50 protein-coding genes and 2 riboswitches (2 of these 52 cut by a window edge) are annotated in these 55904 nt (G+C 69.1%); of the genes, 17 read left to right on the top strand and 33 right to left on the bottom strand.

Annotation, left to right across the window (positions count from 1 at the left end; genetic code table 11):
* Positions 1-482: the final stretch of a flagellar biosynthesis protein FlhA gene (locus tag QWJ38_RS14905; protein WP_290359902.1), read on the top strand. 1609 nt of this gene lie to the left of the window's left edge; 482 of the gene's 2091 nt are visible here — the last part of the coding sequence; the start codon falls outside the window, past its left edge; it ends in the stop codon at positions 480-482.
* 28 nt (positions 483-510) lie between these two features.
* Here the strand turns inward: QWJ38_RS14905 and QWJ38_RS14910 are convergent, their stop codons facing one another.
* Positions 511-1560 (bottom strand): hypothetical protein, encoded by a 1050-nt coding sequence (locus QWJ38_RS14910; RefSeq protein ID WP_290359903.1) that lies wholly within the window; start codon positions 1558-1560, stop codon positions 511-513.
* Between the two features lie 219 nt (positions 1561-1779).
* Here QWJ38_RS14910 and QWJ38_RS14915 point away from each other — a divergent pair, with 219 nt between their 5' ends.
* Positions 1780-3003, top strand: a complete 1224-nt coding sequence (locus QWJ38_RS14915) for a glycosyltransferase family 2 protein (protein WP_290359904.1) — start codon at positions 1780-1782, stop codon at positions 3001-3003.
* Positions 3000-4166, top strand: a complete 1167-nt coding sequence (locus QWJ38_RS14920) for a class I SAM-dependent methyltransferase (RefSeq protein ID WP_290359905.1) — start codon at positions 3000-3002, stop codon at positions 4164-4166. The genes QWJ38_RS14915 and QWJ38_RS14920 overlap by 4 nt, the downstream gene beginning before the upstream one ends.
* A gap of 18 nt (positions 4167-4184) precedes the next feature.
* On the opposite strand, the gene QWJ38_RS14925 is transcribed toward QWJ38_RS14920, so the two are convergent.
* The 12 genes from QWJ38_RS14925 to QWJ38_RS14980 all read right to left on the bottom strand — a co-directional run bounded on the left by QWJ38_RS14925 (position 4185) and on the right by QWJ38_RS14980 (position 17091).
* On the bottom strand, positions 4185-4823 hold the full coding sequence (locus QWJ38_RS14925; RefSeq protein WP_290359906.1) for an LbetaH domain-containing protein: 639 nt from the start codon (positions 4821-4823) through the stop codon (positions 4185-4187).
* Positions 4820-5683, bottom strand: a complete 864-nt coding sequence (locus tag QWJ38_RS14930) for an NAD-dependent epimerase/dehydratase family protein (protein ID WP_290359907.1) — start codon at positions 5681-5683, stop codon at positions 4820-4822. The genes QWJ38_RS14925 and QWJ38_RS14930 overlap by 4 nt, the downstream gene beginning before the upstream one ends.
* 1 nt (position 5684) lies before the next feature.
* Positions 5685-6911, bottom strand: a complete 1227-nt coding sequence (locus QWJ38_RS14935) for a class I SAM-dependent methyltransferase (RefSeq protein ID WP_290359908.1) — start codon at positions 6909-6911, stop codon at positions 5685-5687.
* Entirely contained in the window at positions 6908-7459 is a 552-nt protein-coding gene (locus QWJ38_RS14940) for a dTDP-4-dehydrorhamnose 3,5-epimerase family protein (protein WP_290359909.1), read from the bottom strand. Before QWJ38_RS14940 ends, QWJ38_RS14935 begins: the two co-directional genes overlap by 4 nt.
* A gap of 7 nt (positions 7460-7466) precedes the next feature.
* Positions 7467-8618 carry a CDP-glucose 4,6-dehydratase gene (gene rfbG, locus QWJ38_RS14945; RefSeq protein ID WP_290359910.1) on the bottom strand — a complete coding sequence of 384 codons (1152 nt, stop codon included), beginning with the start codon at positions 8616-8618 and terminating at the stop codon, positions 7467-7469.
* Positions 8579-9352 (bottom strand): glucose-1-phosphate cytidylyltransferase, encoded by a 774-nt coding sequence (gene rfbF, locus QWJ38_RS14950; RefSeq protein ID WP_290359911.1) that lies wholly within the window; start codon positions 9350-9352, stop codon positions 8579-8581. The genes rfbG and rfbF overlap by 40 nt, the downstream gene beginning before the upstream one ends.
* Positions 9349-11283: an O-linked N-acetylglucosamine transferase, SPINDLY family protein gene (locus tag QWJ38_RS14955; protein WP_290359912.1), complete on the bottom strand. Its 1935-nt coding sequence runs from the start codon at positions 11281-11283 to the stop codon at positions 9349-9351. Before QWJ38_RS14955 ends, rfbF begins: the two co-directional genes overlap by 4 nt.
* 185 nt (positions 11284-11468) lie before the next feature.
* Positions 11469-12374 (bottom strand): flagellin N-terminal helical domain-containing protein, encoded by a 906-nt coding sequence (locus QWJ38_RS14960; RefSeq protein WP_290359913.1) that lies wholly within the window; start codon positions 12372-12374, stop codon positions 11469-11471.
* A 170-nt stretch (positions 12375-12544) separates the two neighbouring features.
* Positions 12545-14062, bottom strand: a complete 1518-nt coding sequence (locus QWJ38_RS14965; protein WP_290359914.1) for a DegQ family serine endoprotease — start codon at positions 14060-14062, stop codon at positions 12545-12547.
* A gap of 94 nt (positions 14063-14156) precedes the next feature.
* Entirely contained in the window at positions 14157-15461 is a 1305-nt protein-coding gene (locus QWJ38_RS14970; protein ID WP_290359915.1) for an ATP-binding protein, read from the bottom strand.
* Complete coding sequence (locus QWJ38_RS14975; RefSeq protein ID WP_290359916.1) at positions 15458-16117, bottom strand: response regulator; 660 nt, start codon at positions 16115-16117, stop codon at positions 15458-15460. Before QWJ38_RS14975 ends, QWJ38_RS14970 begins: the two co-directional genes overlap by 4 nt.
* A 56-nt stretch (positions 16118-16173) precedes the next feature.
* Entirely contained in the window at positions 16174-17091 is a 918-nt protein-coding gene (locus QWJ38_RS14980) for a LysR family transcriptional regulator (RefSeq protein WP_290359917.1), read from the bottom strand.
* Between the two features lie 119 nt (positions 17092-17210).
* On the opposite strand from QWJ38_RS14980, the gene QWJ38_RS14985 reads away from it, so the two are divergent.
* The 6 genes from QWJ38_RS14985 to QWJ38_RS15010 all read left to right on the top strand — a co-directional run bounded on the left by QWJ38_RS14985 (position 17211) and on the right by QWJ38_RS15010 (position 25100).
* Complete coding sequence (locus QWJ38_RS14985) at positions 17211-17957, top strand: SDR family oxidoreductase (protein ID WP_290359918.1); 747 nt, start codon at positions 17211-17213, stop codon at positions 17955-17957.
* Between the two features lie 60 nt (positions 17958-18017).
* Positions 18018-18121: riboswitch (glycine riboswitch) on the top strand.
* A 9-nt stretch (positions 18122-18130) separates the two neighbouring features.
* Positions 18131-18240: riboswitch (glycine riboswitch) on the top strand.
* Between the two features lie 52 nt (positions 18241-18292).
* The gene (gene gcvT, locus QWJ38_RS14990; RefSeq protein WP_290359919.1) at positions 18293-19432 is read left to right on the top strand and encodes a glycine cleavage system aminomethyltransferase GcvT; all 1140 of its coding nucleotides are present in this window, start codon (positions 18293-18295) and stop codon (positions 19430-19432) included.
* A 34-nt stretch (positions 19433-19466) separates the two neighbouring features.
* A complete protein-coding gene (gene gcvH, locus QWJ38_RS14995; protein WP_290359920.1) occupies positions 19467-19841 on the top strand; it encodes a glycine cleavage system protein GcvH in 375 nt (124 codons plus the stop codon).
* 70 nt (positions 19842-19911) lie between these two features.
* Entirely contained in the window at positions 19912-22803 is a 2892-nt protein-coding gene (gcvP, locus tag QWJ38_RS15000) for an aminomethyl-transferring glycine dehydrogenase (protein ID WP_290359921.1), read from the top strand.
* A 15-nt stretch (positions 22804-22818) separates the two neighbouring features.
* Entirely contained in the window at positions 22819-24207 is a 1389-nt protein-coding gene (locus tag QWJ38_RS15005; protein WP_290359922.1) for an L-serine ammonia-lyase, read from the top strand.
* Between the two features lie 56 nt (positions 24208-24263).
* On the top strand, positions 24264-25100 hold the full coding sequence (locus QWJ38_RS15010; RefSeq protein ID WP_290359923.1) for an alpha/beta hydrolase: 837 nt from the start codon (positions 24264-24266) through the stop codon (positions 25098-25100).
* 13 nt (positions 25101-25113) lie between these two features.
* Here the strand turns inward: QWJ38_RS15010 and QWJ38_RS15015 are convergent, their stop codons facing one another.
* From QWJ38_RS15015 to QWJ38_RS15035, 5 genes are read right to left on the bottom strand one after another with little or no spacing between them, the layout of a single operon-like run.
* Positions 25114-26157 carry a patatin-like phospholipase family protein gene (locus tag QWJ38_RS15015; protein WP_290359924.1) on the bottom strand — a complete coding sequence of 348 codons (1044 nt, stop codon included), beginning with the start codon at positions 26155-26157 and terminating at the stop codon, positions 25114-25116.
* A 12-nt stretch (positions 26158-26169) separates the two neighbouring features.
* On the bottom strand, positions 26170-27195 hold the full coding sequence (locus QWJ38_RS15020; RefSeq protein ID WP_290359925.1) for a TRAP transporter substrate-binding protein: 1026 nt from the start codon (positions 27193-27195) through the stop codon (positions 26170-26172).
* 28 nt (positions 27196-27223) lie between these two features.
* Positions 27224-28516 (bottom strand): TRAP transporter large permease, encoded by a 1293-nt coding sequence (locus QWJ38_RS15025; RefSeq protein WP_290359926.1) that lies wholly within the window; start codon positions 28514-28516, stop codon positions 27224-27226.
* Positions 28517-28523: 7 nt separating this feature from the next.
* Positions 28524-29039, bottom strand: a complete 516-nt coding sequence (locus QWJ38_RS15030) for a TRAP transporter small permease subunit (RefSeq protein WP_434063985.1) — start codon at positions 29037-29039, stop codon at positions 28524-28526.
* Positions 29036-29539, bottom strand: a complete 504-nt coding sequence (locus QWJ38_RS15035) for a gluconokinase (RefSeq protein WP_290359927.1) — start codon at positions 29537-29539, stop codon at positions 29036-29038. The genes QWJ38_RS15030 and QWJ38_RS15035 overlap by 4 nt, the downstream gene beginning before the upstream one ends.
* Positions 29540-29723: 184 nt before the next feature.
* Between QWJ38_RS15035 and gntR the strand changes: the two genes are divergently transcribed.
* Positions 29724-30755 (top strand): HTH-type transcriptional regulator GntR, encoded by a 1032-nt coding sequence (gene gntR / locus QWJ38_RS15040; protein WP_290359928.1) that lies wholly within the window; start codon positions 29724-29726, stop codon positions 30753-30755.
* 91 nt (positions 30756-30846) lie between these two features.
* Entirely contained in the window at positions 30847-32382 is a 1536-nt protein-coding gene (locus QWJ38_RS15045) for a hypothetical protein (RefSeq protein ID WP_290359929.1), read from the top strand.
* A gap of 51 nt (positions 32383-32433) precedes the next feature.
* On the opposite strand, the gene QWJ38_RS15050 is transcribed toward QWJ38_RS15045, so the two are convergent.
* The 4 genes from QWJ38_RS15050 to QWJ38_RS15065 all read right to left on the bottom strand — a co-directional run bounded on the left by QWJ38_RS15050 (position 32434) and on the right by QWJ38_RS15065 (position 38919).
* Positions 32434-35898 (bottom strand): efflux RND transporter permease subunit, encoded by a 3465-nt coding sequence (locus QWJ38_RS15050; protein ID WP_290359930.1) that lies wholly within the window; start codon positions 35896-35898, stop codon positions 32434-32436.
* Positions 35899-35911: 13 nt separating this feature from the next.
* Positions 35912-37069: an efflux RND transporter periplasmic adaptor subunit gene (locus tag QWJ38_RS15055; protein WP_290359931.1), complete on the bottom strand. Its 1158-nt coding sequence runs from the start codon at positions 37067-37069 to the stop codon at positions 35912-35914.
* Positions 37070-37224: 155 nt separating this feature from the next.
* Complete coding sequence (gene aroC, locus QWJ38_RS15060; protein WP_290359932.1) at positions 37225-38334, bottom strand: chorismate synthase; 1110 nt, start codon at positions 38332-38334, stop codon at positions 37225-37227.
* A gap of 120 nt (positions 38335-38454) precedes the next feature.
* Positions 38455-38919, bottom strand: a complete 465-nt coding sequence (locus QWJ38_RS15065; protein ID WP_290359933.1) for a CBS domain-containing protein — start codon at positions 38917-38919, stop codon at positions 38455-38457.
* 90 nt (positions 38920-39009) lie between these two features.
* On the opposite strand from QWJ38_RS15065, the gene QWJ38_RS15070 reads away from it, so the two are divergent.
* From QWJ38_RS15070 to QWJ38_RS15080, 3 genes are read left to right on the top strand one after another with little or no spacing between them, the layout of a single operon-like run.
* Positions 39010-40314, top strand: coding sequence for an O-acetylhomoserine aminocarboxypropyltransferase (locus tag QWJ38_RS15070; protein WP_290359934.1), 1305 nt, complete (start codon positions 39010-39012; stop codon positions 40312-40314).
* Positions 40315-40320: 6 nt separating this feature from the next.
* On the top strand, positions 40321-41139 hold the full coding sequence (locus tag QWJ38_RS15075) for an alpha/beta fold hydrolase (protein WP_290359935.1): 819 nt from the start codon (positions 40321-40323) through the stop codon (positions 41137-41139).
* A 28-nt stretch (positions 41140-41167) separates the two neighbouring features.
* Positions 41168-41500 (top strand): Mpo1-like protein, encoded by a 333-nt coding sequence (locus QWJ38_RS15080; RefSeq protein ID WP_290359936.1) that lies wholly within the window; start codon positions 41168-41170, stop codon positions 41498-41500.
* A 19-nt stretch (positions 41501-41519) separates the two neighbouring features.
* On the opposite strand, the gene QWJ38_RS15085 is transcribed toward QWJ38_RS15080, so the two are convergent.
* From QWJ38_RS15085 to kbl, 3 genes are all read right to left on the bottom strand, one after another.
* Positions 41520-42428, bottom strand: coding sequence for a MipA/OmpV family protein (locus QWJ38_RS15085; protein WP_290359937.1), 909 nt, complete (start codon positions 42426-42428; stop codon positions 41520-41522).
* A gap of 73 nt (positions 42429-42501) precedes the next feature.
* Entirely contained in the window at positions 42502-43458 is a 957-nt protein-coding gene (locus tag QWJ38_RS15090; RefSeq protein ID WP_290359938.1) for an NAD-dependent epimerase/dehydratase family protein, read from the bottom strand.
* Between the two features lie 22 nt (positions 43459-43480).
* Entirely contained in the window at positions 43481-44680 is a 1200-nt protein-coding gene (kbl, locus tag QWJ38_RS15095) for a glycine C-acetyltransferase (protein WP_290359939.1), read from the bottom strand.
* Positions 44681-44777: 97 nt separating this feature from the next.
* On the opposite strand from kbl, the gene QWJ38_RS15100 reads away from it, so the two are divergent.
* Positions 44778-45356: a helix-turn-helix domain-containing protein gene (locus tag QWJ38_RS15100; RefSeq protein WP_290359940.1), complete on the top strand. Its 579-nt coding sequence runs from the start codon at positions 44778-44780 to the stop codon at positions 45354-45356.
* Here QWJ38_RS15100 and QWJ38_RS15105 read toward each other — a convergent pair.
* Entirely contained in the window at positions 45333-46568 is a 1236-nt protein-coding gene (locus QWJ38_RS15105; protein WP_290359941.1) for a YihY family inner membrane protein, read from the bottom strand. The two genes, QWJ38_RS15100 and QWJ38_RS15105, sit on opposite strands and share 24 nt — an antisense overlap.
* Before the next feature lie 18 nt (positions 46569-46586).
* Here QWJ38_RS15105 and QWJ38_RS15110 point away from each other — a divergent pair, with 18 nt between their 5' ends.
* Together QWJ38_RS15110 and QWJ38_RS15115 are read left to right on the top strand one after the other, a co-directional pair.
* Complete coding sequence (locus QWJ38_RS15110) at positions 46587-47000, top strand: DUF2069 domain-containing protein (protein ID WP_290359942.1); 414 nt, start codon at positions 46587-46589, stop codon at positions 46998-47000.
* Complete coding sequence (locus tag QWJ38_RS15115; RefSeq protein ID WP_290359943.1) at positions 46997-48394, top strand: FAD-binding oxidoreductase; 1398 nt, start codon at positions 46997-46999, stop codon at positions 48392-48394. Before QWJ38_RS15110 ends, QWJ38_RS15115 begins: the two co-directional genes overlap by 4 nt.
* A gap of 22 nt (positions 48395-48416) precedes the next feature.
* On the opposite strand, the gene QWJ38_RS15120 is transcribed toward QWJ38_RS15115, so the two are convergent.
* The 7 genes from QWJ38_RS15120 to QWJ38_RS15150 all read right to left on the bottom strand — a co-directional run.
* On the bottom strand, positions 48417-51650 hold the full coding sequence (locus QWJ38_RS15120; RefSeq protein WP_290359944.1) for an efflux RND transporter permease subunit: 3234 nt from the start codon (positions 51648-51650) through the stop codon (positions 48417-48419).
* A 4-nt stretch (positions 51651-51654) separates the two neighbouring features.
* Positions 51655-52794: an efflux RND transporter periplasmic adaptor subunit gene (locus QWJ38_RS15125; RefSeq protein ID WP_434063986.1), complete on the bottom strand. Its 1140-nt coding sequence runs from the start codon at positions 52792-52794 to the stop codon at positions 51655-51657.
* 189 nt (positions 52795-52983) lie between these two features.
* Complete coding sequence (locus QWJ38_RS15130; RefSeq protein ID WP_290359945.1) at positions 52984-53442, bottom strand: DUF1178 family protein; 459 nt, start codon at positions 53440-53442, stop codon at positions 52984-52986.
* A gap of 25 nt (positions 53443-53467) precedes the next feature.
* On the bottom strand, positions 53468-54067 hold the full coding sequence (locus QWJ38_RS15135) for an NUDIX domain-containing protein (protein ID WP_290359946.1): 600 nt from the start codon (positions 54065-54067) through the stop codon (positions 53468-53470).
* A complete protein-coding gene (locus tag QWJ38_RS15140; RefSeq protein ID WP_290359947.1) occupies positions 54060-54365 on the bottom strand; it encodes a DUF2818 family protein in 306 nt (101 codons plus the stop codon). Before QWJ38_RS15140 ends, QWJ38_RS15135 begins: the two co-directional genes overlap by 8 nt.
* Positions 54366-54375: 10 nt before the next feature.
* Positions 54376-55857, bottom strand: coding sequence for an NADH-quinone oxidoreductase subunit NuoN (gene nuoN, locus QWJ38_RS15145; protein WP_290359948.1), 1482 nt, complete (start codon positions 55855-55857; stop codon positions 54376-54378).
* 16 nt (positions 55858-55873) lie between these two features.
* Positions 55874-55904, bottom strand: partial view of an NADH-quinone oxidoreductase subunit M gene (locus QWJ38_RS15150; RefSeq protein ID WP_290359949.1) — the final stretch only. The gene runs 1451 nt beyond the window's last position; 31 of the gene's 1482 nt are visible here — the last part of the coding sequence; its start codon lies beyond the right edge, outside the window; its stop codon occupies positions 55874-55876.

Below are 55904 nucleotides of genomic sequence, written 5' to 3' on the forward strand. Positions count from 1 at the left end.
TGCTGCTGGCCGAGGGCGTCGCGATCAAGGACATCGTTCCGATCGCCAGCACCCTGCTGGACAACGTCGAATCGACCAAGGACCCGATCCTGCTGGCGGCCGAGTTGCGCTGCACGCTGCGGCGCCAGATCGTCTCCGGCCTGTGCGGCCCGACCGGCGGCATGAACGTGTTCAACCTCGGCAACGAGCTGGAGAACCTGCTGCTCGGTTCGCTGAACCAGGCGCGTCAGGGCAGCGCCAAGATCGCGCTGGACAGCTTCCCGGTCGATCCGCAGCTGCTGAGCCAGCTGCAGCAGCATATGCCGGCGGCCCGCGACGCGATGAAGAGCAAGGGTGGCGGCGCGCCGCTGCTGCTGGTGACGCCGCAGATCCGCCCGCTGCTGGCCCGCTATGCCCGCCTGTTCGCGCCGGGCCTGCATGTGCTGTCCTACAACGAGGTGCCCGAGCAGCGCGAGATCAATGTGATCGGCTCGCTGGGCTGAGGCCCGGTCAAGGCCGCGGCAACAGGCCCTATGCCGCCTGCAGGACGCCGGCGATCTCGGCCGCCGCGCGAAACAGCGCATTGCTGCTGCCATGCGAGATGCCACGGCTGTGCTGCTCCTGCGGCAGCGGCGGCAGCAGCGGCGGCGTCGCGCTGAGCTGGCAATGCCGCAGCGGCAGCGGCACGGCGGCCAGCGCGGCGGCGACGCGCGGCAGCAGGGCGCGCATCTGCTGCAAGGTCTCGGCCTTCTCGGCCGAGAAGTGGATCAGCAGGCCCTGCTGCCATTGCAGCAGCACATGCAGCCAGTCGCCATTCAGGCTCAGCACCAGGCCCAGGCGCAGGCCCTCGCCCGGCTCGTCGGCCGCGAAGGCCTGCTGTTCGGGCGCCGCCTCGTCGGGCGGCGGCTCCTCGTCCTGATGCGGCGTCGTCACCGGCCAGATCGGCGCCTGCGGGCTCAGCAGGCGCAGCAGCAGGGCCTGGCCGTTCCAGCCCAGCAGCTGGATCGGCGCCGGCGCCGCCTCAGCGGCCGCCAGTGCCGCGGCGCCGCCGGCCGGCAGCTCCGCCGCCTGGGCCGAGCGCGCCGGCGGGCCGCCGCGCTGCAGCTCGGCCAGCACCTGCTCGCGCCATTGCCCGGCCAACGTGGCCAGGCTGGCCGGCGCGGCCTTGGGCGGGGCGGCCGCGCGCAAGCGCAGCTGCAACCAGGCCTGATCGGGGCGCAGCGCGGCGATATCGTCCTGCGCCGCCGCCGCGGCCTGCCCAGGCGCCGAGGCTTGCGACGGCATTGGCGTGGCGGCGCTCTTCAGTGCCGCGCCAGCGCGCTCGAGCAGCTGCAGTTCCAGCTTCGGCTGGGTCGCCAGCACGCGCAGCAGCAGTTCCTCGCCGGCGCCGGCCGTGCCCGCCGGCAGCGGCAGCCGCAGCCCGCGGCCGTCGCTGGCCAGCAGCTCGCCCTGTGCACCGGCCTCGACCAGCATGCGCAGCAGCTCGCCGACCTGCGCCGGCGCCGGGCCGACATCGGGCTGCCAGGCCAGGATGGGCCGGACGGCGGAAATGGCGCCGAGCGCGTTGAGCGGGTTGGACATGGTGATGAACAAGGCGACCGCGGTCGGATCGAACTTAATGCCGCCCACGATACCGGACAGGCAGCTTTGAAGAGCGAGAACTATGTGGACAAAGCCCCCCGCTTCGCGCCGTCGGGTACCCCTGGCCCTGCCGATAATCGATCCAGCATCGTCGCGGCCCTGCGCCCGCGGCCCCTGCTTCACCCGCGCGAAGCGCCCAGAATCACCCCTTCTTCCGCCATGACGTCATCTCCACTGGTCAGCATCTGCATCCCGACCCACAAGCGCGCCCGCTATCTGGAATCGCTGCTGTTCAGCCTGGCGGACCATTTCGCGGCCATGCCCTATAGCTGCGAGATCGTCATCGCCGACAACGCCTCGCCCGACCAGACCCAGCAGGTCGTGCAGGCCTTCATGGACCGGCTGCCGATACGCTATATCCGCCACCCCGAGAACATCGGCGGCTTTCCGAACGTGCAGTTCGTGATGCAGCAGGCCCGCGGCCGCTACATCGTCTATCTCGCCGATGACGACAGCCTGCTGATCGAGCAGGTCGCCGAGGCGATTGCCAAGATGGAGGCCGACCCGGACATCGCCGTGCTGTACGCGCCCTGGATGCTGTTCGATCTCGTCGCCGACCAGCCGCAGGGCCAGTTCTACACGATTCCGCAGGATCTGCGCATCGAGCGCGGCCAGCACAAGGAGCTGCTCGACCATCTGCTGAGCCACCACATCTTTCCCGAGGTGCAGATCGTCCGCCGCGAGGTGCTGCAGCGCGTGATGCCGCGCATCAACGAGCATGCCTTCTTCGCCTTCGTCCATGCCGCCGACTATCTGAATCAGGGCGCGGTGCTGATCCAGCAGCAGCCCTTCTATGTCGCCATCACCGACTACTTCGCCGACGACGTGCGCGAGCAGCTCGGCAACCAGGAGGTCGAGTACGCCTGGGATCGCTATCGCGGCGGTCTCGACTATGTGCTCGCACAGGCCGGCCAGCAGGTCAGCCCGACCGAGCGCAGCGAATTGCAGGCGCGCATCCAGCAGATGATCGCGGTGCGCATGTCGGTGGCGATCCGCCTGCGCTATCTCGGCGGCAAGAACCCGGTCGACACCCATGTGATCGCGCTGCGCCTGCGCGGCATGGGCTACGAGAACCTCTGCCCGGTGCCGATCTCGCAACTGGCGACCGAGGCGGCGCTGTACTTCCTGCTCAACGACACCGAGCTGACGCGCGGCATCGGCGAGATCGTCTGCGTCGGCGAGTTCGACGGCGATCTGCAGAACTTCCTGAGCCGCAACAGCCCGCTGCCGCTGCGCTTCCTGCCCCAGCCGCCGGCGCTCGACGCGCTGCGCGACACGCTGGTGTTCGCACGCAATGGGCATCAGCTCGCCTCGAGCTACGACGGCGAACGGCACCTGCGCGTCGTGATCGAGAAGGAGCTGATGGCGAGGTTTCCGAAGTGAGCACGACGACGGCGCCGCGCTGCCCGCTGTGCGGCGGCCGCGAACTCGACACCTTTGTGCGCCGCGCCCGCCAGCCGGTGCACCAGAACCTGCTGGCCGACAGCGCCGAGGCCGCCCGCGGCGTCGCGCGCGGCCAGCTCGATATGAGCGTGTGCTGCGCTTGCGGCTTCGTCTTCAACAGCGCCTTCGATGCCGGCCTGCTGTCCTATGGCGCGCAGTACGACAACACGCAGTCCTGCTCGGCGCATTTCGAGGCCTATCTGGACGGCCTGGTGCGCGATCTGGTCGAGCGCTGCGGCGTGCGCAACAGCCGCATCGTCGAGGTCGGCTGCGGCAAGGGCGAATTCCTTCGCAAGCTGGTCAGCTACCCCGGCGCCCGCAACACGGGACAGGGCTTCGACCCCAGCTATCTGGGCCCGGCCAGCGATCTGGACGGCCGGCTGCAGTTCCACACCCGTTTCTACGATGCCGACTGCGCCGACGTGCCGGCCGATGTCGTCATCTGCCGGCATGTGATCGAGCACGTGGCCGAGCCGTTGCCGCTGCTGCGCTCGGTCCATGCGGCGCTGGCCCAGGCCGGGCAGCCCCGGGTGTTCTTCGAGACCCCCTGCGTCGACTGGATCCTGCGCAACCAGGTCGTCTGGGACTTCTTCTACGAGCATTGCTCGCTGTTCAGCGCCTCGACCCTGGGCCAAGCCTTCGAACGCAGCGGCTTCAAGGTCGAACGGGTCGACCATGTCTTCGAGGGCCAGTATCTGTGGCTGCAGGCCAGCCGCGAGCCGGCGCCGCCGAGTCCTGGCGACGGCCGGACACTGGAACTGGCGCGCGCCTATGGCCGCGCCGAGGCGCAGCTGCGACAGCGCTGGCAGCAGCGGCTGGCCGAGCGACCCGGCCGCATCGCGCTCTGGGGCGCCGGCGCCAAGGGCGTCACGCTGGCCAATCTGGTCGACCCGGAACGCCGGCTGATCGCATGCGTCGTCGACGTCAATCCGAACAAGCAGGGGCGCTTCCTGCCCGGCACCGGCCATCCAATCGTCGCGCCGGCCGAGCTGGCCCGCCATGGCGTCGATGCCGCCGTGCTGATGAACCCGAACTACCGCCAGGAGAACCTGGCGCTGCTGGCGGCGCTGGGCTCCAAGGTCGAGCTGCTCGACTGGCAGTGACGGCGTCTCGGTCGAGCTTCAGTCGATGAAGTAGTCGCGCCAGACCTCGCGCCGCGCCGGCTTGAACAGCGGCCGCCCCTCGGGGCCGGGCAGCACATAGCAGTCGCCCGGCGTGTCGGTGTCGACCAGGCAGACGCCCGGCGCGATGACCGTGTTGGCGCGCACATGGCAGCGCCCGATCACCATCGCGTTCGGGAACAGCACGATGTGCGAGTCGAGCCGCGGCCGTTCGCCGCCGATCTTGCGGCCGACCGTGCAGCCCTGGTGCAGCATCAGGTGCGAGCCATAGCCGGCCTTGGCCAGCACGATGCCCGGCGTGTGGCCCAGCATGAAGACCTCGGGCAGGGCCAGCTCGTAGAACAGCTCCAGGCCGTGCAGGGCCTTGTTGAGCAGGAACAGGCGGGTCGCCGTCGCGCCGTCGCCGAGCTGCATGCCGACCTCGTTCGACAGGTAGTACAGAAAGCTCGCGTACTGGCCCGAGACCAGCGGATCGAAGCCCGATTGCCAGGCACGCACCCGCGCGACGCAGGCCTGCGTGCGCGCCAGCGCCTGCGGCAGCGCCGCCTGCAAGACGCCCAGGCTCGGATGTCCGTCCGGATAGAAGTTCTGCAGCTGGCGGGCGACGAAACCGGCCAGCTCGGGCGCCGCCACCGTCATGACTGCAAGGCCCGCACGCTGCGGCGCAGGCCCTCCGCCAGGCCCAGCCCGCCGTCCCAGCCGAGCGCACGCAGGCCGGCCGCATCACCGAGCAGCCGCTGCGGATCGCCGGGCCGGCCCGGCAGCTCGCCCAGACGCAGCAGCTCGCGCCGGCCCAGCAGATCGGCCAGCGCACCGGCCAGATCGCCGATGCGGGTCGGCTCGCCGCTGCACAGATCGAGGCTGCCGGCATGCTCGCACCGGCTCAGCAGCGCCAGCATCGCGGCCAGGTCCTCGACATAGACGAAATCGCGCTCCAGCCCGGCGGGGCCGGTCGGCGCCGGCTGGCCGTCCAGCAGGCGCCGCGCGATGCTGGGCACCAGGCGCTCGCCCTGCTCGCCGGGACCGAAGGGAAAGTAGATGCGGCCCCAGGCCAGCGACAGCTCCAGCTGCTCGGCCAGATCGCAGGCCAAGAGGCGCAGCGCCGCCTTGCAGCGGCCATAGCGGCTGGCCGGCGGGGCACCGCTGCCGCTCCAGTCGTCCTCGGCGCAGCTGCCGGCATAGACGGCATGGCGGCCACCGGCATCGGCGAAGTCCCGCAGCAGGGCCAGGCTCATCGCCACCCAGGCCTGGTTGGCCGGATCCTGCCAGTAGCGGCCATGCGCCGTGGTCCAGGCCAGATGGATCAGATGGCTGGGCCGCAGCCGCTGCAGCAGCGTGCGGCGCGCGTCGTCGTCGAACAGGTCCAGCGCATGCCAGGTCGCCGGCGTCGACACCATGGACCGGCGGCCGATGCCGTGGACCTCTACACCGTCCGCCTGCAGCCGGGCCAGCAGATGCTGACCGATGAAACCGCCGGCGCCGGTGACGAGGACGCGCATCTCAGCCCCAGATCTCGAGCGTCGGCACCGCCGTCGCGAAGCGCCCGCCCCAGTCGCGCACATAGGCCAGCTGCCGCTCGATCTCCTCGCGCAGATTCCAGGGCAGGATCAGCACCACATCGGGACGGGTCTGCGCAATTCGCTCGGGGGCCAGCACCGGAATGCGGCTGCCCGGCAGGAAGCGCCCCTGCTTGTGTGGCGAGGCGTCGGCGACATAGGCCAGCAGATCGGGCCGCAGGCCGGCGAAGTTCAGGAGCGTATTGCCCTTGGCCGCCGCGCCATAGCCGACCACCGTCTTGCCGGCGCGCTTCTGCTCGATCAAAAAGGCCAAGAGATCGTTCTTGATCCGCTCCGCCCTGCCCTGCAGGCCGCGGTAGAAACCGTCCTCGAGCATGCCGGCGCGCGCTTCCTTGTCGAGCAGGGCGGCCACGCTAGGCTCGATCGCCCGCGTGTGCTCGGCATGCTGGGCCCAGACGCGCAGCGAGCCGCCATGGGTCAGCAGCTCCTCGACATCCCAGACCGCCAGGCCCTGCGCCGCCAGGATGGCGCGCACCGTGTGCAGGCTCAGATAGGAGAAATGCTCGTGGTAGATGGTGTCGAACTGGCTCTGCTGCACCAGTTGCAGCAGATGCGGGAACTCCAGGGTCACGCAGCCGGCCGGCGCCAGCGCTTCCTTGAAGCCGGCGACGAAGTCGTTGATGTCCGGCACATGGGCCAGCACATTGTTGCCCAGCAGCAGATCGGTCCGGCCGCGCTGCGCCACCAGGCGGCGCGCCGAGGCGGCGCCGAAGAACTCCTCGATGCTGGTGATGCCCTTGGCCCGCGCGGCGGCCGCCGTGCTGGCGGTCGGCTCGATGCCCAGGCAGGGGATGCCACGCTGCTGCAGGTATTGCAGCAGATAGCCGTCGTTGGACGCGACCTCGACGACCAGCGAATCGGCGCCCAGACCCAGCCGCGGCACGACCCGCTCGACATAGCGCCGGGCATGCTCAAGCCAGGAGCTCGAGAAGGACGAGAAATAGACATAGTCGCTGGAGAACAGCGCGTCGTGGCGCTGCACCTCGTCGACCTGCACCAGGCGGCAGACGCCGCAGCTGAAGACCTTGAGCGGGAAATGGCTCTCGGGCCGCTCGAGATCGGCCGCGGTCAGGAAAGCATTGGAGGCCGGCGCGGCGCCGAGGTCGGCGAAGACCTCGGTCAGCGGCGTCTGGCAATGGCGGCATTTCATACCGGCAGCCCTTTGAATGAATCGTCCAGCAGGGGGTGGCCGCGGTCGCGTTCCGACACCAGGCTCACCGGCAGCGGCCAGGCGATCGCCAGCCGCGGGTCATCGTGACGCAGGCCGCCCTCGCAGCCCGGATCGTAGGCCGCCGTGTGCTGATAAAGCATCTGCACGCCGTCGGTCAGGGTCTGGAAGCCATGCGCGCAGCCCTCGGGAATGAGGAGCTGGCGCTGATTGTCCTGCGACAGCTCGACCGCATGCCAGCGACCGAAGGTCGGCGAGGAGGCGCGCAGATCGACGACCACGTCGTGAACCGCGCCGACCAGGCAGCGCAGCAGCTTGGCCTCCAACGCCGGCGCACGCTGGTAATGCATGCCGCGCACGGTGCCACGCTGCGCCGTCAAGGTCAGATTGCTCTGCGTGAAGTGCAGGCCCGGCCGGATCGCGGCGAACTCGCGCTCGCAGAACAGCCGGGTCAGATGGCCGCGCGCGTCGCCGCGCGGCTCGGTCTCGATCAGCCACAGGCCGGCCAGCGGGGTCGGATGGAAGCGCATCGCGATCTCAGCCCTGCGCCCAGGCCAGGCCCTGCGCCCGCGCATCCTGCAGATAACGCTGCAGATCGTCGCGGCTGGCAAGGCGGCCCCGTTCGTGCTGGAGCCGGTACCACTGCACCGTTCGCGCCAGCATCGTGTCGGCATCCCAGACGGGACGCCAGCCCAGCCGCTCGCGCGCCTTGCCGCAGTCCAGGTGCAGCAGCGCCGCCTCGTGCGGCTGCGGGCCGGCGTCGATGCGATGGCGCACCGCCGGCCACAGCTGCGCGCAGCGCTCGACGATGGCGCCGACGCTCAGATGGCCGGCCTCGTCGGGACCGAAGTTCCAGGCCTCGGAGGCGGCCAGCGGATCGGCCAGCAGGCGCTGGCCCAGCAGGAGATAGCCCGACAGCGGCTCCAGCACATGCTGCCAGGGGCGCGTCGCCTGCGGATGGCGCAGCACCGTCTCGCGTCCGCTCTGGGCGGCCCGCATCAGATCGGGCAGCAGCCGATCCTCCGACCAGTCGCCGCCGCCGATCACATTGCCGGCGCGCGCGGTCGCCAGCGCGACCGCATGGCCGCGCCCGTCGTCACCGGCCAGGAAGCTGGCGCGGTAGCTGGCCGAGACGATCTCGGCGCAGGCCTTGGAGGCGCTGTAGGGATCGTGCCCGCCCAGCGCATCGTCCTCGCGGTAGCCGCGGCTCGTGTGGCGGTTCAGATAGCACTTGTCGGTCGTCGCATTGAGCACGGCACGCACGCTGGGCGTCGCGCGCACCGCCTCGAGCAAATGGACCAGGCCCATCACGTTGGTCGCGAAGGTCGGCTCGGGCTCGCGGTAGCTGCGTCGCACCAGCGGCTGGGCCGCCAGATGGAAGACGATCTCGGGCTCGAAGCGCTGCAGCGCCTGGCGCACGGCTGCCGCGTCGCGCAGATCGACCAGCGCCTCGTCGGCCAGCAGCCCGCCAAGGCCCAGCAGCGCGGCGTGATTCGGTTCGGTATCGGCCGGCAGCGCCAGGCCCTGGACCTGCGCGCCCAGCGCATGCAGCCACATGGCCAGCCAGGAACCCTTGAAACCGGTATGGCCGGTGACCAGCACCCGCCGGCCATGGTAGCAGCCGCCAAATGCCGCGGCGGCGCCGTCCATCAGGCCCAGACCTTCCATGGCGCCTGGCCGGATTCCCACAGCTCCTCCAGCTTGAGCTTGTCGCGCAAGGTGTCCATCGGCTGCCAGAAGCCCTCGTGCGCATAGGCCGAGAGCTGACCCTGGCGCGCCAGCGCCTCCATCGGCCCGCGCTCCCAGATCGTCGCGTCGCCCTCGTCGATCAGGTCGACGGTCTTGCGTTCCAGCACGAAGAAGCCGCCGTTGATCCAGTTGCCATCGCCCTGCGGCTTCTCGGCGAAGCGGGTGATGCGGTGGCCCTCGATGTCCAGCGCGCCGAAGCGCCCCGGCGGCTGCACGGCCGTGACCGTCGCCTGCCGGCCCTGCGCCTTGTGGAAGGCGATCAGGCCGCCGATGTCGACATTCGACAGGCCGTCGCCATAGGTGAAGCAGAAGGGCTCGTCGTCCAGATAGCTCTGCACCCGCTTCAGGCGGCCGCCGGTCTGGGTGTGCTCGCCGGTGTCGACCAGGGTCACGCGCCAGGGCTCGCAATGGCGGTTTCGGATCTCCATGCGGTTCTCGGCCAAGTCGAAGGTCACGTCCGACATGTGCAGGAAGTAGTTGGCGAAGTACTCCTTGATCACATAGCCCTTGTAGCCCAGGCAGATCACGAAGTCGTTGACGCCATGGTGGGAGTAGAGCTTGAGGATATGCCAGAGCACCGGCCGGCCGCCGACCTCGACCATCGGTTTCGGACGCACCGAGGTTTCCTCGGCCAGACGGGTACCCAGGCCACCGGCCAGAATGACTGCTTTCATGGTGCGACGGACTCGGCAAGAAGATGATCGGGGGCCAGGCCGGCCTCGTGGCGGGCCCAGATGCGCGCCAGCAGCGCCTCGAAATCGCGCGTGTAGCGCTGGCTGTCGAACAGCGGCAGCTGCTGGCGCTGCTCGCGCAGATGTTGCTGGGCCGCGCGCAGCGCCGCCCGGTCGTGGATCAGCGCGACCGCCTTGTCGACATAGGCCTGGGAATTGGCGCAGGCGAACTCGGCCTGGCCGCAGGCGGCGACCAGGCTGGCCGCCACGCGCGAGGCGAAGGTGGCGCCCGGCACCGTCAGCACCGGCACGCCGGCCCACAGCGCCTCGCTGGCCGTCGTGTGCGCATTGCAGGGCCAGGTGTCGAGGAAGAGATCGGCGCATTGCAGCCGCGCGACATTGTCTTCGGTGCCGACCAGCGGAGCGAAGACCAGCCGCGAGGCCGACACGCCCAGCGCCTCCATCGCGCGGGTCAGATTGGCCTGCGCCTCGGCGCTCCAGCTCAGCAGCCACAGCACCGTCTCCGGGCTGGCGCGCAGGATCTGGGCCCATCGCTCGGCCATCTCGGCGCCGATCTTGTAGATCTGGTTGAAGCAGCAGAGCACGACGGCGTCTTCGGGCAGGCCCTGCGAGGCGCGCGTCGGCGCCGGCAGCAGCCGGCGCTTGCGGTCGTTCGGCTGGTAGCAGACGGGCATCTGCGCGATCTTCTCGGCGAAATGCGGGGCATGGGCCAGCGGCGTGACGATCGCGTCGCCGATCATGTAGTCGAGGAAGTCCGCGCCGCTGCTGCCCGGAAAGCCTAGATAGCCGACCTGCACCGGCGCTGGCCGGTAGCCGAGGATCTGCATGCGGGTGTCGCGGGTGAAGCCCTTCAGGTCGATGGCGATGTCGATGCCGTCCTCGCGCATCAGGCGGGCGGCATCGAGATCGCTGATCTGGCCGACATGGCGCACATGGTCGGCGGCGGCGAGCATGCGGCGGCGCTGCGCCGAACCGTCCTCGACGCTGTGGCAGTACAGAAAGACCTCGAAGCGCTCGCGATCGCGCTGCTCCAGCAGCTCGGTCAGCAGCAGCACGGTGGCGTGGTTGAAGAAGTCGGCCGACAGATAGCCGATGCGCAGGCGCGCGCCGGGCTTGCGCGCGGCCGGCGCCGGCAGCGGCTTCTGGTTGCGCGTCAGCGCCTTGGCGCGCAGGCGGGCGACCCGCAGCTGCTGCTCGGGCGTGCTGGCGATCGCCAGCAGCGGAAACGGCGCCACATCGCTCAGGCGCTGGTCGTCGGGCTGGCTCAGCTCGTCCAGCAGCCGGGCCCGGAAGGGCGCGAGCCGCTGCCAGTCGGCGACCTGGCCCAGTTGCTCGACCAGCATCGACAGCGCCAGCGCCGTGATATTGGACGAATTGCCGGCGGCCTGGCCGGTCAGCACCGCCGTCTCGAAACAGATGGCTGCCTGGGCGCCCATCTTCAGATGGCGCATCGCCAGCCCCAGCTGGTAATGCGCATGCGGATTCTTGATGTCGAACTTGAGCGCCGCCATATACATGGGCACCGCCTGCTGCGGCTGTTCCGACAGCAGATAGGACTCGGCCTGCAGCATGCAGAACTCGGCGTCCCGCTCGATGCCGGCGGGCAGTCCGGCGCAGACCTCGGCGGCCTCGGCATAGCGGCCCATCTGGCGCAGGCATTCGACCCAGAACTTGTAGGCCAGCAGATCGCCCTGCAGCTCGACCGCGCGGCGGGCGGCCGGCAAGGCACGCGCCGCCTCTCCCATATTCAGGAAGGAGCGGGCCAGGTGCAGCTGCAGCACCGCGCTGTGCGGATCTTCCTGCACGGCCTGGCCGTATTCGCGCGCGGCCACCGGCCATTGCCGCAGGCGGGCGGCGCGTTCGCCGGCCTGGCTGCTCCGCTGCACGCGCTGCTTATCGAAAACTCGGGACATTCGTCGGGACTCCAGGGGCGGCAACGCAGCAGCGAAGTTTAAAGAGCCGCGCCCGCGCTGTGGCGCCGCGATGGCGGCCGGTGCGTCGACTTGTCACGATTTGGGCGGCTCAATGAAGAAAAGCCAGGCATGGCCTGGCTTTTCCCGTTTGCCTGCTGATGCGGGATCAGCGGCGGTCGTCCTGCTTACTGCAGCAGCGACATCACCAGACCCGACATGCTGTTGCTCTGCTTCAGCATCGACGAACCGGCTTGCATCAGCATCTGCTTGGTCGTCATCTTCGACGTTTCCGTCGCGTAGTCGACGTCCATGATGCGGCCGCGGGCCTGGGCGACGTTGGTGCTCATGTTCTGCAAGTTGTTGTAGACATGGTCTAGGCGGTTGGACGCGGCACCGAGGGCCGAGCGGACCTTGCCGACGCTGTCCAGCGCGGTGTTCAGGTTCGTGATCGTCGCGGCGACACCGACTTCGGTACCGACCGAGGCGGCCGTGGCCGTCGTCTTGTAGGTGGCGGACACGGCACCCAGCGTGCCGGCGTCGCTGGTCAGCGCGGCCAGGTCGGTCGAGACGTTGACGCTCATCGACTCGCTGGCGGTCGAACCGATCTGGAAGCTGACACCGGTGCCGCTGGCCAGCATGTTCGTGCTGCCGGTGACGACGGCGGCCGTCGAGCCCGTGGCGAACAGCTTCTGGCCGCCGAAGGAGGTGTTGTCGACGATGTTCTTCAGCTCACGGCCGAGGGCGTCGAATTCCGCCTGCATGGCGGTCTTGTCGGCGGCGGTCGAGGTGCCGTTGGCGCCTTCGGTGGCCAGGTCCTTCATCCGCAGCAGGATGTCGGTCACTTCGTTGAACGCGCCTTCGGCCGTCTGCATCATCGAGATGCCGTTCTGCGTGTTGCGCTGGGCCACGGCCTGGCCGCGGGTCTGGGCGTCCAGACGGGTGGCGATCTGCAGACCGGCGGCGTCGTCCATGGCGGAGTTGACGCGCAGGCCGGTGCTCAGACGGGCCATCGAGGTGGAAAGAGCGCGCTGCGAGGCGCCCAGCGAGTTCTGGGCGGACAGGGCTGCGGCGTTGGTGTGCAGGCTCAACATGATGGGTTCACTCCGACTTGGGGGTTGGTCTTCGTTGACGGGCTAGCGTTGCTGCCCTCCCCCCCACAAGGCGGCGAGCCCGGCGGCGAACTTAAATGCCGGCACGAAAAAAATCCGGCCGAGGCGTTCGGGCGCCCGCGGCCGGACTTATTTCACGCTCGGGCGGCGACTCAGCCGATGCGCACCGGCACGAAGATGCGCTCGCGGCCGCGCTGCAGCAGCAGGGCCACCGACTTGTCGGCCCCGGCAACGACCTCGCGCACCTGCTCGACCGAAGCGACCGGCGTGCCGTTGATGGCCAGCAGCAGATCGCCCGGCTGCACGCCGGCACGCGCCGCGGCGCCGCCGACGTCCTCGATCACCAGGCCCTCGCGCTGGCCGGCGCGCTTTTCCTCCGGCTGCAGCGGCCGCAGCGCCAGGCCCAGCTTGCCGCCGCTGGCCGCCTCGTCCTGTGCCAGCTGGGCCGGCTTGTCCGAGGCATCGCCGAGCTTGGCGGTCAGCGTCTGGAGCTTGCCCTGGCGCCAGATCTCCAGCTTGGCCGTCTCGCCCGGCGTCGCCTGGCCCAGCAGGGCCGGCAGATCGCTGGAGGCGACGATGGCCTGGCCGTTGTACTTGAGGATCACGTCGCCGGACTTCAGGCCGGCCTTGGCCGCCGGGCCGCCATCCTCGACATTGGCGACCAGGGCGCCGGCCGGGCGCTCCAGCTTGAAGGAGTCGGCAAAGCTCTGGTTGACGTCCTGGATCGTCAGCCCCAGCCGCGCATGCTGGGCCTTGCCATGGGCAACGATCTGCTGGCGCACGCGCTGGGCGACGTCGATCGGGATCGCGAAGGACAGGCCCTGGTAGCCGCCGGTCTGGCTGAAGATCTGCGAGTTGATGCCGACCACCTCGCCGCGGCTGTTGAACAGCGGGCCGCCCGAATTGCCGGGGTTGACGGCCACGTCGGTTTGGATGAAGGGCACGAAGCTCTCATCGGGCAAGGCCCGGCCCTTGGCGCTGACGACGCCGGCGCTGACGCTGTTCTCGAAGCCAAAGGGCGAGCCGATCGCCAGCACCCATTCGCCGACGCGCAATTCCTGCGTGTTGCCGAGCTTGACCGTGGGCAGACCCTTGGCCTCGATCTTCAGCACCGCCACATCGGTCTTGGCGTCGGCGCCCAGCACCTTGGCGCGGTACTCGCGGCGATCGGTCAGCTTGACGACGACCTCCTGCGCATCGCGCACCACATGGGCATTGGTCAGGATCAGACCGTCCTCGCTGACGATGAAGCCGGAACCCTGGCCGCGCGTGGGCATGGCCTGCTCGCCGCGCTGGCCCGGCTGGCCGGGCATCTGGAAGCGGCGGAAGAACTGGTAGAAGGGATCGTCCGGATCCATCTCCGGCAGCTGCGGCTGCGCGCGTCGGGCCGCCGTCTTGACGCTGCCGGAGACGCTGATATTGACGACGGCCGGGCCGTTCTGCGCGGTGATCTGGGCGAAGTCGGGCAAGGCCGTGCTGCCGACCGCCACGGCGGCGATCGGCGCCTGCGCCACTGGCGCGGCGACGGCCGTGGTTTCGGAGCTGCTGGCAGCCGGCTTGGTCAGCGCCACCGCGCCGACCGCGCCGCCGCCGAGGCCGATCACGCCGGCCGCGGCCAGCGCCCAGACCAGGCGCCGGGCCGGAATCATCGTTTCAGTGCGTGCTGCCATCGGTTTGTCCTTTCCATCGAAGTGAAGCGGCATGGCTTCACTATCGGGGCCGGAACTTAGACCGCGCTTAAGCCGATCAAGGCGCTTGAGGCGCTCAAGCCTTGGGCAGCAGCAGCTCGCAGCGCAGCCCGCCCAGCGTCGCCGAGCGATCCAGCCGGATGCGGCCGCCATGGCGCTCGGCGATCGCCTTGACGATGGCCAGGCCCAGGCCGCTGCCCGTCGCGCTGTGGGCGGTCTCGCTGCGGTAGAAGCGGTCGAACACGCGCTCGCGTTCCTCTTCGGCAATGCCGGGGCCGCTGTCCTCGACGATCAGCCTTGCCTCGGCGCCCGCGTCCAGCAGGCTGACGTCGACCCGCCCGCCCGGCGGCGTGTACTTGATCGCGTTGTCGAGCAGATTGCGCAGCAGCAGCGCCAGCGCCTCGGGCTGGCCGGGCACGCTCAGCGGATCGGCGCGCAGCAGGCCCAGGTCGATGCCGCGCTGCTGAGCTGCGCCGGCCTGCTCGGCGACCAGGCGACGCAGCAGCGGCTCCAGCGCCAGCGGACCGCGTGGTTCGAGCGCCGCCTCCTGCCGCGCCAGCAGCAGCAGCTGCTCGACCAGATGGCTGGCGCGTTCGATGCCGGCCGCCAGCCGCTGCTGCGCCTGGGCGCGCGCGGCCTCGTCGGGCGCGCGCTGCAGGCCCTGGATCTGCAGCTTCAACGCCGTCAGCGGCGAGCGCAGCTCATGGGCCGCATCGGCGACGAAATGCTGCTGCTGCTCGAAGGAGCGCTGCAGCCGCGCCAGCAGCGAGTTCATCTCGTCGACCATGGGCCGGACCTCGATCGGCAGGCCGGCCGCGGCAACCGGGGACAGGTCTTGCGCCGCCCGCCTGGCCAGCTGCCCGCGCACCCGTTCCACCGGCTCCAGCGAGCGACCGACGATCCAGCCGACGACGAGCATCAGGATGGGCAGCATGATGGCGATCGGCATCACCGTGCGCAGGGCCAGGCGGCCGGCCAGGCGCTGGCGCACCGACAGCGCCTGCGCCACCTGCAGCACCTGGCCGCCACTCTGCACCGACAGCACCCGGTACTCCTTGCCGTCCTCGGCCTCGACATTGGCAAAGCCCATCACCGCCCGCTGCGGCAGCGGCACGGTCGAGCGGAACAGCTGCAGGCCCTCGGCCGTCCAGCCCTGGATGATCAGCTCCAGCTCGCGCGGCGGCGCCCGCCCCGGCAGGCCGCCGGCCAGCGACAGCGCCATCTGCTGCATCTGGTAGTCGAAGATCTCGTCGGCCTCCAGCAGCGCCGTGCGGTAGCTGCTGAGGCCCTGCGCCAGCGCGGCCAGGCCGATCGCGCCGAGCAGGAACAGCATCAGCCGCCGCCGCAGCGACGGTGTGCGGCCGCCCTCCAGCCACTTCATTGCTTGGGCACCATATAGCCGAGGCCGCGCACGTTCTGGATCAGACCGGCGCCCAGCTTCTTGCGCAGGCCGTGGATATAGACCTCGACCGCATTGCTGCTGATCTCGTCCTTCCAGCCATAGAGCTTCTCCTCCAGCTGCTGGCGCGAGAGCACCAGGCCGGGCCGGGCCAAGAGCGGCTCCAGCACCGCCCATTCGCGCGCCGACAGCGTGACCGGCCGGCCGTCGACGCTGGCCTCGCGCGTCGCCGGGTTCAGGCTGACGCCCAGATGCTCGTAGACCGGCTCGGCACGGCCGCTGGCGCGACGCAAGAGCGCGCGGATGCGCGCCAGCAGCTCGTCCAGCTCGAAGGGTTTCAGCACATAGTCATCGGCGCCGGCGTCTAGGCCTTCGACGCGCTGCTGCAGCGCATCGCGGGCCGTGGCGATCAGCACCGGCAGGCGCTGCTTGCGCGCGCGCAGGGCACGCAACACGCTCATGCCGTCGCGCTTGGGCAGGCCCAGGTCCAGCAGCAGCAGATCGTAGTTCTGCGCCTGCAGCGCCGTGTCGGCCAGCTCGCCGTCGCGCACCCAGTCGACCGCATAGCTCTCTGCCCGCAGCAGATCGAGCAGTTGCTCGCCGATCATCGGGTCGTCTTCGACAAGAAGGAGTCGCATATCAGCGGCATTCTCCACGGGGGACTTAGGTCGGGCTTAACGGGGATCGGTTGGCGCTAGAAACGCGCGCGCAGCGCCGGATCGCGGAAGGCCGCGACCAGGTAGTCGACGAAGACGCGGGTGCGCGGCGGCAGCAGCTTCTTGTTCGGGTAGTACAGCGACACCGCGCCGATGTCCGCCGCCCAGTCCGGCAGCAGGGGCAGGAGCCGCCCCTCGTCCAGCAGCCGCGCGGCGAAATGGCGCGGCAGCAGCGCCACGCCCAGGTCCTGTGCGGCGGCTAGCGCCATCGCCTCGGGGTCGTCCAGCACCAGCCGCGTGCGGCCGTCGGCCGCGGCCTCCTCGCCGGTCTTGGCATGGCGCAGGGTCCAGGCTCGCACGCGGCCGCTGGAGCTGGAGCGCCGCACGATGGCGTCCAGCGCCGCGAGCTCGCCGGGATGCCTGGGTAGCGGCCGGCCTGCCATGAAGCCCGGCGAGGCCACGGCGACGATGCGCGTGCGCACCAGCTCGCGCGCCACCACGCCCTGCGGCAGTTCGATGCCGCCGCCGATGGCCGCGTCGAAGCCGCCGCCGATCAGGTCGGCCGGCCGGTTGTCGAACTGCCAGTCCGGCACGACGGCCGGGTAGCGGCGCATGAAATCGCCCAGCAGCGGCAGCACGAAGCCGCGGCCGAAGGCGCTGCCCAGGCTCAGCTTGAGCACGCCGCTGGGCCGCGCCTCGTCCGGCGCTGCCGCCGCGAAGGCCTCCTGCAGGCTGGCATAGGGCCCCGACACCTGGCGCAGGAACTGGGCACCGCCGGCGGTCAGGGTCAGGCGCCGGGTGCTGCGCTGGAACAGGCGCAGGCCCAGGCGCGATTCCAGCCGCGCGACGTTCTTGCTGACCGCCGCCGGTGTGAGCCCGAGGCGCCGCGCCGCCGCCGAGAAGCCGCCGGTCTCGGCGCTCTGGATGAAGGAGTCCAGCAGATTGAGCGCTTCCATCGCCGAATCTTATAGCTTTGGTTGAAACTTATGTTCCAGATTACCGTCTTCTTTAACTGCAATTCGCTGCCCATACTGAGTTCCATCCACCCACTCTTTACTTCCGACTGGAGTTCAAGATGAGCAAGCCCCTCTTCAACAAGACCGCCTTCGTCACCGGCGGTTCCCGCGGCATCGGCGCCGCCATCGTGCGCCGCCTGGCGCGGGACGGCGCGGCCGTGGCCTTTACCTACCAATCCTCCGCCGCCGTCGCCGAGGCGCTGGCCGCCGAGATCGACGCCGCCGGCGGCCGGGCGCTGGCCATCCGCGCCGACGCCGCCGACAGTGCCGCACTGACCGCCGCCATAGCCCGCGCCGCGGCCGAGTTCGGCGGCCGCATCGACATCCTGGTCAACAACGCCGGCCTGCTGAAGCTCGGTCCGGTGGCCGAGTTCTCGCTCGCCGACTTCGACCAGACCGTGGCGGTCAATATCCGCGCGGTCTTCGTCGCCTCGCAGGCGGCGCTGCGCCATATGGGCCCCGGCGGCCGCATCGTCAATATCGGCAGCACCAATGCCGAGCGCATGCCCTTCGCCGGCGGCAGCGTCTATGCGATGAGCAAGTCGGCCTTGCAGGGCCTGGTGCAGGGCATGGCGCGCGACCTGGGGCCGCGCGGCATCACGGTCAACAACGTCCAGCCCGGCCCGGTCAACACCGACATGAACCCCGAGAGCAGCGATTTCGCGGCCGGCATGCACGGGCTGATGGCGCTGCCGCGCCATGCGCAGCCGGACGAGATCGCCGCGATGGTCGCCTATGTGGCCGGGCCCGAGGCCGGCTTCGTCACCGGCGCCAACCTGATGATCGACGGCGGCTTCGCGGCCTGAAGCCGGCAGCGGAGAAGACGCGGCGAATTTCGGGCAGCGCCCTCAAAAGCCCCGCTACAATCCGCCGCGTCAGGAGAGAGCCCCTTGCGGGGGCCGCCGAAGGCGCAGTGGCACCGGTTGATCCCATGCTGCGAACGCTCAGGCAAAAGGACTGACAAGACGCCCTGACCAGGGCGTTCCTCACTGGAGAGAGGCGGGCCTGCGAGCCCGTCCACCGAAGGGGCAAGCTGGCGACGATAGGTCGACGGTCAATCTCTCAGGTAAGCCGGACAGCGAGGGCATATCCCCACTTCCCCGCGAAGTGGTCCGTCGATTGCCCTCGGAGTTTTTTCCTCATGTCCGCCGCCGAAACCACAAGCCTGCTCAAGACCCCGCTGCACGCGCTGCACCTCGAACTCGGCGCCAAGATGGTGCCCTTCGGCGGCTACGACATGCCGGTGCAGTACCCCAGCGGCGTGATGGCCGAGCACAAGCACACGCGCGCGGCCGCCGGCCTGTTCGACGTCTCGCATATGGGCCAGGTGCTGCTGATCGGCGCCGGTGCCGACAAGGCGCTGGAGACCCTGGTGCCGGTCGACATCGTCGACCTGGGCGTGTTCAAGCAGCGCTACGCCCTCTTTACCGACGAGCAGGGCGGCATCCTCGACGACCTGATGGTCTGCCGCCGCCCCGACGACCTCTTCGTCGTGGTCAACGCCGGCTGCAAGGCGCAGGACATCGCCCATATGCAGAAGCACCTGGCGGACAAGTGCGAGGTCCGCCCGCTGCCCGAGCAGGCACTGCTGGCGCTGCAGGGCCCGCAGGCGGTCACCGCACTGGCGCGCCTGAACCCGGACGTCGCCAAGCTGGTCTTCATGACCGGCGGCTTCTTCGAGCTGGACGGCATCCCGACCTTTCTGACCCGCTCCGGCTACACCGGCGAGGACGGCTTCGAGATCTCGGTCGCCGCCGAGCATGCGGTCGAACTGGCCCGCAAGCTCCTGGCCCAGCCCGAGGTCAAGCCGATCGGCCTGGGCGCCCGCGACTCGCTGCGCCTGGAGGCCGGCCTGTGCCTCTACGGCCACGACATCGACACGACGACGACGCCGGTCGAGGCCTCGCTGACCTGGGCGATCCAGAAGGTGCGCCGCGAAGGTGGCGCGCGCCATGGCGGCTATCCCGGCGCGGCCGTCGTCGACCGGCAGCTGGCCGAGATGGCGGCCAAGACGGCCAAGAGGAAGCGCGTCGGCCTGGTCAGCAGCGAGCGCATGCCGGTGCGCGAAGGCGCCAAGCTGGTCGACGCGGCCGGCACCGAGATCGGCGTCGTCACCAGCGGCACCCTGGGCCCGACCGTCGGCAAGCCGGTGGCACTGGGCTATCTGCCGGCCGCGCTGTCGGCCGTGGGCACCCAGGTCTGGGCCATCGTGCGCGACAAGCGCACGCCGATGACGGTTTCGAGCATGCCCTTCACCCCGAACAATTACTTCCGCGGTTGATCCGCCCTCACCTCTTTTACTCACGGAGCCCAGCATGAGCATCAAGTACACCGCCGACCACGAATGGGTCAAGATCGAAGCCGACGGCAGCGCCACCGTGGGCATCACGGTCCACGCGCAGGACGCGCTGGGCGATGTGGTCTTCGTCGACCTGCCCGAGGTGGGCAAGAGCTTCGCCGAGAAGGATGTGGCCGGCGTCGTCGAGTCGGTCAAGGCCGCCGCCGATGTGTACATGCCGGTCTCCGGCGAGATCACCGAGGTCAACGAGGCGCTGCGAGACGACCCTTCGCTGGCCAATAGCGACCCGCTGAACGCCGGCTGGTTCTTCAAGGTCAAGCTCTCGAACCCGGCCGAAGTGGACGCGCTGATGGACGCGACCGCCTACGACGAGCTGGTCAAGAACAGCTGATCGATCGGTTGATTGGTATTGAAGGCGGGCACTGCGTGCCCGTCGCCGCATTGCTGCAAGGATTGTTGTCATGTTGATGTCTGCGCTGAAGCCTCTGGGCGAACTCGAGAACGCCGCCGAATTCCAGGCCCGCCATATCGGCCCCGATGCCGCCGACGAGGCCGGCATGCTGTCGGTGATTGGCGCGGCCTCACGCCGCGCGCTGATCGAGGCCATCGTGCCGGCCAGCATCAAGCGCAGCGTCGGCATGGCCCTGCCCGCCGCGCTGACCGAGGCGCAGGCCCTGGCCGAGCTGAAGACGGTCGCTGCCCAGAACAAGGTGCTCAAGAGCTATATCGGCCAGGGCTATTACGACACGCTGACCCCGGGCGTGATCCTGCGCAACATCCTCGAGAACCCGGCCTGGTACACCGCCTACACGCCCTACCAGGCCGAGATCTCGCAGGGCCGCATGGAGGCCCTGGTCAACTTCCAGACCATGGTCTGCGACCTGACTGGCATGGCGATCGCCAACAGCTCGATGCTGGACGAGGCGACCTCGGCCGCCGAGGCGATGACCCTGGCCGCCCGCGTCGGCAAGAGCAAGTCGCAGCTCTTCTTCGTCGCCGACGACGTGCTGCCGCAGACCTTGGAGGTGGTGCGCACGCGCGCCGAACCGCTGGGCATCACGGTCCAGGTCGGCCCGGCCGCCGAAGCCGCCGCCAGCGGCTGCTTCGCCGCCCTGCTGCAGTACCCGGGCGTCAACGGCGAGATCCGCGCGCTGCAGCCGATTGCCGACGCGCTGCATGCGCAGGGCGCGCTGCTGATCGCCGCCGCCGACCTGCTGGCCTTGACGCTCCTGAAGGCGCCGGGCGAGCAAGGCGCCGACATTGCGGTGGGCACCAGCCAGCGCTTCGGCATGCCGATGTGCAATGGCGGCCCGCACGCCGCCTATATCGCCTGCAAGGACGAGTTCAAGCGCAATCTGCCCGGCCGCCTGGTCGGGGTCAGCGTCGACACGCATGGCAACCCGGCCTACCGCCTGGCGCTGCAGACGCGCGAGCAGCACATCCGCCGCGAGAAGGCCACCTCGAACATCTGCACGGCCCAGGTGCTGCCGGCCGTCGTCGCCAGCATGTACGCGGTCTACCATGGCCCGCAGGGCCTGAAGCGCATCGCCCAGCGCGTCGCCAGCTACACGGCGCTGCTGGCCAAGCTGCTCGGTGACCAGAAGGGCAATGGCTTCTTCGACACGGTCGAAGTCAGCACCGGCGCCCAGACCGACGCCATCCTGGCCCGGGCCGTTGCAGCCGGCATGAACTTCCGCCGCGCCTCGGCCGGCAGCATCACGATCTCGCTGGACGAGACGACGACCCGTGCCGATCTGCAGGCGATCCTGGCCGTGTTCGACAAGACGGCGGACTTCGCAGCGTTCGAGAACGGTGTGGAGTCGGGGATTCCCGCCGCGCTGCAACGCACGTCGAGCTTCCTGACCCACCCGGTCTTCAACACGCACCACTCGGAAACCGAGATGCTGCGCTATCTGCGCGCCTTGGCCGACAAGGACCTGGCCCTGGATCGCACGATGATCCCGCTCGGCTCCTGCACGATGAAGCTGAACGCGACCAGCGAGATGATCCCGATCACCTGGCCCGAGTTCGCCGGCGTCCACCCGTTCGCGCCGCATGACCAGCTGCGCGGCTACGAGCTCTTGAACACCCAGTTGACCAGCTGGCTGTGCCAGGCGACCGGCTATGCCGGCATCAGCCTGCAGCCCAATGCCGGTTCGCAGGGCGAGTACGCCGGCCTGCTGGCGATCAAGGCCTGGCACGAGTCGCGTGGCGAGGGCCATCGCAAGATCTGCCTGATCCCCGAGTCGGCCCATGGCACGAACCCGGCCTCGGCCCAGATGGTGGGCATGCAGGTGGTCGTCACCAAGTGCGACAAGGAAGGCAATATCGATCTGGACGATCTGCGCGCCAAGTGCGAGTTGCACAGCCAATCGCTGGCCGCGATCATGATCACCTACCCCTCGACCTATGGCGTGTTCGACACCCATGTCAAGGAGATCTGCCAGCTGGTCAAGAGCCATGGCGGCCGCGTCTATGTGGACGGCGCGAACATGAACGCGCTGGTCGGCGTCGCGGCGCCGGGCGAGTTCGGTGGCGATGTCTCGCACCTGAACCTGCACAAGACCTTCTGCATCCCGCATGGCGGTGGCGGCCCCGGCGTCGGCCCGGTCTGCGTGGTCGCGGACCTGGTGCCCTTCCTGCCGACGCACCGCGCGGCCGGCTATGTGTCGGAAACCGCGATCGGCGCCGTCAGCGCCGCCCCGCTGGGCAATGCGGCCGTGCTGCCGATCTCCTGGATGTATGTGCGCATGATGGGCGCCGACGGCCTGACCGCGGCGACCGAGACGGCCATCCTGTCGGCCAACTATGTGGCCGCGCGCCTGTCGGACGCCTACGACATCCACTTCAGCGGCAATATCGAAGGCGTCAAGGGCGGCGGCGTCGCCCACGAGTGCATCCTCGATCTGCGCCCGCTGAAGGACACGTCGGGCGTTTCCGCCGAGGACGTCGCCAAGCGCCTGATCGACTACGGCTTCCATGCACCAACCTTGAGCTTCCCGGTCGCCGGCACGTTGATGGTCGAGCCGACCGAGTCGGAATCGAAGTTCGAGCTCGACCGCTTCTGCGACGCGATGCTGCAGATCCGCGCGGAGATCGCAAAAGTCGAAGCCGGTGTCGAGGCGGGTGGGTGGAGCCGCGAGGACAACCCGCTGGTCAATGCGCCGCACACGGCCGAGTCGCTGCTGAAGAGCGAGTGGACGCATGGCTACAGCCGCGAGGAGGCCGCCTACCCGGTCGCCTCGCTGCGTCGCCAGAAGTACTGGGTGCCGGTCGGCCGCGTCGACAACGTCTATGGCGACCGCAATCTGTTCTGCTCCTGCGTGCCGCTGTCCGAGTACGAGAAAGCCTGAACGAGGTAGCGCGAAATGGCCGTTTCCGTTTTCGACCTGTTCAAGATCGGCATCGGCCCGTCGAGCTCGCACACGGTGGGCCCGATGCGCGCCGCGCGCCTGTTCGGCCTGCGGATCAAGCATGACGGTCTGCTTGAGCGTACCGCCCGCGTGCAGGTCGTCCTCTACGGCAGCCTCGGCGCCACCGGCAAGGGTCATGGCAGCGACAAGGCGGTGCTGCTGGGCCTGGCCGGCCATGAGCCGGACAGCGTCGACATCGAGGCCATTCCCGCGCTGCTGGAGCAGATCCGCGCCGGCGACCTCAGGCTGATCGGCGAGCATGGCGTGCGCTTCGACGAAAGCAAGGATCTCGTCTTCAAGCGCCGCGAATCGCTGCCCTTCCATGCCAACGGCATGCGCTGCCTGGCCTTCGACGCTTCAGGATCGGAAATCGCCAACCGCGTCTACTACTCGGTCGGCGGCGGCTTCGTCGTCAGCGACGAGGTGGCGGCCGACGGCACGAAACAGAAGGTGATCGCGCCCGATGCGACGGTGCTGCCCTACCCCTTCAAGACCGGCGACGAGTTGCTGGCCTTGACCCAGCAACACGGCATCTCGATCGCCGAAGTGATGCGCCGCAACGAGCGCCACTGGCGCAGCGACGAGGCGACGCGGACCGGGCTGCTGAAGATCTGGCAGGTGATGCAGGACTGCGTCAGCCGCGGCTGCCGCACCGAGGGCATCCTGCCCGGCGGTTTCAAGGTCAAGCGCCGCGCGGCCCAGCTCTACCGCGACCTGACGGCCAATCCCGAGGCGGCGCTGCGCGATCCGCTGCAGGTGATGGACTGGGTCAATCTCTATGCGCTGGCCGTCAACGAGGAGAACGCGGCCGGCGGCCGGGTCGTCACCGCGCCGACGAACGGCGCGGCCGGCATCGTGCCGGCGGTGCTGCACTACTACACCCGCTTCGTCCACCACGCCAACGAAGATGGCGTGATCGACTTCCTCTTGACCGCCGCCGCAATCGGCATCCTCTACAAGGAAAACGCCTCGATCTCGGGCGCCGAGGTCGGCTGCCAGGGCGAGGTCGGCGTCGCCTGCTCGATGGCCGCCGGCGCGCTGTGCCAGGTGATGGGCGGCACGCCGGAACAGGTCGAGAACGCCGCCGAGATCGGCATGGAGCACCATCTGGGCCTGACCTGCGATCCGGTCGGCGGCCTGGTGCAGATTCCCTGCATCGAGCGCAATGCGATTGCCTCGGTCAAGGCGATCAATGCGGCGCGCATGGCCTTGCGCGGCGACGGCACGCATTTCGTCAGCCTCGACAAGGTCATCAAGACCATGCGCGACACCGGCGCCGACATGATGAGCAAGTACAAGGAAACGGCGCGCGGCGGCCTGGCGGTCAATATCGTCGAGTGCTGAACCGGCAAAGCGCCCACCTCCGTCGGCTGCGCGTCGCGGCTGCCCTGCTCTTTGTCTTGCTGCTGCTTCCGCTCGCCGCGCTGTGGCTGCTTGGTGATCGGCTCAGCGCGCCGGCTCAGCACGAGGTCGGCGTGCCACCCGCGGCGCTGAAGGCCGAGGCCCTGCGGATCCCGAGCGCCGCTGGCCAGATAGGCGCCTGGTTCGCGCCGGGCCGGCCCGGCAGCGGCGCCGTGCTGCTCCTGCACGGCGTACGCGGCGACCGACGCGCGATGCTGGGCCGGGCGCGCTTTTTGCACGAGCAGGGTTTCGCGGTGCTCTTGATCGATCTGCCGGCCCATGGCGAGAGCCGTGGCGAGCGCATCAGCTTCGGTCAGCGCGAGGGGCTGGGCGTGCGCGCGGCGCTGGACTGGCTGGGCCGTTGCCTGCCCGGCGAGAAGATCGCCGTGATCGGCGTCTCGCTGGGCGCGGCCTCCTACGTGCTGCTGGAGCCGCGGCCCGAGCCGGCGCCGGCCGCCGTCGTGCTGGAGTCCATGTACCCGACGATCGACGAGGCGGTCGCCGACCGGCTGGCCCTGCATCTGGGCGAGCCGGCGCGTGCGCTGGCACCGCTGCTGCTGCTCCAACTGCCCTGGCGGCTGGACATGTCGGCCGGGCGGCTGCGGCCGATAGACCGCATCGCCCGACTCGGCAGCCCGCTGCTGCTCGTCGCCGGCGATCGGGATCGCCACACCTTGCTGGCGGAGACCCGGGCACTCTATGCCGCCGCGGCCGAGCCGAAATCGCTGTGGATTGTCGAGGGCGCCGCCCATATCGATCTGCATGCCTTCGATGCGGCCGCCTACGAGGCCCGCGTCGGCGCCTTTCTGCGCGAGCGGCTGCGCCCTCCAGGTTGACACCGGCTCTTGTTCAGCGCCTCAGGCGCGGCGCGAGGAACACCTCGCCGACGTCGAAGCTGCTCTCCTGGCCGATCTTGCTCAGGCTGGCGACCAGCCAGCGCTGCGCCGCGCCGCGCCCGAGCTCGAACAGCGCGCGCAGCAGGCGTGGGTCGGTGTTCAGCTTGCTCGAGGCGTCGAAGGGCGCCAGGCCGGCCTCGTCGGCGATGCGGTGCATGCGCAGTTGCTTGTAGCGAGTGGGGTCGACCTTTCGGTCGCGCAGCAGCTTCTGCACAAAGGTGATCGCGCGCAGCTCGGCCACCAGGCTGGCGTTGAAGGTGATCTCGTTGACCCGGTCGGCGATCTCGACCGCGGTCTGCGGTATGCCCTCGTGCACGCGCGGATTGATCTGCACCAGCAGCACGTCGTCGGTCCGCGTGCCGTAGATCAGCGGCCACAGCGCGGGGTTGCCGGAGAAGCCGCCGTCCCAGAACGGTTCGCCGTCGATGACCACCGTGCGCGCCTGCTGCGGCAGGCAGGCCGAGGCCAGCAGCGCGTCGATGCCCAGCGTCTCGCCGCTGAACACGCGCGGCTGGCCGGTGCGCACCGAGGTCGCCGTGACAAAGACCTTCAGCGGCCCCTCGCGCAGCGCCGCCTCGTCGACATGGGCGGCGACGATGTCGCGCAGCGGGTCCAGATTGAAGGGGTTCAGCTGGGCCGGGCTCCACTGCCGCAGCCAGGCGTCCCACATCCCGTAGCCGGGCCATTGCGCGCGATTGAACATCCAGGCCGGCGCGCCGGCCGGCCCCGCGGCCGCGCCCCAGCAATGCGGCGCGCTGCTGACCGCCTGCCAGAAACGGCTCAGCGCCGCGCGCGCGCCCTCGGCGCCGCCGCGCGCCCAGCCGCAGGCCAGCACGGCCGCATTCATCGCGCCGGCGCTGGTGCCGGAGACGCCATCGAAGCGCAGGCGGCCATCCTCCAGCAAGGCGTCCAGCACGCCCCAGCTGAAGGCGCCATGCGAGCCGCCGCCCTGCAGGGCCAGATCGACCGCGGATCGCTGCGTCTTGCTGCGAGCCACCGCGACGGCGTCCTATTTCTTCGCGCGGATCTTCGCCAGCTCGGCCTGGGTCTCGTTCCACAGCTCCATGCCGACATTGGTGGCGATGCCGGCATTGACCTTGGTCAGCTTGTCGCGCATGCGACCAATCTCGGCCGGGCTCAGCTCGCTGACCTGCATGCCCTTGGATTTCAGCTCGACCAGGGCCTTGGCCGCTTCCTCCCGGGTGTCCTTGCGCTCGAAGTCGCGGCTGATGACGGCGGCCTTCTGCAGCACGGCGCGCTCGTCCTTGGACAGGCCGTCCCAGTACTTCTTGCTGACCAGCACGATCCAGGGCGCATAGACGTGGTTGGTCACCGTCAGGTACTTCTGCACCTCGTAGAACTTGGCCGAGAGGATGGTGTTGTAGGGGTTCTCCTGGCCGTCGACCGCATTGGTCTCCATCGCGGTGAACAGCTCCGAATAGGGCAGCGGCACCGCGTTGGCGCCGAGGATCTTGAAGCTGTCCAGGTAGACGTTGTTCTGCATCACGCGCAGCTTGATGCCGCTGAGGTCCTCCAGCTTGTTGACCGGGCGCTTGCTATTGGTCAGGTTGCGGAAGCCGTTCTCCCAGTAGACCAGGCCGACCAGGCCCTTCTCCTCCAGCTTGGCCTTGACCTTGTCGCCGACCGGCCCGTCCAGCAGCGCGTCGGCCTCCTTGGTGTTGTTGATCAGAAAGGGCGTGTCCCACAGCGCCATTTCCTTGGTGATGCCAACCAGGGTGGCGGTCGAGCCGACCATCATCTCCTGCGCGCCGCCGATCAGCGCCTGCTGCATCTGCGTGTCGGGGCCCAGCGCCGCGCCGCCGATCAGGCGCAGCTTCATCTTGCCGCCCGAAAGCTTCTCGACGTTTTCGGCCAGCACCTTGGCCGCGCGGCCCTGGTTGCTGGCCTCGGCCAGGCCGTAGCCGAAGCGGATCAGGCGCGGCTTGATGTCCTGCGCCTGCGCGGCCAGCGGGGCGATCAGGGCCAGGCCCAGGGCGGCCAGCAGGGGGCGGCGAGCGGTCTTCTTCATCAACATGGCGAGTCTCCTTGGTCGGTCTTGTGTTTTAGCGCATCCACGCCACCGGCGCGATGACGATCTGCGGGAAGATGGTGAACAGGATCAGGATCAGCACATAGGTGAACAGGAAGGGGTTCACGCCCTTGATCACCTGGTGCATCGACAGCCGGCCGACGCCGGCCACGACGTTCAGCACGGTGCCGACCGGCGGCGTGATCAGGCCGATCGCGCCGTTGAGCACGAACATCAGGCCGAAGTAGACCGGGTCGATGCCGGCCTTGACGGCGATCGGCAGCATCACCGGGGCGAAGATCAGGATGGTCGGGGTCAGGTCCAGCGCGGTGCCGATCAGCACCAGGGCCACCATCATCACCGCCATCAGCAGCTTGGGCGACTCGATCAGCCCGCCCAGCCAGCCGGTCAGCGTGCCAGGCAGGTCGGCCAGGGTGATCATGTAGCTGGCGACCTGGGCACCGGCGCAAAGGAACATCACCACCGCCGTCGTCTTGGCCGCGCGCACCAGCACCTGCTGGAACTGCATCAGGCTCAGTTCGCGGTGGATGAAGAAGGCGATCACCATCGCATAGAAGGCCGCGACGACGGCGGCCTCGGTCGGCGTGAAGTAGCCCGACTTCATGCCGCCGATGATGATGACGGGCATCAGGATCGCCCAGAAGGCCTTCACCGTCGCGCGCAGGCGCTCCTTCATTGGCAGCGCCAGCCCGGCCGGCAGATCGATCTTGCGCAGCTCCAGCTTCCAGGCCACGATCAGGCCGGCGCCCATGATCAGGCCGGGCACGATGCCGGAGAGGAACAGCGCGGAGATCGAGGTATTGGTCGTCACGCCGTAGATGACGAAGGGCATCGAGGGCGGAATGATGGGCGCGATGATGCCGCCCGAGGCGATCAGGCCGGCCGAGGTGGCCATCGGGTAGCCGTTGCGCTGCATCATCGGCAGCAGGATGGTCGCCAGCGCGGCCGTGTCGGCCAGGGCCGAGCCGCTCATGCTGGCCATCAGGATGGCCGCGCCGATCGCGACGAAGCCCAGGCCGCCGCGGATATGGCCGACCCAGGCCTGCGCCATGTCGATGATGCGCCGGCTGATGCCGCCGGCATTCATCAGCTCGCCGGCCAGGATGAAGAAGGGCACGGCCAGCAGCGGAAAGCTGTCGACGCCGGCCACCAGGTTCTGCGCCAGCAGCTGGGTATCCCAGAAGTCCAGCGCCCAGGCCATGCCGGCGCCGGTCAGCACCAGGGCAAAGGCCATCGGCATGCCGATGCCCATCAGCAGCAGCATGCCCACGGAGAACACGACAAAGGCGAGTGCTTCGTTGCTCATGACCGAATCACTCCATTTCCAGTTCGTGTTCCAGGTCCAACCGCTCGCCGCGGAAGATCTGGATCAAGGCCAGCAGGCCGATGACGAGCGCGCTCAGCAGCGCCGGCAGCGGCAACAGGGCATTCGAATAGCCGAGCACGACCGAACGGCTCTCCATGCCGACCACCACCTGCTGCCAGGCGCCCCAGGCGAGCAGCACGCAGGCCAGCAGGACCGAGGCGCGGATCAGCAGCGTCATCGCCAGCAGCGCGCGCGGGCGGCGGCGCAGCGGCAGCAGCAGGCTGGTGAAGGCCATGTGCTCGCCCAGCGGATAGGCGGCCGTCGCGCCGATGAAGACCATCCAGACGAAGAGCAGCCTGGAGAGTTCCTCGCTGGCCGCCACGCCGCTGCCGAAGCCGTAGCGCAGCACCACATTGATGAACACGGCCAGCGACATCACGGCCAGGCAGGCCGCCATCGCCCATTCGCTGGCCCGCTGCCACAGCGGCTTGGCCGGATCGCTTGTTGTTGCTGTCGTCGTCATTGCTGTTGGTCTCCGGCAAGCCAGTGCATCACCCGGCTCAGTTGTTGTGATGGGGCCTCGGCCGCGTCGACGCGCAGCACCCCCGGCTCGCCCAGCGGCGACTCCAGGGTGGCGAACTGGCTGTCGACCAGGCTGACCGGGAACAGATGGCGATCGCCGCGGCCGGCGACGCGCTGCAGCGCCAGCTCGCGCTCGATGTCGAGAAAGACGAAGCGCAGGCCCGGGCTGGCGGCGCGCAGACCCTCACGGTAGCTCTTTTTCAGTGCCGAACAGGCCAGCACCGCGCCGCCGGGCGAGGCGGCCAGCAGTTCGCCAAGCCGCGCCAGCCAGCCGCCGCGGTCGGCGTCCGTCAGCGCTTCGCCGGCGCGCATCTTGGCGATATTGGCCGGCGAGTGATGGGCGTCGCCCTCGATATAGGGCCAGCCCAGACGCTCGGCCAGCGCCTGCCCCAGACTGGACTTGCCGCAGCCGGCCACGCCCATGACGACCAGATTGCTCATTGGATAGCGCTGTCCAATCGATTCAATGAAAAGGCGATGCGGGCATCGCCTGGCTTTTGGGCAGCGCCTGCGCACTGCCGGCTTCGCGGGTCTCCGATGCAGGTTTCCACCGTTGTCGACCGAGCTTGGATAGCGCTATCCTATTTCAACAAGCCATTCACCGTATCAGGGAAAGTACGCAGCAATGCCCGCGTCATCGAAGCCCGCCGTCAAGCGCCCGCGCGCCAGCGGCCGCATTACCTTGCAGGAAGTCGCCGAGGCGGCCGGCGTCAGCCCGATCACCGTCTCGCGCGCGCTGCGCGGCGAGCGCGCGGTGGCGGCCGAGCTGGTCGAACGGGTGCGGCAGGCGGCCGAGCAGCTCGGCTATGTGCCCGATCCGGCCGCCCGCGCGCTGGCCTCCAGCCGCAGTTCGCATGTCGGCGTGCTGATCCCCTTGCTCAGCAATGCGCTCTTCGTCGACCTGCTCGACGCGATCCAGCGCGCCCTGCTGCCGGCCGGCTACCAGACCCTGATCGGCGTCACCCACTACGACCCGGCCGAGGAGGAGGCCTTGCTGCGCAGCTATCTGCTGCACCGGCCGGCCGGCCTGATCGTGACCGGCTTCGATCGCACGCCGGTCGCGCGCAAGCTGATCGAGGCCAGTGGCGTGCCCTGCGTCCATGTGATGGAGACGGTGGCCGAGGCCGGCGTCTACAGCGTCGGTTTCTCGCAGGCCGAGGCCGGCGAGGCCATGACGGCTCAGCTGATCGAGCAGGGCCGCCGCCACATCGCCTTCGCGGCCGCCCAGCTCGACCCGCGCACCCTGCAGCGGGCCGAGGGCTATCGCCGCGCGATGCAGCGGGCCGGCCGGGCGCCACGCGAATGGCTGAACCCGCAGCGCAGCTCGCTGGCCCTGGGCGGCCAGCTGTTCGAGCAGATCCTGCACGAGGCGCCGGAGATCGACGCGATCTTCTTCAACAACGACGACCTGGCGCAGGGGGCTCTGCTGGCCGCCCTGCGCCTGGGCGTGCATGTGCCGGCGGAGATTGCCGTCGCCGGCTTCAACGACCTGACGGGCAGCGACCAGATGCTGCCGCCGCTGAGCACCGTGCGCACGCCGCGCAGCGCGATCGGGCGCGAGGCGGCGCGCATGCTGATGAGCCTGATGCGCGGCGAGGCGGTGCCCGAGCCGAGGCTCGATCTGGGCTTCGAGATCGTGCGTCGCGGCAGCAGCTGAGCCGCGCCCGTTCATTGACCGAGGGCTTTTGCCGCCACCGCCTGGCGCCGGCCCGGGCAGAATGGGGGCAAGCCTCTCGCCCGCCACTTCCGTGCTTCCACGTCCCTCGTACGCAACGGCCATCGCCGCCCGCTGGCAACCGGCCGAGCGCCCGCTGCAGCAGTCCCGGCTCGATCAATGCATCCTGCTGGCGCTGCTGCTGCATGTCTGGCTGGTGCTGATGCTGGGCAATGCGCCGCCTGGCGCCGCCCGAACCGGCGACGGCGTCTGGGGCGCGCTGAGCGTGCGCCTGCTGGGCCCGCGCAACGAAGAGGGCAAGGATGGCGCGCTGCGGTCGCCCGGCGGCCCGGTCGGAGAGGCCCGGCAGCAGCGCTATGGCGGCAGCGTGCGGCGCGAGGAGCCGCGCCCGCCGGAGCCGGGCGCGGCGGAGCTGGGTCACTGGAGCCCGAGGCCGACCACCCACGAGGACAGCGTGCCGGAACCGCAGCCGGCCGATGCGCCGCCGCAGACGCGCAGCCTGCCGCCGCTGCCGGACAGGATCCGGCCGATCACCCGTCCGCCCGAGGCCTTGCAGGGCATGAGCACGCCGGAGGCGCTGAACGCGCCGCCGACGCCGGCGTTGCCCGAGCTGCCGGCGCTGCAGCCACCGCCCAGCCTGAAGGCGCTGCCCGATCAGGCCCTCCCCGTCCCACGGCCGCCGGCGCTGCTGGAACCGGTCCGGCGCCCACAGGCGCTGGACACGCCGGAGATCCCGCCCCAGGTCCCGTCCATGCCGGCATTGCAGCTGCCGCCGACGGTGAAGAGTCTGCCCGACCGCCCTGCTCCGCCCACGCGCCCGAGCGCCGCGCTGGAACACCTGCAACGCCCCGAGCTGGCGAGCACGCCACCGCTGCAGCCCGCACCGGCACTGCCCCCGCTGCAGCCGGCGCCGCGGGTGATGGCCCTGCCGGACAGTCGCGGCACCGCGCTGAACCGGCCCGCGCCACGGCTGGAAGGACTCAAGACGCCAGAGGCCCTGAGCGCCGCGCCGACGCTGGCACCGGCTCCGGACCTGCCCCCGGTGACGCTGCCGCCGACGCTGCAAAGCCTGCCCGAGGCGCCGAGCCGGATGCGGGCGCCGGCCCAGCCCTCACTGGAGCGCGCACGCCCGATCGAGACCGAAACGCTGCAGGCCGCGCCGGCGCTGCCGCCGATCCAGCTGCCAGCGGCTGCGGCAGCGGCTCCAACTCCAAACCCGGGCGCGACCGGCGCGGCGACCTCGCCCCAGGCCCAGCCCCTGCAGCAGCCGCCACAGCTCGGCGCCGGCCGTCCCGCCATCGGCAGCCCGGAGGCGGGCGCAAACCTGGGCCACGATGTCGCGACGCCGCCCTCGGCCCCGGCGAGCGCGGCGCCCCTGAACCTGAACCTGCCGCTGATGCGCAGCGGCGCGCTGTCCAGCCAGGGCACGCGCGGCCTGCTGCCGGTGCTGCCGCGCCCACCGGAAACGGCCAGGTCCAGGAACGAGACCGAGGCCGCGATCGACAAGGCCGGCAGGGCCGATTGCCGCAAGGCCTATGCCGATCTGGGCATCATCGCCGCCGTGCCGCTGGCGGCCGGCGCGCTCAGCGACAAGGGCTGCCGCTGGTAGGCATGAAAAAGGCGCCCCGCGGGGCGCCTTTGCAAGCAAGAGGCTCGGGCCTCACTTGGCCGGCAGCACGTCCGACTCGCTCGCCGGCGGCCGCGGCTGCGACGCTGCAGCACCCAGCCGGTTGAAGAAGCACAGCAGCGCGAAGCCGGGGATGCCGGCCAGGCCGGCCAGCGCCCACCAGGGCGAGCCGCCGTTATGCCGCTGATAGCTCCAGCAGGTCCACACGCACATGGCCAGCGCGGCCACGACGACGATGCCGTTGACGACCATCGGCGCGCCCATGCCCAGCACCGCCAACACCAGCAGGCTCAGGCCCACGGTGCCGAGCAGCGCGCCGCGGGTCACGCGGTCCAGGCGCCGCGCAAACGGCACCAGCTGCTCGAGGTAGGAGTAGATCACCGGCACGACCACCAGGGTCAGCAGTGTCGAGGTGATGACGCCGCCGATGATCGCGCGGCCCATCGGCGCCTGGATCTCGCCGCCGTCGTTCAGCGCGATCGCCATCGGCAGCATGCCGAAGATCATCGCCGCCGTCGTCATGATGATGGGGCGCATCCGGATCAGGCCGGCCTCGCGCACCGCCTCGACCACGCTGGCGCCCTTCTCCCGCATGTGATTGGCGAAGTCCACCAGCAGGATCGCGTTCTTGGTCACCAGGCCCATCAGCATCACCAGGCCGATCATCGAGAATACGTTCAAGGTCGAGCCGGTGACCAGCAGCGCCAGCATCACGCCGATCAGCGACAGCGGCAGCGAGACCATGATGGCGATCGGCTGCAGGAAGCTGCCGAACTGGCTGGCCAGCACGATGTAGATGAAGATCACGGCCAGCAGCATCGCGCCCATCAGGCCCTTCATCGCCTCGGCCTGGTCCTTGCCGGCGCCGTCGACCATGAAGCTGACGCCGGGCGGCAGCTGCACCGTCTTGATCATCTTCTGCACATCGGCGTTGACGTCGCCCGACGGGCGGTCCTTGGTGCTGGCGAAGACGGCCTCGCGGCGCTGCAGGTTCTGGCGGCGGATCACCTCGGGGTTGAAGACCGGCTCGACGGTGGCGACCTGGTCCAGCGTGATCGGCGAGCCGTCCTTGGCGAAGGCCACCGGCAGCTTGTACATCTGCTCGACATTGCGGCGATCATCCTTGGGCAGGCGCAGCAGCACCTGCACCTGGTTGCCGTCCGGCGCGGTCCAGTAGGTCGCGATCTCGCCGTTGACATAGGCGCGCAGTGACGAAGCCAGCTGCGGCGCGGTCAGGCCCAGCTCGCGCATCGCCGACTCCTTGACCTTGACCGCGTAGGCTGGCACGCCCGCCTTGACGGTGGTGTCGACGTCGGCGGCGCCGGGGATCTTCTTGATCCGCGCGACCAGGTCGTTGGCGGCCTGGGTCAGCGCCTCCGAGTCATTGCCCAGGATGGTGATCCAGACCGGCTTGTTGAAGCCGACGCTGAGCTCGACGCCGGGGATCTTGGCGATCGCCTCGCGCATCGCGTTCTCGATCTGCTTCTGGCTGCGCTTGCGCTCCTTGCGGTCGACCAGCGAGATGTTCAGCTGCGCATTGTTGCGGCCGGTGGCCAGGCCGTCGCCGGTCGCGCCGACGACGGTCGAGACCGTCTTGATCTCGGGGAAGCCCTTCAGCACCTCCTCGATCTGCGCGACCTTGTCGCTGCTGCGGTCCAGGCTGGTGCCGACCGGCAGGCGCACGGCCAGCTGGGTGAAGCCCTGGTCGGTCTCCGGCACGAACTCGCTGCCGACGGCGCCGGACAGCAGGATGGCGACGACGAAGCTGGCCACGCCGCTCCAGGTGACGATGCCGCGCGGGGTCAGGGTCACCGAGCGCAGGCGGCGCGGCGCGCTGAGGTCGCGGCTGCCGTCGGCGCGGAAGGGACGGCCCCAGGCCGGCAGCACGAAGAGGCGATAACGGCGGCCGCTGAAGGCCCAGTCGATGGTCTTCTCGTAGACCCGGTGCAGCACATCCATGCCGCGATCGGTCGCACGCAGCAGGTGGCCGATGACGGGCATGCGGCGCAGATAGGTGGCCGGCGGGTCGGGCCAGACGCTGGACAGCATCGGGTCCAAGGTGAAGCTGACGAACAGTGACACCATCACCGCCACCGTCACCGTGATGCCGAAGGGATAGAAGAACTTGCCGATGATGCCGCCCATGAAGGCGACCGGCACGAACACCGCGCAGATCGCGAAGGTCGTCGCCATCACGGCCAGGCCAATCTCGTTGGTGCCGTCGAAGGCCGCCTGGTGGTGGTCCTTGCCCATGCCCACATGGCGCACGATGTTCTCGCGCACGACGATCGCGTCGTCGATCAAGAGGCCGATGCACAGCGACAGCGCCATCATCGTCATGAAGTTCAGCGTGAAGCCGAAGGCATGGACGGCAATGAAGCTGGAGATCACGGCGATCGGCAGCGTCAGGCCGGTGATGATGGTCGAGCGCCAGCTGTGCAGGAACAGGAAGACGATGGCCACCGTCAAGAGCGCGCCCTCGACCAGCGTGTGCTTGAGACCGTCCAGCGAGCCCTTGACCCAGTCGCTGCTGGCATAGATCAGGCGCAGCTCCATATCATTCGGCAGCGTCTTGCGCAGTTCCTCCATCACCTCCTTGACCGACTGGCCGGTGGCGACGATGTTGGCGTCCTGCTGCTTGAAGACATTGAAGGTGACGGCCTGCTGGCCGTTGATGCGGGCGATGTTGTCGAGCTCCTGCTCGCGCTCGACCAGGGTGCCCAGGTCGCGCATCGTCAGCACCAGGTCGCCGCGCTTGGCGATGACCAGGTCGGCGAAGCGCTTCGGGTCGCGCACCCGGCCCTCGACGCGCAGCATCGAGTCGCGGTACTGGTCGGACAGCACGCCGACCGGTTCGTCGTTATTGGCCGTGGCCAGCGCCTTGGCGATCTCGGCCGGCGTGATGCCGTAGGCGCGCAGGCGCAGCGGGTCGAGGTCGATGCGCACTTCGCGCAGCGCCATGCCGCCGATGGCGACCTGGGCCACGCCGGGCACCCGGCTCAGACGCTTGGAGATGTTCTGGTCGGCCAGGATCGACAGCTCGCGCAGCGAGCGGGTGTTGGACATCAGCGCCATCACGACGACCGGCTGGGCGTTGTCACCCTGGAAGCGGTTGACGAAGGGTGGCTTGACCTCCTGCGGGAACTGCGCCTGCGCCAGCGAGAGCCGGTCGCGCAGATCCTGCATCGCGCGGTTCATATCGGTGTCCAGCGTGAACTCGACGCTGGCCTGCACGCGGCCCTCGAAGCTGCGCGACTGGATGCGGTTGACGCCGGCGATGCTGTTCAGCGCCTCCTCCAGCGGCTTGGCGACCTGGCGCTCGACCGCGTCGGGCGAGGCGCCCGGATAGCGGATGTCGATCCAGGCGCCCGGCAGCGTGATGTCGGGCATCTGCTCGACACCGAGCTTGGAATAGGAGAACAGGCCCAGCACGCACAGGGCGACCATCACCATGGTCGCGAAGACGGGGTTCTTGATGGAAACTTTGGTGATCCACATGGCGCGCCTCCGCTCAGTCGCGCGCGGCGGCCGAGGCGGCGCTGGCGGCCACCTTGGTCTTGCTGGCCACGATCGTCGCCTTCGCGCCTTCGCGCAGATTGTCGAAGCGCGCCGCCAGCACCTGGGCCTCGGGCTCCACGCCCTTCAGCACCTCGACCTTGCCCTCGTGGTGGTCGCGCCGGCCGGTGATGACGATGCGGCGCACCAGGGCACCGTTGTCGATCATCCAGACCTGGTCCTGGCCGGAGCTGCTGGTGATCGCCGTATCCGGCAGGGTCAGGCGCTGGGTGTCGTCGGGCAGGGTGACCTTGGCGACCGCGTACTGGCCGGCGCGGAACTCTTCCTTCGGATTGGCCAGCTCCAGCGTGACGCCGATCGAACGCGTGCCCGGCTCGGCGGCCGGGGCGATGCGGCTGATGCGCGCCTCGACCGGATGATCGACGCCCTCGACCTGCACCGTCACCGGCATGCCGGGCTTCAGCCGGCTGACCTCGTGGGTGCCGACCAGGCCGGCCAGTTCCAGCTTGGCCAGGTCGACGATGGACAGGATCTGCTGCTCGGGCGCCAGCTTCTCGCCGGGCAGCGCATGGCGCTTGGCGACGACGCCGTTGATCGGCGAGACCAGGGCCGCCTGGCGCAAGGTCACCTGGCTGGTGTCGAGCTGGGCCTTGGCGGCGGCCAGTTGGGCGCGCGCGGCATCCAGCGCGGCGCGCGAGTTGTCCAGCGCGGTCTGGGCGATGAAGTTCTGCGCCGCCAGGCTCTGGTTGGTCTTGTACAGGCGCTCGGCCTGCTCGACCTGGGCCTTCATCGACTCGACGCTGGCGCTGCGCTCGGCGATCCGGTAGCGCAGCTCTTCCAGGTCCAGCTGACCCAGCACCTGCCCGGCCTGCACCCGGCTGCCTTCGGCGACGGCCAGATTGACCAGGGTGCCGGTGGACTTGGCGCGCACGATGACGGTGCCCGGCGCGACCAGGGGGCCGGAAAACTCGATCTGGCCCGGCATGCTGGCCATGGACGGCTTGGTCACCTCGGTGGCCAGGAATTCGAGCGCCGCCTGCGGCTTCTCGCCCGACTTCTTCGGGCCCTCACCCTTGCTCGCGAAGACCGCCACCCCGGCGCCACCGGCCAGTACCGCGGCGGCGATGCCGCCCAAAATCCATTGCTTGCGCATGGAGTCTCCCATTCGTGTCTCTAGAAAGTGGCCGCAGTGTAGGGGCGCTACTGCGGACGACCACCCCTACTGCGACGAAATGCAGATTGCACGGCACGACCTGCATTCCATTCCGACCGAGCGGGATCGGCGGCGACGACGCGCCGCGGGCGGAATCAGCCGCGCTGCGGCACGCTGGCGGCGATCGCCGGCAAGGGCAGCTGCACGTCGCCGCACTGAGCGCGCTGGCGCAGCGCATGATCGATCAGCACCAGGGCCAGCATAGCCTCGGCGATCGGCGTGGCGCGGATGCCCACGCAGGGATCATGGCGGCCGAAGGTCTCGACCGTCGTCGGCTGGCCGGCGCGGTCGATCGAGGCCTTGGGCGTGCGGATCGAGCTGGTCGGCTTGATCGCAATCGAGGCGACGATGTCCTGGCCGGTCGAGATACCGCCCAGCATGCCGCCGGCATTGTTGGACGCGAAACCGGCCGGCGTCAGCTCGTCGCCATGCTCGCTGCCGCGCTGGGCGACGACGCCAAAGCCGGCGCCGATCTCGACGCCCTTGACCGCATTGATGCCCATCAGCGCATAGGCGATGTCGGCATCGAGCTTGTCGAACAGCGGTTCGCCCAGGCCGGGCGGCACGCCGGTGGCCTCGACGCGAATGCGCGCGCCGACCGAGTCGCCGTCGCGGCGCAGCTGGTCCATATAGGCCTCCAGCTCGGCGATCTGGCTGAAGTTGGCGGCGAAGAAGGGATTGTTCGGCACATGCTCCCAGCCCTGGAAGGCGATCTCGATCTCGCCCAGCTGGGTCATGCAGCCGCGGAACTCGGTGCCGTAGGCCTCCTTCAGCCATTTGCGGGCGACAGCACCGGCGCCGACCATGGGGGCGGTCAGCCGGGCCGAGCTGCGGCCGCCACCGCGCGGATCGCGCAGGCCGTACTTGCGCCAGTACGTGTAGTCGGCATGGCCGGGGCGGAAGGTGTCGAGGATATTGCCGTAGTCCTTGCTGCGCTGGTCGGTGTTCCTGATCAGCAGGCAGATCGGCGTGCCGGTCGTCCGGCCCTCGTAGACGCCGGACAGGATCTCGACCTGGTCCGGCTCATTGCGCTGCGTCACATGGCGGCTGGTGCCCGGGCGGCGGCGGTCCAGCTCGGGCTGGATGTCGGCCTCGGACAGGGCCAGGCCCGGCGGGCAGCCATCGATCACGCAGCCGATCGCCGGTCCATGGCTCTCGCCGAAGTTGGTGACGCGGAACAGTTCGCCGAAGGTGCTGCCTGACATAAAGGAGGAACGCGCTGAGGGATCGATCCGATCGATTCTACGGGCGCCCGCCCGCGCCTCGCTTCGCCAAAGAACAAGGGCGACCCTCGGGCCGCCCTCGATCGGAACGCTCGGCGGCGCTCAGAGCTTGGACTCGGGCTCCGGGTTCTCCTCGACCGGCCAGTCGCGGATATAGGCCTTGAGCATGCGGTTCTCGAAGTCCTGGCCATCGACGACCGCCTTGGCCACGTCATAGAAGGAGATCACGCCCATCAGCGTGCGGCCGTTCATCACCGGCATATAGCGCGCGTGGCGGCCCAGCATCATCCGGCGCACCTCGTCGATCTCGGTTTCCGGCGTGCAGGTCAGCGGATGGTCGTCCATCACCGTGCGGACGATGGTCGTGCCCACATTGCCGCCGTTCTTGACGATGGCCTGGATCACCTCGCGGAAGGTCAGCATGCCGACCAGGTCGCCATGCTCCATCACGACCAGCGAGCCGATATCACGCTCGGCCATCACGGACAGCGCCAAGCCTAGCGCCTCGTCGGGCGCGACGGTGAACAAGGTGCCGCCCTTGACCCGCAGTATGTCGACGACTTTCATCGCTTGCTCCTCATTCCGGCCCCCGAGGGCCTCCATCAAACCTGCAGTCAACATAGCACACAATCCGCGCATCGCTACCCCGGAGACACCATGTCTGGCTACTCTGACCCCGGCTTCGACACCCTGGCGCTACACGCCGGTGCCAGCCCCGACCCCGCCACCGGCGCGCGCGCAACGCCGCTGCACCTGAGCACTTCCTTCGTGTTCGAAAGCGCCGGCCATGCCGCGGCCCTGTTCAATATGGAGCGCGCCGGCCATGTCTACTCGCGCATCTCCAACCCCACCACGGCCGTCTTCGAGGAGCGCATGGCGGCACTGGACGGCGGCGTCGGCGCGATCGCGACGGCCAGCGGCCAGGCCGCCCTGCATCTGGCGATCGCGACCCTGGCCGGCGCCGGCTCGCACATCGTCGCCTCGGCGGCGCTCTACGGCGGCTCGCACAATCTGCTGCACTACACGCTGGCCCGCTTCGGCATCGAGACCACGTTCGTGCGCCCGGGCGACATCGACGCCTGGCGCGCGGCGATCCGGCCCAACACCAAGCTGCTGTTCGGCGAGACCCTGGGCAACCCGGGCATGGACGTGCTGGACATCCCGACCATTGCCGCGATCGCGCACGAGGCGGGCCGGCCGCTGCTGGTCGATTCGACCCTGACCACGCCTTATCTGCAGCGCCCGCTGGAACTGGGCGCCGATCTGGTCTACCACTCGGCGACCAAGTTCCTGTCCGGCCACGGCACCGTCGTCGGCGGCGTATTGGTCGATGGCGGCACGTTCGACTGGGACGCGGCGCATGCAAAGCACGGCCTTTTCCCCGAGCTGTGCGAGCCCTATGCCGGCTTCCACGGCATGGTGTTCAGCGAGGAAAGCACGGTCGGCGCCTTCCTGCTGCGCGCGCGCCGCGAGGGCCTGCGCGACTTCGGCGCCTGCATGAGCCCGCACACGGCCTGGCTGATCCTGCAGGGCATCGAGACCCTGTCGCTGCGCATGCAGCGCCATGTGGCCAATGCGCAGAAGATCGCCGAGTTCCTGGCTGGCCATGCGATGGTCGAGCAGGTCGCTTACCCGGGTCTGGAGAGCCACCGCGATCACGCGCTGGCGCAGAAGCTGCTGCCGCGCGGCTGCGGCTCGGTGTTCAGCTTCGACCTGCGGGGCTCGCGCGAGCAGGGGCGGCGCTTCATCGAGACGCTGAAGATCTTCTCGCACCTGGCCAATGTCGGCGACTGCCGCTCGCTGGTGATCCACCCGGCCTCGACGACCCACTTCCGCATGGACGATGCGGCACTGGCCCAGGCCGGCATCACGCCGGGCACGATCCGGCTGTCCATCGGCCTCGAGGATGCCGACGACCTGATCGACGACCTGAAGCGCGCCCTGAAGGCCGCGGGGAAATAAGCGACCATGCAAATCCAAGTCAACGGCCAGAGCGCCTACGCCTACACCGGCGGCAAGCCCTTTAACCCCGCCCTGCCCTGCATCGTCTTCATCCACGGCGCGATGAACGACCACAGCGTCTGGACCCTGCTGGCGCGATCGTTCGCCCATCACGGCCATGGCGTGCTGGCCGTCGATCTGCCCGGCCATGGCCGCAGCGGCGGCGCGCCGCTGGACGGCGTGGAGCAGATGGCCGACTGGATCTGGGCCCTGCTCGATGCCGCCGGCGTCGACCAGGCCGCCCTGGTCGGCCACAGCATGGGCTCGCTGATCGCGCTGGAGGCCGCCGGCCGCCGGCCCGAGCGGGCGACGCGGCTGGCCCTGGTCGGCACCGCCTATCCGATGAAGGTGTCGGAGGCGCTGTTGAGCAGCGCGCGCGAGACGCCGCTGCAGGCGATCGAGATGGTCAACAACTTCTCGCTGTCTTCGCTGGCCGCCAAGCCCTCCTACCCGGGGCCCGGCGCCTGGCTGCACGGCGGCGAGCGGGCGCTGAAGCGGCGCATGCTGGCCGGCACCCGGCACCCGGCACCCGGCGGGGCCGCCAATCTGTTCGAGCATGATTTCAGCTGCTGCGACCGCTATGCCGGCGGGCTGGAGGCGGCCTCGCGGGTGCAATGCCCCGCCGGGCTGATCCTCGGCGAGCGCGACCAGATGACCTCGCCGAAGCAGACGGCAGCGCTGGCCGAGGCCTTGAAGGCCGAGATCTTCAAGCTGCCGGCCGGCCATTCCCTGATGGCGGAGGCCTCCGAACAAATGCTGACCACGCTGCGCCAGGTGCTCGGATAGCATTCGCCATCACTTCCGCGACCGGGCCATGAGCGAGATCAGCCAGAACGCCGACACCGTCAAGAACTTCACGAGCTTCGCCGAGTTCTACCCCTTCTACCTAGGCGAACACAACAACCGGACCTGCCGGCGCCTGCATTTCGTCGGCAGCTCGCTGGGCCTGGCCTGCTGGGCAGCGGCGATCTATAGCGGCCAGTGGTCGCTGCTGCTGGCTGGTCTGCTGTGCGGCTACGCCTTCGCCTGGATCGGCCACTTCGGCTTCGAGAAGAACAAGCCGGCCTCGTTCAAGCGCCCGCTGTACAGCTTCATGGGCGACTGGGTGATGTACAAGGACATCTGGACCGGCCGGATCAAGTTCTGAAACGGCCCGTCCCGCCTGCTCAATCCCGGTAGGCCAGGCCCACGCTGAACTGGCCGCCGAAGCGCTTTTCGGTCAAGGGGCTGGCGGCGGCCGGCCCGAGCAGATAGTTGCCGCCGGCACCGCTGAAGACGATCCAGTGATCGCTCAGCTGGCGGGTCCAGCCGACGCCGGCATGAAAATCGCGCAGGCCGGTGCCGGGCGTGTAGACCGGCAGGCCGGTGCGATCCGAGGCGGCCGGGCTGATGCCGAAATAGCTGCCCATATAGCGGGCATTGCCCGCCGTCAGGCCGACACCGGCCGTGAACTCGCTGCGCGGCGACTGGCGCAGCCGCCAGCCCAGATCGGCGACGCCGATCAGGCCGCCCTCGTGGCCCAGGAGATCCTGCGACAAGGCGCCCGAGAGCAGCCAGTCCGGCGTGATCGAGTAGCTGGCATAGACCCGCCCGCGCAGCGTGCGCTTCACATCGTCCAGCCCGGCGGTCGTGTCGGCCTTGCTGCTGTCGCGGCCGGTGTCGATGCGCAGCGACACGCCCAGGCGAAAACGCGAATCGCGGATCAGGTCGGTGCTGGCGCCGTCGCCGCGCACCTCCTTGCCGAAGCCCAGCAAGGTCGTGCCGCCCGAGGCGCTGAAATGCCAGCGCCCCCACTGGAAGGCCCAGATCGGCGTCAGGCCGGCGCTGTAGCGGTTGGAACCCGCATATTCCGGCTGCCAATGGACGCGGGCGCCGAGCACATAGTTCAGCTCCGGGCCCGGCTCGGGCTTCTTCGCCGGCTTGGCGGCCTCGTCGGCAGGCCCGGCCGTCTCGACGGCGGGTTCTCTCGTCGCTTCGGCCTCGCCGGGCTTGGCAGGCTCGCCTTGCTGCGCGAACGAGGGCTGCAGCGTCGCCGCGAGGGCGAGCACCAGCAGGCTCGGAGGAACGTAAAACATGATCCGAGCCTAAGTATGGCAGCTGAAGCTCAGCTGAGCGAAGGCGTTAAGCCCCCCGATCGACACCCCCGATTCAGGCGGCCTTGCGCTCGACGCGCGGCGCCAGCTCCTTCAGCATGTCGGCGACCATGGCGCGAAGCTCGTACTCGAGCTTCCAGCCCCAGTCGGCCTGGGCGGCGCTGTCGTCGATGCGCTGCGGCCAGCTGGCGGCGATGGCCTGGCGGAAGTCCGGCGCGTAGGCGATCGTGAAGCCGGGGATCTGCTCGGCGATCGCCGCGGCGATCTCCCTCGGCGTGAAGCTGATGCCGGCCAGGTTGTAGCTGCCGCGCTGCTTGATGCCGGCCGCCGGCGCCTCCATCAGCTCAATCGTCGCGCGCAGCGCGTCGGGCATGTACATCATCGGCAAGGCCTGACCCTCTTCGAGGAAGCAGGTGTAGCGACCCTCGCTCAGCGCGGCATGGAAGATCTCGACCGCGTAGTCGGTGGTGCCGCCGCCGGGCGGCGTCTTCCAGCTGATCAGGCCCGGATAGCGCAGGCTGCGCACGTCGACGCCATGCTTCTCGTGGTACCAGCGACACCAGCCCTCGCCAGCCAGCTTGGAGATGCCGTAGACGGTCGTCGGGTCCATCACCGTCGTCTGCGGCGTGTCCTGCTGCGGCGTGTTCGGGCCGAAGGCGGCGATCGAGCTGGGCCAGAAGATCCTGTCGAGCTTTTGCGTGCGGGCCAGTTCCAGCACATTGAGCAGGCCCTTCATATTCAGGTCCCAGGCCCACATCGGGTGCTTCTCGCCGGTGGCCGACAGCGCGGCGGCCAGGTGGTAGATCTGGGTGATGCCGTGGCGCTTGACGACCGCGGCCAGGGCCGCGGCGTCGGTCACGTCCAGCATCTCGTGGCGCAAGGCCGGCACGCGGCCCTCGGGCGCGATGTCGCTGGTGATGACGGCCTCATTGCCGTGGCGCAGGGCCAGCTCGGTGGCCAGCTCGGTGCCGATCTGGCCGTTGGCGCCGATGATCAGGATCTTCGTGCTCATATCGCTCTTCTTTTCTTTCTTCTTACTGCTTGATCAGGCCCACGTCGCGGCCGGCCTGGGCGAAGGCGGCGACCGCCTTCTCGAGATGTTCGCGCTCATGGGCGGCCGAGAGCTGCACGCGGATGCGCGCCTGGCCCTTGGGCACGACCGGGAAGAAGAAGCCGACCGCGTAGACGCCCAGCTCCAGCAGGCGCGCGCTGAGCTTTTGCGCGACCACCGCGTCGTAGACCATGATGGGCACGATCGGGTGCGTGCCCGGCTTGATCTCGAAGCCGGCTTCCTGGATCGCCTGGCGGAAATAGGCGGTGTTGGCCTCCAGCTTGTCGCGCAGCGCGGTCGAGCCCTCGAGAATGTCCAGCACGGCAATGGAGGCACCGACGATGCTGGGCGCCACCGTGTTCGAGAACAGATAGGGGCGCGAGCGCTGGCGCAAGAGCTCGATCACTTCCCTGCGGCCGGTCGTGAAGCCGCCCGAGGCGCCGCCCAGGGCCTTGCCCAGGGTGCCGGTGATGATGTCGATCTGGCCGAAGACGTTGCGGTACTCGTGCGTGCCGCGGCCGGTCTTGCCAAGGAAGCCGCTGGCATGGCATTCGTCGATGCCCAGCAGCGCGCCATAGCGATTCGTGATCTCGCGGATCTTGTCCAGCTGGGCGATGGTGCCGTCCATCGAGAACACGCCGTCGGTGAAGACCAGGATGAAGCGTGCACCGGCCGCCTTGGCCGCCTGCAGCTGCGCTTCCAGATCGGCCAGGTCGTTGTGCTTGTAGCGGTAGCGCTTGGCCTTGCACAGGCGGATGCCGTCGATGATGGAGGCGTGGTTCAGCTCGTCGCTGATGATCGCGTCCTGCTCGCCCAAGAGCGGCTCGAACAGGCCGCCGTTGGCGTCGAAGGCGGCCGCATACAGGATGGTGTCCTCGGTGCCGAGGAACTTGGCGATGCGCGCCTCCAGCGTCTTGTGCAGGTCCTGCGTGCCGCAGATGAAGCGCACCGACGAGAGACCATAGCCGTGCGTGCGCAAGGCCTCATGCGCCGCTTCGATGACCTGTGGATGCGAGGACAGGCCCAGATAGTTGTTGGCGCAGAGATTGATCACCTCGCGGCCGTCCTGCGTGTGGACGACCGAACCCTGCGGACCGGTGATCACGCGCTCGCCCTTGTAGAGGCCGGCTTCGCGGATGCCTTGCAGCTCGGCCTGCAGATGCGCGTAAAACTCGGTGGTCATTCGGTGGCTCCTGGTGCACAATTCACTAAACAGAACGCAGTTCGATATATCGAACTTTCGTGCAGTATCCAAGATAAGCATAGCAAGGTCAAGCCGCATGTCCCTCGCCCATCCCGATACGCTGGAACCGCCCAAGGTCGGCGCCACCTTGCAGAACCTGCGCCAGGCGCAGGGCCTGTCGCTGGACGAGTTGTCGCGCCGCGCCGGGGTCAGCAAGTCGATGCTGTCGCAGATCGAGCGCAACCAGGCGAACCCCACCGTCGCCGTGGTCTGGCGCCTGGCCAATGCGCTGCGCGTCGAACTATCCGAACTGCTGGGCGGCGAACGCGTGGTCGCACCGGCGATCGAGACGGTGCCGGCCCATGCGACGCCCGCGATGAGCAGCCCCGATGGCCTGTGCCAGCTGCGCATCCTCGGGCCAATCGACCTGGCCGGCCAGTTCGAGTGGTACCAGCTGACCGTGCAGCCGGGCGGCGCGCTCGAATCGGCCGCTCACGAGCCCGGCTCGCGCGAGCACCTGAGCGTGCTCAGCGGCGCCTTGGAGATCAGCGCCGCCGGCGGCACCCAGCAGTTGAAGGCCGGCGAGACGGCGCGTTATGCCGTCGACGGCCCGCACGCGATCCGCAATGGCAGCGAGCAGCCGGCCGTCGCCTTACTGGTCGTGCTGCATCCCTAGCAATTCCGCGAGCGTCCAGCGCTGCCAGTCGCCGCGCTGCCACAGCGGCGCCAGGCCCGCGCTGCGCTGGGCCAGCAGCGCGTGCATCAGCGGTTCGGCCGAGGTCTCCTCGGGCACGCGCAGCAGCACCAGGCGCTGCGAGCCCTCCTCGTCGAGCCGGCCCAGCCAGTCCAGATCCAGCAGCGCATCGAGCACCGGCTCGAGCTGCAGCGGATCGATGCGCAGGCGCGCGGCCAGGTTCAGGCTGGACATGCCGGCCTCGCCGGCCTTCTTGCTATTCAACAGCGTGCGCAGCACGTCCAGCGCCAGCTCCAGGCGCAGGCCCGGCGTGTCGGGCAGGCGGCGCAGGCCCTGGCCCAGGCTCGGCGCGTGGGCGGCCAGCACGGCGCCGACCAGCATGATGACCCAGCCCAGATACATCCAGATCAGGAAGATGGGCACGGTGGCGAAGGCGCCGTACAGCGTCGAATAGGTCGGCACCTTCTTCACATACCAGGCCAGCCCGCTCTTGGCCGCCGTGAAGGCCAGGGCGACAAAGACGCCGCCGAACAGCGCATGGCGCCAGCGCACCTCGGTATTGGGCACATAGCGGAACAGCGCGGCGACGGCCGTGGCCAGCACGACGATCTCGATGCCCTCCAAGAGCGCGGCCAGGCCGCCCGGCATGGTCTTGACGAAGCCCTGGCCGGCCGAGACCGCATAGCTGGTCAGGGTCAGGCTGGCGCCCAGCAGCAGCGGGCCCAGGGTCAGTGCGGCCCAGTAGACCAGCACGCGTTGCGCGATCGGCCGCGGCCGCGTGACGCGCCAGATCGCGTTCAGCGTGCGGTCTATGGTCAGCATGAGGGCCAGCGCGGTGAAGCCCAGCACGACCAGGCCGACGGCGCCGAGCCGGTTCGCCTTGGCGGCGAACTGGGTCAGCGCGCCCAGCACCGGCTTGGCGATATTCGGTGGAATCAGGCTCTTCAGGAAGTACTGCTCCAGCGCCTGCTGGAAGCTGGCGAAGATCGGAAAAGCGGTGAACAGGGCCAGGGCCACCGTCAGCAGCGGCACCAGCGAGATCAGGGTCGTGAAGGTCAGGCTGCCGGCCGTCAGGCCCAGGCGCTCCTCGGCGAATCGGACGCGCAGGCCCCGCAGGGTCTGCCGCAGGGGCCAGTTCATCAGGGTCTGGACGAATTCCTTCAGGGTAGCGCGGGGCACGGTCTCATCGGTCATGCTGGCTATGATGCCAGCATGTCTGCGTCTCCCTCCGAAACCGCCGCCGCTGCGCCCGCCACGACGCGCAGCACGGCCAGCCCGCGCGAGGCCCTGTCGCGCGGCATCGCCCTCGCCTCGCTGATCGCCCTGTTCATCCTCTGCCTGGCCTGGGAGCTGTGGCTGGCGCCGACCGGCCGCGGCACGCTGGCCATCAAGGCCCTGCCCCTGCTGCTGCCGATGCTGGGCCTGTGGCGCTACCGGCTCTACACCTTCCGCTGGCTGAGCCTGGTGATCTGGCTTTATTTCGCCGAGGGCGCCGTGCGCGCGACCAGCGAGAGCGGCCTCGGCGCCTGGCTGGCCGGCGGCGAGGTGATCCTGTCCGTGCTGATCTTCGTCGCCTGCGCGATGCAGGTGCGGCAGCGGCTGGCCGCGGCCAAGTCGGCGGCATGAACCTGGTCGAGTCGCTGCGCGCGCTGCTCGGCGAGGCCGGGCTGCTGACCAGCGATCTCGACGCCTTCGAGACCGACTGGCGCAAGCGCTACCGCGGCCGCGCCCTGGCCGTCGCACGGCCGGCCTCGACCGAGGAGGTGGCGGCCGTCGTCCGGCTCTGCGCCGAGCAGGGCGTGAGCCTGGTGCCGCAGGGCGGCAACACGGGCCTGGTCGGCGGCTCGGTGCCGGACGGCTCGGGCCGGCAGATCGTGCTGAGCCTGGCGCGGATGAAGCGCGTGCGCGCGATCGATGCCGACAACCTGACCCTGACGGCAGAGGCCGGCTGCGTGCTGCAGGCGCTGCAGGAGGCGGCCGCTGCGCGGGGCCTGCTGTTCCCCCTGAGCCTGGCCGCCGAGGGCTCCTGCACGATAGGCGGCAATCTGGCCACCAATGCCGGCGGCACCCAGGTGCTGCGCTACGGCAATGCGCGCGAGCTGTGCCTGGGGCTGGAGGTGGTCACCGCCAGCGGCGAGATCTGGCAGGGCCTCTGCGGCCTGCGCAAGGACAACACCGGCTACGACCTGCGCGATCTGTTCATCGGCAGCGAGGGCACGCTGGGCATCGTCACCGCCGCGACGCTGAAGCTCTATCCGCGGCCGCTGGCGCAATCGACGGCGCTGGCCGCCTGCGACAGCCTCGAGCAGGCGGTGCAGCTCCTGAGCCTGGCGCGCGCACGCGCCGGCTCGGGCCTGACCGGCTTCGAAGTGATGAACGCCTTCTCGCTGGCCCTGGTCCGCAAGCATTTCCCGCAGCTGCCGCAGCCGCTGGCGGCGTCGCCCTGGACCGTGCTGCTGGAACTCTCCGACAGCGAGGGCGAGGCCCATGCACAGGCGCTGTTCGAGGGCCTGCTCGAGACGGCGCTGGAGTCGGGCCTGATCACGGACGCCGCCGTCGCGCAGAGCCGCGCGCAGTCGCGCGCCTTCTGGCATCTGCGCGAGAGCATCCCGCTGGCGCAGAGCGAGGAAGGGCTGAACATCAAGCACGACATCGCCCTGCCCGTCTCGGCGATCCCGGGCTTCGTCGCCGAGACCGATGCGGCGCTGGCGCGGGCCTTTGCCGGCGTGCGCTTCGTCGACTTCGGCCATCTGGGCGACGGCAATCTGCACTACAACGTGCAGGCGCCGGAAGGCGTGCCCCCGGCCGAGTTCCTGGCCGCGCACGAGGCGGCGATCAACGAAATCGTCTACGACGCGGTCGGCCGCCACGGCGGCTCGATCTCGGCCGAGCATGGCATCGGCCAGCTCAAGCGCGAGGAACTCGCCGCGCGCAAGGACCCGGTCGCGCTGGCCCTGATGCGCGCCATAAAAAAGGCCCTGGATCCCCAGGGCCTGCTCAATCCGGGACGGGTGCTCTAAGTCCCCCGCCCTCGGGCCTCGTTCAGTCCGCGCCCTGCAGCCCTGCGGCCGCCGGGCGGCGACCGCGCAACCTGTTCCACAGGCCCTGCAGCGCCCAGAAGACGAAGATGGTCAGGGTCAGGAAGGCGGCCAGCAGCAGCAGGAACTCGCCCACGCTCAGCGCGATCGCGCCGACATAGGTCCAGCGCGCGCAGCGCTGCGGGAACTTGGCGACCAGCTGTTCCCACCACAGCTCGATGCTGTCGTAGAAGCAGGGCACCATCAGCAGGGTCAGGAAGGTCGAGGTGATCGTGCCGCCGATGATGGTGACGGCCATCGGACGGTAGAACTCGGCGCCCTCGCCGACGCCGATGGCCACCGGCAGCATGCCGGCGATCAACGCGAAGGTCGTCATCAGGATGGGGCGGAAGCGCTTGCGGCCCGCATGCATCAGCGCCTCCTCGCGCGGGATGCCGTTGGCCTCCTCCGCGCGCGCGGCGTCCAGCAGCAGGATCGCGTTCTTGGCCACCAGGCCGGTGAGCATGATGACGCCGATCAGGCTCATCAGGTTCAAGGTGCCCTTGGTCAGCCACAGCGCGATCACGACACCAAAGATCGACAGCGGCTGCGACAGCATCACGCTGACCGGCACCAGGAAGGCGCCGAACTGCATCACCAGGATCAGGTACATCAGGCCGATGCCGGAGATCAGGGCGATGCCCATCGCGCCGAAGACCTCCTGCTGGTTCTTGGCGTCGCCGGCGAGGTCGATGCCGTAGCCGGGCGGGAAGTTGATCTTCTTGGCCAGGGCCAGCGCATCCAAGGTCACCTCGCCGGGCGAGCGGCCCTGCACATTGGCCGAGACGGACATCATGCGCTTGCCGTCGGCATGCTGGATCTTGGCCGGGCTCTTGCCCATGGTGACGGTGGCGATCTGCTCCAGCGGCACCATCATGCCGGTGCCGGAGACGCTGATTGGCAGGCGCTCGATATTGCTGGCGTCGACGCGGTCGGCCGGGGCCAGGCGCACGGCGACGTCGCGGGTCACGCCGCTGGGGTCCACCCAGTCGCCGACCTCGACGCCGGCGAAGGCCACGCGCAGCGCCGTCGCCGCATCGCCGACCGAGATGCCCAGCTGATTGGCCAGGCCGCGGTTCAGCTCGATGCGGAGCTCGTCCTGCGGATCCTGCTCGGACAGGCCGACGTCGACGGCGCCCTTGACATTGCGCAGCTGCGCCATGAAGTCGCTGGTGATCTCGAGCAGCTTGCGCGAATCGGCGCCGTGGAAGCGGATCTGCACCGGCTTCTGCGCGCCGTTGTTCAGATCGTCCAGCACCGTGTACTCGGCGCCGACCAGGCGGCCGACGCGCTCGCGCAGCTCCTTGGCGATCTCGCTGGCCGAACGCTTGCGCTCATAGGACTTGCCCAGGTCCACATAGATGCGGCCGCCGCTGACGTTGACATAGCTGTTGGTCGCCTTGGTCTCGGGCATCTGGCGCGCCTGTTGGGCGGCCGCCTCCATCTTCAGCTTCGAGTACAAGAGGCTGGAGCTGGCCGGCGTGCGGACCTCGATCGCGATCGTGCCGTAGTCGCTGGCCGGCAGGAAGCTGAAGCCGACCAGCTTCATCGCCAGCATGCCGATGGCCACGGCGGCGCTGAGCACGGCGAAGAAGGCCATCCAACGGCGATGGTGCAAGGCCCAGGCAATCACATGGCCATAGCGGTCGGCCTGGTGGTCGAACCAGCGGTTGAAGCGCTGCAGCAGCTTGGAAATGCCCTTCTTCGGCGCCTCGTGATAGCCCGGCGGGTCGCCCCAGTAGGCCGACAGCATCGGGTCCAGCGTGAAGGAGATGAACAGGCTGACCAGCACCGAGGCGACGACGGTCAGGCCGAAGGGCCGGAACCATTCGCCCGACACGCCGGGCATGAAGCCGACCGGGATGAAGACGGCGACGATCGAGAAGGTCGTCGCGGCGACGGCCATGCCGATCTCGGCCGTGCCGTTCAGCGCCGCCGTGCGGCGGTCGGCGCCCTTCTCCATATGGCGGACGATGTTCTCGCGCACGACGATGGCGTCGTCGATCAGCACGCCGATCGCCAGCGACAGGCCCAAGAGGCTCATGAAGTTGAGCGTGAAGCCGCAGAGCCAGACGGCGATGAAGGCGGCGATGACCGAGGTCGGCAGCGACAGCGCCGTGATCAAGGTCGAGCGCCAGGAGTTCAGGAAGATGTAGACGACCAGGATGGTCAGGCCGGCGCCGAAGATCAGCGCGTCGATGACGTTGTTGAGGCTGTTCTGCGCGTCCTTGCCGCCGTCCTGCGTGACCTCGAGCTTGGAGCCCTTGGGCAGCGTCTTGTTGATCTCGTCGACCAGCTTGCGCACCTCGTTGGCGACGCTGACGGTGGACGCATCGCGCGAGCGCGTCACCGACAGGCCGACGTTGGGCGCGCCGCTGCGCACCGACAGGCTCTGCTGCTCGGAGAAGCCGTCCTGCACCGTGGCCAGCTGGCCCAGGCGCACGATCTGCTCGCCCTGGCGCTTGACGACGATCTGCTCGAAGTCCGCCGGGCGCGCGATGCGGCCGACCAGGCGGATGCTCTGGTCTTCCAAGGTGCCGCGCACCTTGCCGACCGGCGCCGTCGTGTTCTGGCTGCGCAGCGCATTGACGACCTCGCTGACGGCGACATTGAACTCGCGCAGCTTCTCGGCATGCAGCAGCACCGACAGCTCGCGGTTCAGCGCGCCGTTGACGTCGACGGTGGCCACACCATGGATCGCGCGGAACCTGTCGGCCAGCTGGTCCTCGGCCAGGCGCGAGATCTCGGCATGGCTCTGGCTCGTCGAGGACAGGGCCAGCTGCATGATGGGCTGGGCGGAAGGATCGACGTGGATCAGCACCGGCTCGCGCATCTCGACCGGCAGCTTGTAGCGCACGGTGCCAATCGCGTTGCGGATCTCGTCCGCCGCCTCGATCATGTTCTTGCTGAACTGGTAGATCAGCACGATCTGCGCATTGCCCTCACTGGAGGTCGAACGCACCTCGTCGACGCCGGTGATGCTTTGCAGCGCCTTCTCCACGCGGTTGACGATCTCGCGCTCGACCGTCTCGGGCGAGGCGCCCGGGTAGGGGATGTTGACCACCATCACCGGCTGCTCGACGTCCGGGATCTGGTTGACGCGCAGCTTGTTGAGGGCCATCAGGCCCAGGGCCATCAGGCCGATGATGACGACGATGGTCGCGATCGGCTTCTTGACGCTGAAATTCGACAGGAACATTTGATCAGCCTCCTGCTTGCGAGGCCGGCGCGGCGCTGGCGGCGGCCTTGTTCAGCTCGACCTTGCGGCCGTCGGCCAGGGTGCTGCCGGGGCGGCGCAGGATCTGGTCGCCCTGCTTGAGGCCGGACTTGACCTCGAACAGGCCCAGGCGATCGTCGCGCTCGCCCAGCGTGATCGCCACCTTGGCCAGCTTGCCGTCCTTGACGGTCCAGGCATAGCTCTTGTCGCCCTCGCGCTGGATCGAGGCCTCGGGCAGCATCAGGGCGCTGACGCTCTGGCTCTGCACGCGGCCCTCGGCATAGAGGCCGGCGACGGCGGGCGACTGCGGGCCGGCGAAGTCGACCAGCACTTCGACCTGGCGCGTGACCGGGTTGGCGGCCGCGGCGATGCGGCGCACCTTGCCCTTGAAGTCCGAATCCGGATAGCCGTTGACGCGGAAATAGACGCCGGCGCCGACCTTCAGCTCCGACATGCGGTCGGCCGACACCAGGCCCTCGAAGCGCATGCTGCCGGGGTCGATCACCTTGACCAGTTCCTTGCCGACCTGGGCCGTATCGCCGGGCGAGACCTTGCGGTCGCTGACGATGCCGTCGAAGGGTGCTCGCGCCTCGGTGCGCTGCAGCTGCTGGCGGGCCGTGGCGGCGCGCGCCTTGGCGGCGACCAGATCGCTCTGCGCGTTGTTGCGGCGGATCTCCGAATCCTCCATCGCCTGCAGCGAGCTCATGCCCTGGGCCTGCAAGGTCTTCATGCGCTGGTACTGGCGCTCGGCCTGCTCGAAGCTCTGGCCGGCGGCGCGCGCGGCCTCCTCGGCCGAACCCAGCGCCTCGCGGATCGCGCTGTCGTCCAAGCGCACCAGCAGGTCGCCGCGCTTGACCTTCTCGCCGTTCTCCTTCAGCACCTGCAGCACCACGGCCTGCACCTCGGCGCGCAGGTCCGCGCGGCGCTCCGGCTGGATCGAACCGGTGATGACGGGGCCGCTGGCGTAGTCCGACATGCCCAGGGTCTGCACATCCTCATTGGCGATCAGCAGCACCGGCGCCTCCTTGCTCGCGTCCTTCTTCTCGGCATTGCCCTTCTGGCAGCCCGGCAGCGACAGGGCCGCCGCCAGCACGGCCGTGGCAAGGGAAATGTGGCGCATCTTCATGCTCTCTCCAGCAGTGAACGTTTGTTGTATTGGGGCAGGACCTGCCCTGTGCAAAGCGGCGCAAGCATACCCATACGGGATGGCGGGACCATGGTCCTGAGACAGAAGGCGCGGTTTTGTCCGACCAACTGCAACAGGATCGGATGAACGGCGACGCCGGCCTTGCCGAGCCGCCTATTTTGCTTGCTTTTACTGCAAGGTTTCCTTGGCCATGTGGGGCAGCGGCAGCACCGCGATGCCCTCCTCCACCAGGGTCGCCGCCTCCTCGAGGCTGGCCTGGCCGCGGATGCCGCGCTGTTCGGCCTCGCCGTAGTGGATGCGGCGAGCCTCCTCGGCGAAACGGCTGCCGACGTCCTCGGTGTCGGCCAGCAGTTGGCGCACGACCTGCTGCGCCATCTGCTGCAGCTGCTGCTGCAGCGCGGCGCGGCCGGCGGCGATCTCGGCGGCCTCGCCGCGCGGCGCGGCGGCGGTCGACGAAGACGACGTGACATTGAGCCGCGGCGCGTTCGGCCGCCGCTCGATATGGGCGTCACCGCAGACCGGGCATGCGATCAGCCCGCGCTGCAACTGCGCATCGAAGTCGTCGGACGAGCCGAACCAGCCTTCGAACCGGTGTTCGAGACCGCAGGCGAGATTCAGGACCAGCATGGCGCTATATCGTAGACCGCTGCTCTCAGGCCGTCGCCTGCCAGTTCAATACCCATTCGCCGCGCTGCCAGCGCGACAGCCACAGCAGGCCGATCAGGGTCTTCGCGTCGGTCAGCGCGCCCGCTGAGGCCAGCGCGTCGAGCTCGGCCGGCGTGTGCGTCACCAGTTCGAGGAACTCGCCCTCGTCGAGCGCGCGCTCGCCGGCGGCCAGGCCGCGGGCAAAGAAGATGTGGATGCCCTCGTCCGAATAGGCGATCGCGTTGTGCAGCACGCCGGCATAGGCCCATTCGCGCGCCCGGTAGCCGGTCTCTTCCAGCAGCTCGCGCTGGCCGCAGACCAGCGGCGATTCGCCGGCGTCCAGCTTGCCGGCCGGGAACTCGAGCATCACCCGGCCCATCGGATAGCGGTACTGGCGCTCCAGCAGCAGGCGACCGTCATCCAGCAAGGGGATCACCATCACGGCGCCCGGATGGACGATGTACTCGCGCTTCGCCTCCTTGCCGTCGGGCAGGCGTACCGTGTCGCGGCGCACCTTGAGGAAATGACCCTCGTAGACGGCGGCGCCGTCGATGCGCTCCTCGCGCAGGTGGCGATCGTCGTCGCCTGCGGTCGCGCGATCAGTCATTGCGATGCCGCCGCAGGTAGCACCAGACGAAGCCGGGGAAGCCCAGGGTGATGAACAGGCAGATGGAGACCGCGTAGAACTCCCAGCCCTGCGGCTGGCGCTGGCCCAGCCGCGCCTCCAGCATGAAGCCCAGGCCCAGGGTCAGCAGGGCCAGCAGCACCAGCTCCAGCAGGCGCCAGGCCACCGGCTTGGGTCGGCGGCGTGGGCCGACCAGCAGGATGCGCTGGCTGAAGTAAGGCGCGTTGGCCGCGACCGCAGCGGCCAGCAGCACCAGCCAGATGGCGGCGGACTGATCCATCCCGCCGGGTTCAGGTGGCCAGCGCCTTGACGATGGCCTGCGCGCACATCGCCATCAGGCCGCCGGGCAGCACGCCGAAGACCAGCACGGCCAGGCCGTTGATCGTCATCACGAAGCGCACGTCGGCCGGCGCGGCCAGCGCGGCGCTATCGGTCGGCTCGTCGAAGAACATCACCTTGATCACACGCAGGTAGTAGAAGGCGCCGATCAGCGACAGCACGACGGCCGCGACGGCCAGGCCGATGTACAGCGGCACATTGGTCGAAACCATGGCCTGCAGCACGGCCAGCTTGGCGTAGAAACCGGCGGTCGGCGGGATGCCGGCCAACGAGAACATGAAGATCGTCATCACCAGCGCGAACCACGGGCTGCGCTTGGCCAGGCCGGCCAGGTCCTTGATCTCCTCGGCCTCATGGCCGGCGCGCGACAGCAGCATGATCATGCCGAAGCTGCCCAGGGTCGTCAGCACATAGGTGACGGCATAGAACATCGCCGAGCTGTAGGCGTTGGCGGCCGACAAGGTGTTGTTGTTGACGACACCGGAGGCGAGGCCCAGCACCATGAAGCCCATCTGGGCGATCGTCGAATAGGCCAGCAGGCGCTTCAGATTGGTCTGCGCGATCGCGGCCAGATTGCCGATCACCAGCGACAGCACGGCCAGCACGATCAGCATCTGCTGCCAGTCGACCGCCAGGCCGATCATGCCCTCGACCAGCAGGCGCACGGTGATCGCGAAGGCGGCCAGCTTCGGCGCGCCACCGATCAGCAGGGTGATCGCCGTCGGCGCGCCCTGGTAGACGTCGGGCACCCACATATGGAAGGGCGCGGCGCCGAGCTTGAAGGCCAGGCCGGCGACGACGAAGACGACGCCGAAGACCAGCACCGACTTGTTCGGCGCGCCGCCGCTGATCACCTTGAACACCTCCGGGATAGCCAGCGAGCCGGTGGCGCCGTACATCATCGACAGGCCGTAGAGCAGGAAGCCCGAGGCCAGCGCGCCCAGCACGAAGTACTTCATCGCCGCCTCGGTCGACACCGCATGATCGCGGCGCAGCGCGACCAGCGCGTACAGCGACAAGGTCATCAGCTCGAGGCCCAGGTAGACGACCAGGAAGTTGTTCGCCGCCAGCATCACGTTCACGCCCAGCAGCGAGAACAAACTCAGCGTGAACAACTCGCCCTTGAGCATCTCGCGCGAGCCGGCATAGGGCCGCGCATAGACCAGGGTGACCAGGGTCGCGATGCAGGAGAAGAAGGCCAAGAGATGGCCCATCGGGTCGGCGACGACCATGCCCTGCATCGCATAGACGGTCAGGCCGTCGTTGAAGTAGCACAGGTGGACGACGCCGACGACGGCAATCGTCAGCTGGGTCAGCCAGTACGTCGGGCGGCGGCCCGGATCGCTGACGAACAGATCAACCAGGGCGACCAGGCAGGCCATGCCCAGCAGGATGATTTCGGGATAGACCGCGAGCCAGTTCATATTGTTCATTTCGGTGCGGCCTCTATCAGTTGGCGCTCAGCTTCGACACGGCCACA

The sequence above is a fragment of the Roseateles violae genome (assembly GCF_030410485.1).
Lineage (GTDB): Bacteria > Pseudomonadota > Gammaproteobacteria > Burkholderiales > Burkholderiaceae_C > Roseateles_D > Roseateles_D violae.

Coding starts and splice junctions, on each gene's coding strand:
- QWJ38_RS15090 (WP_290359938.1), bottom strand. CDS start 43,458: ATGAGCACGAAGATCCTGATCATCGGCGCCAACGGCCAGATCGGCACC.
- QWJ38_RS15050 (WP_290359930.1), bottom strand. CDS start 35,898: ATGTGGATCACCAAAGTTTCCATCAAGAACCCCGTCTTCGCGACCATG.
- QWJ38_RS14930 (WP_290359907.1), bottom strand. CDS start 5,683: ATGCGCGTCCTCGTCACCGGCGCCGGCGGTTTCATCGGTCAGCATCTG.
- QWJ38_RS14955 (WP_290359912.1), bottom strand. CDS start 11,283: ATGTCCCGAGTTTTCGATAAGCAGCGCGTGCAGCGGAGCAGCCAGGCC.
- QWJ38_RS15100 (WP_290359940.1), top strand. CDS start 44,778: ATGTCCCTCGCCCATCCCGATACGCTGGAACCGCCCAAGGTCGGCGCC.
- nuoN (WP_290359948.1), bottom strand. CDS start 55,857: ATGAACAATATGAACTGGCTCGCGGTCTATCCCGAAATCATCCTGCTG.
- QWJ38_RS14975 (WP_290359916.1), bottom strand. CDS start 16,117: ATGCGACTCCTTCTTGTCGAAGACGACCCGATGATCGGCGAGCAACTG.
- QWJ38_RS15020 (WP_290359925.1), bottom strand. CDS start 27,195: ATGTTGATGAAGAAGACCGCTCGCCGCCCCCTGCTGGCCGCCCTGGGC.
- QWJ38_RS15115 (WP_290359943.1), top strand. CDS start 46,997: ATGAACCTGGTCGAGTCGCTGCGCGCGCTGCTCGGCGAGGCCGGGCTG.
- QWJ38_RS14960 (WP_290359913.1), bottom strand. CDS start 12,374: ATGTTGAGCCTGCACACCAACGCCGCAGCCCTGTCCGCCCAGAACTCG.
- QWJ38_RS15005 (WP_290359922.1), top strand. CDS start 22,819: ATGGCCGTTTCCGTTTTCGACCTGTTCAAGATCGGCATCGGCCCGTCG.
- QWJ38_RS15065 (WP_290359933.1), bottom strand. CDS start 38,919: ATGAAAGTCGTCGACATACTGCGGGTCAAGGGCGGCACCTTGTTCACC.
- QWJ38_RS15135 (WP_290359946.1), bottom strand. CDS start 54,067: ATGACTGATCGCGCGACCGCAGGCGACGACGATCGCCACCTGCGCGAG.
- gntR (WP_290359928.1), top strand. CDS start 29,724: ATGCCCGCGTCATCGAAGCCCGCCGTCAAGCGCCCGCGCGCCAGCGGC.
- QWJ38_RS14965 (WP_290359914.1), bottom strand. CDS start 14,062: ATGGCAGCACGCACTGAAACGATGATTCCGGCCCGGCGCCTGGTCTGG.
- QWJ38_RS15110 (WP_290359942.1), top strand. CDS start 46,587: ATGTCTGCGTCTCCCTCCGAAACCGCCGCCGCTGCGCCCGCCACGACG.
- QWJ38_RS14970 (WP_290359915.1), bottom strand. CDS start 15,461: ATGAAGTGGCTGGAGGGCGGCCGCACACCGTCGCTGCGGCGGCGGCTG.
- QWJ38_RS14915 (WP_290359904.1), top strand. CDS start 1,780: ATGACGTCATCTCCACTGGTCAGCATCTGCATCCCGACCCACAAGCGC.
- QWJ38_RS15030 (WP_434063985.1), bottom strand. CDS start 29,039: ATGACGACGACAGCAACAACAAGCGATCCGGCCAAGCCGCTGTGGCAG.
- QWJ38_RS14935 (WP_290359908.1), bottom strand. CDS start 6,911: ATGAAATGCCGCCATTGCCAGACGCCGCTGACCGAGGTCTTCGCCGAC.
- QWJ38_RS15075 (WP_290359935.1), top strand. CDS start 40,321: ATGCAAATCCAAGTCAACGGCCAGAGCGCCTACGCCTACACCGGCGGC.
- QWJ38_RS15105 (WP_290359941.1), bottom strand. CDS start 46,568: ATGACCGATGAGACCGTGCCCCGCGCTACCCTGAAGGAATTCGTCCAG.
- QWJ38_RS15085 (WP_290359937.1), bottom strand. CDS start 42,428: ATGTTTTACGTTCCTCCGAGCCTGCTGGTGCTCGCCCTCGCGGCGACG.
- QWJ38_RS15025 (WP_290359926.1), bottom strand. CDS start 28,516: ATGAGCAACGAAGCACTCGCCTTTGTCGTGTTCTCCGTGGGCATGCTG.
- rfbF (WP_290359911.1), bottom strand. CDS start 9,352: ATGAAAGCAGTCATTCTGGCCGGTGGCCTGGGTACCCGTCTGGCCGAG.
- QWJ38_RS15130 (WP_290359945.1), bottom strand. CDS start 53,442: ATGCTGGTCCTGAATCTCGCCTGCGGTCTCGAACACCGGTTCGAAGGC.
- kbl (WP_290359939.1), bottom strand. CDS start 44,680: ATGACCACCGAGTTTTACGCGCATCTGCAGGCCGAGCTGCAAGGCATC.
- QWJ38_RS14925 (WP_290359906.1), bottom strand. CDS start 4,823: ATGACGGTGGCGGCGCCCGAGCTGGCCGGTTTCGTCGCCCGCCAGCTG.
- QWJ38_RS15035 (WP_290359927.1), bottom strand. CDS start 29,539: ATGAGCAATCTGGTCGTCATGGGCGTGGCCGGCTGCGGCAAGTCCAGT.
- QWJ38_RS15070 (WP_290359934.1), top strand. CDS start 39,010: ATGTCTGGCTACTCTGACCCCGGCTTCGACACCCTGGCGCTACACGCC.
- gcvH (WP_290359920.1), top strand. CDS start 19,467: ATGAGCATCAAGTACACCGCCGACCACGAATGGGTCAAGATCGAAGCC.
- aroC (WP_290359932.1), bottom strand. CDS start 38,334: ATGTCAGGCAGCACCTTCGGCGAACTGTTCCGCGTCACCAACTTCGGC.
- QWJ38_RS15125 (WP_434063986.1), bottom strand. CDS start 52,794: ATGAAGATGCGCCACATTTCCCTTGCCACGGCCGTGCTGGCGGCGGCC.
- QWJ38_RS15140 (WP_290359947.1), bottom strand. CDS start 54,365: ATGGATCAGTCCGCCGCCATCTGGCTGGTGCTGCTGGCCGCTGCGGTC.
- QWJ38_RS14980 (WP_290359917.1), bottom strand. CDS start 17,091: ATGGAAGCGCTCAATCTGCTGGACTCCTTCATCCAGAGCGCCGAGACC.
- gcvT (WP_290359919.1), top strand. CDS start 18,293: ATGTCCGCCGCCGAAACCACAAGCCTGCTCAAGACCCCGCTGCACGCG.
- QWJ38_RS15055 (WP_290359931.1), bottom strand. CDS start 37,069: ATGCGCAAGCAATGGATTTTGGGCGGCATCGCCGCCGCGGTACTGGCC.
- QWJ38_RS15080 (WP_290359936.1), top strand. CDS start 41,168: ATGAGCGAGATCAGCCAGAACGCCGACACCGTCAAGAACTTCACGAGC.
- QWJ38_RS14985 (WP_290359918.1), top strand. CDS start 17,211: ATGAGCAAGCCCCTCTTCAACAAGACCGCCTTCGTCACCGGCGGTTCC.
- gcvP (WP_290359921.1), top strand. CDS start 19,912: ATGTTGATGTCTGCGCTGAAGCCTCTGGGCGAACTCGAGAACGCCGCC.
- QWJ38_RS14910 (WP_290359903.1), bottom strand. CDS start 1,560: ATGTCCAACCCGCTCAACGCGCTCGGCGCCATTTCCGCCGTCCGGCCC.
- QWJ38_RS15120 (WP_290359944.1), bottom strand. CDS start 51,650: ATGTTCCTGTCGAATTTCAGCGTCAAGAAGCCGATCGCGACCATCGTC.
- QWJ38_RS14940 (WP_290359909.1), bottom strand. CDS start 7,459: ATGCGCTTCCATCCGACCCCGCTGGCCGGCCTGTGGCTGATCGAGACC.